Consider the following 57,238-nt stretch of genomic DNA (forward strand, 5'->3'; position numbering starts at 1 on the left):
ACATGTGGCGCGAGCTTCTCATACAGCGGGTAAAAATCAATATACGGATTGGCCGTGCCCCAACCGGAAGCGAATACAACCGTTACATCCCCTTGACCGCCGGTATATAAATGCATATTTTTCCCATCCACTTTGTACAGCTTGCCGCTAGGGGTATAAGTTTTCAAATCCTTCCGGACGCTCACCTGTTCATATATCGCGCCTGATCCCAGAAAAACAAGAATAGCCACGAACCCGATAACAAGCGTCTTCCATAATCTTTTACGCCATTTTTTCATCTCTCACACTCTCCTGGATGTCAATACATAGATTCCAATGGCTGATCGGGCGTCGTTATTGAGCGGCGGCAGCGTTTGCGACGGCTTCTCCCTGCCGCATAACCAGACCCTTCTCCCAGCGCACGGGAATCGATTTTCCTGCGAACAAGTCTTTGTTATCGGATACTTGATAATGCAAATGGGGCTCGCTGGAATTGCCGGAATTGCCGCATAGCCCGACCGGGTCCCCCTTGGCGACTGTGTCTCCGATTTTGACTTTGACGGAACCTTCCCGAAGATGCGCGAGAAAGCTGTATTCTCCATCGCCGTGATCGATAACGACCATATTGCCCGCAGGCCGATCGGCATTCATAGTACCGACCGGGACGTTATCCTTGATATCGTTCACGACGTCGACGACCGTTCCGTTCCGGGGCGCGAGAACCTCTTGTCCGAACGCATAATAGCTTTCATTTTTGGCGGCATCCCCCTTATAGGAATATCCGTCCTTGACCTGAATGATATCGTAGGCGTAGCGCTGGCTGGGATACGCGTAGTGATAATTCGAGAGAACGTCCCGGCCTCCCCAAAAAACGAACCATTCCCCTTTGAACGGAGCGCCGTATTCAAGCTTGGTCAATGTATCGTCCGTTGCCGGAAAACTTTCCAACGGCTTAAATTGAAGTCCCGTAATCACGTTCTCCGCGTCCATCGTTAAGATGACTCCTTTTTTGCCTTCCTGATCTGTCCACGTGAAATAATTCGTTCCGTTTAACCGTGCTTGCGAATGGGGCTTCCATACTTTTACGCCCTCGCTGACGCTGGTGACAACCTCCCGGAACTGGTCTTTAGCAATTTGCTTTTGAAACTCGGCGCTAGTTTGTTTGTAAATCGCATCGTATTGTCCGTCAAGCAAAGCCTGCCCGATTTGTTCCGCCTTAAATTTCATCGCATCTGGCTCCTTCGATTCGGATGCCGCTGCCGGTTCCGAAGTGGCTGCGGATTGTTTCCCGCTGCCGTTATTGCCGCTTCCACACCCTCCCAGCAGGATAGCGCAAGCTGTCAGAAGTACTAATGTTCTTTTCATTGTCTCCACTCCATTCTCTAATCGACCTGTCTCCATTATGAAAGGTCAGTCTTATTTCGTTGGAAACGGAATATTACGCCAATCTTAATTCGGATCAGCCATAATTAAGGTTCCGTTAAGTTTGCAACGGTTCCCCGTCAGCGGGAACATGTTAAAATAAGAGGAAACGCCGGGAGCAGAGGAGTGAAATGAACTTGAAAGATGCCGCCATCCTTCTCGTAGACGATGAACAAGCGTTACTCCAGTTATTGGAAACGGTACTTCGCAAAGAAGGGTTCCAGACGATAGATAAAGTAAAATCGGCGGAGGAGGCGCTGATCGCGTGCGAGCGGCGAGGCTATGACGTCATCGTCCTCGATGTAACGCTGCCGAGTATGAGCGGCATTGAGGCCTGCCCTTTCATCCGCAGATTAACGGACGCTCCTATTCTCTTCCTGAGCGCGAGGACGACGGATTTCGATAAGCTGACCGGGTTTGCGGTCGGAGGGGACGATTATGTCACCAAGCCGTTTAATCCGCTGGAAATCGTCGCCAGAATCAAGTCGCTGCTGCGCCGTTCCGGCAAAGCGATTCAGTCCTCAGCCGCTCCGGCTGGCAGAATGATCGATTTCGGCCGTTTTCAGGTCGATGAAGCCGCCGCGGAGCTGCGCGTGAACGGTACGCCGGTTCCCTGCCCTTCGCTTGTTTTTCAACTCCTGATGTTTTTATGCAAAAACCCCAATCGTGTTTTCACGAAAAGCGAGCTATACGAACGGGTGTGGGGCGGAAACAGCTTGAATGACGACAACACCATCATGGTTCATATTCACCGGATCCGCGAGCGAATAGAACCCGATCCCGCCCAGCCGGAGTACCTGGTGAATGTCAGGGGGCTTGGGTACAAGCTGGTGAAGAAGGAGCTTCCGCATGAACATTAAAAGCCGGCTTGCTCTCCGCCTGGTCGCCTGGCTGGCGGCCGTCGGGCTCATTTTGTTGGCGCTGGCCGGAGCCGCGCTTTATTGGATGCTGGACCAGTTGACGAAGATAGACGCGACGCGGCAATTCGAGAGCGCAGGCTTGTACCGGCTGATTACAACGATTCAATCCGAAGGGGACAAGCTGCGATTCGACCCGGAGCTTTTGGAGCAGGTTCGCGAAAGCGGAGGATGGCTCCAGCATCTCGATGAAAAGGGCAGAGTAACGGACGCTTTCTATACGCCGGACGATGTTCCGCTCTCCTACGGTCCGGGACAATTAACCGCTTATTGGCTTGGAAAGAGCCCTTTTCCCTATCAATTGTACTTGTGGATACAGGAAAAGGACGGTACCCTCCATACGCTGGTTTACGGCAAAGAAAAGCGGGACGACTACTTACTCCAACAATTGGTCGATCACGCTGTCATTAACGGCAAAGACATTCGTCTTCCGGACGAATTGCAGAGCAGCCTGAGTAGCAGTGCGGCCTGGCTGCAGCTGTTGGACGAGAACGGCGCAGAGATAGCGTCCTTTAACAAGCCCGCCCAAGCCGTAGCCGATTTCTCCGTTCAAGAATTGGCGCTGCGCTCCGTATACCCTGACCGTTACGGTACGAGCCTGAAGTCGCGATACATCAAGGAAACCGGACGGACCTGGGTGCTCAGCTCTCCGTTATCCGGCATGAAGCCCGGGGAGAAGCCGCTGTTCAATCCGGAGATTCGCGTGCTCGCTATCGGTATTGGAACGTTCCTGCTGGCGGCAATGCTCGTATTCTTGATCGTCGCCTATTTGTTCGGGCAGCGCTTCGGCTCTCCGATCATGCATGTGCTGAAATGGCTCGGATTTTTGGGAGAAGGCCGGTATGAGGAACCTGCCGATCCGGGCGGCGTTCCCCGCAGCCAGGACGGCCGCGGCAGACGAAAACGCAAGTTTCGCGTCTATCAGGACGTGATCGATTCGATGAATTCGTTATCGCAGACTTTGCACCGCAATGAGAGGCTGCGGGAAGAAACCGAACAAATGAGGGCCGATTGGATCGGGGGCGTTTCGCACGATTTGAAAACCCCTTTGTCCTCCATCAAAGGCTATGCGCATCTTTTGGAGAACGATACGTATGAGTGGACGCCGGAAGAGGTGCGCTCTTTTGCCAGAATCATTTTGGACAAATCTTCCTTTCTGGACGAGCTGGTCAATGATTTGACGCTGACGTACCGGCTGAGAAACGGACAAGGGGCTCCTTCCGACGAGCTTGTGGAAATTAACGAATATGCAGCCGAAGCGGTCGAGGAAGCGGCTAACCATCCGGTATACGCGAGAGGCAGCGTCCGTTTCATCCCTTCGGGCACTCCCTCCTATATTTTCGTATATAAGCCCTGGTTTCAACGTATCGTGGACAATTTGGTCGCCAACGCCCTGCTGCATAACGATGCAGGGACGATTTTAACGGTGTCCGTTCAAGCCGCAGAGCCATCCGGCATTATTTTATCCTTCGCGGACAACGGCAGGGGAATGAACGAAGAGACGGCAACCCGGCTGTTCGAGCGGTATTACCGGGGCACGGACACCGAAAGCAGAGCGGAGGGCTCCGGGCTTGGCATGGCCGTTACCAAGGCGTTGGCGGAAGCGCTTGGCGGGACGATCAAAGTCATAACCGCCGAGGGGCGGGGGACGACGATCCTGCTTCATTGGAAGCTCGAAGGATCGCAGACAAATCCGGCAGACAAGCATGCCGAAGTGTAGAATTGATTTTGAACAGGGTTATCATCTTGACAACAAGGCACGTTTAAAATATAGTAAACACATCGGAATTAACATTAACTGACTCGTCAGTTAAGTGAGAAGAGGTGGTTAGGATTGCAACCGTGCCGGATCAGGAAGATCGCCGTCAGCAGTTGATGGGGGCGGCGCTTGAGCTGTTTGCGAGAAAGGGGTACCACAATACGAAAATTTCGGATGTGGTTAAGTCTGCGGGCGTGTCCCAAGGAACGTTTTATTGGTATTTTCAGAGCAAGGAACAGCTTACGCTGGAATTAATCGATGGCGGCAAAGAGAAGCTGGCCAAAGTGATCGAACAAGGATACCGCAAGCACGCCGGGACAACGGAAGATATGGTGCGGTCGTCGGCGCGGCTGCTCACGGATTTGTTCGAATTCGCCCATGAGAACCGGTATTTGATGGCGCTGCTGCTGATCAAAGGCCAGGGCGCCGACCCGCCGGTCAGGGAAGCCGTATCGCAAACATGGATCGCCTTCGAAGAAGCCTTCAAGAGCAACGTCAAGCGCGCAATAGAGCTCAGCATGCTGCCGCAAAAGATCGATGTGCCCCTGCGGGTAAGCATTCTTGTCGGCCTCATTACAGGGGTGCTCACCAAATGGTTGTTCGGCCCGATGCACGACGTCGATTATGAATCGGCGTACAGCCCTGCGCAAATGGCGGAAGAAACGGCAAGGTTTGAGATTTTGGGATTGTTGGGATAATGAAACATATACGACTAGAGAACAATCGGGAGGAATGGAAGTCACTATGAAAATGAACAGATGGTTTAAATCGATATCGTTGTTAAGCGTAATTACGGTCGCACTCGCAGGATGCGGGACGAAACCGTCGCAGCCTGCGGCGCAAAGCCCAAGCGCCCAGCCAACCGCAGCGGCGGCCTCGTCGAACCTGCTCGAACAAATCAAAAAGTCGGGCAAAATCAAAGTGGGCTTAATGGGAACCTATGCCCCGTATAACTTTTTGAACGACAAGCATGAAGTGGACGGATTTGACGCCGATGTGGCGAAAGAAGTCGCCAAGCGTCTGGGTGTGCAGGTGGAATTCATCACCGGGGAATTTTCCGGATTGATCGAAGGTCTGCAAAAAGACAAGTACGACGCATTGGTCAGCCAGGTGACCATCACCGACGACCGCAAAAAAACGATGGATTTTTCCACGCCTTATATTAAAAATGCCGTCAATGTCATCGTCAAAAGCGACAACACGACGATCAAGTCGATCGACGATTTCAAAGGCAAAAAAGTCGGCGTAGGGCTCGGCACGAACGATGAGAAATATTTGCGCGACGTCGTGCTGCCGAAAGTCGGAACATTTGAAATCGCCACGTACAACGACGTTATCACATCCTTGACCGATTTGAATGTCGGCCGGATCGATGCGACGATCAACAACATATTCGCGATCAAGCCGCTGGTCGAGAAAAATCAATTCAAAATCAAAACCGTAGGCGATCCGATCAAAGAGGACTCCGCCGGCATCGCCATCCGCAAGAACAATCCGGAGCTGCTGGATGCGATCAATAAAGCGTTAAGCGACATGAAAGCCGACGGAACGTTTAAAACGATTTTCCAAAAATGGTTTGGGGTCGACCCTAACATTTAACGGGCACGACTGGAGAGGATGCATGGAATGGATCTTGTTATTCAAAATCTCCATTTTCTATTGACGGGTGCCTACTATACGCTTCTTATCACGCTTGTATCGATGTTTTTCGGCTTCATAATCGCTCTGATCGTAGCGATAGCGCGGTTAAAAGGAAATTGGCTCATTCGTAATGCGGCCAAAGTCTATGTCTCCATTATCCGCGGAACGCCGATCCTTGTTCAGATTTTTATCGTCTATTACGGATTGCCCGATTACGGAATCAATTTTGGGCCGCTCACTGCGGCCTATATTTCCTTAAGCATCAATATCGGCGCTTATTTGTCCGAAACGTTTCGCGGCGCGATTTTGTCCGTGAACAAAGGCCAGACGGAGGCGGCGCTGTCGCTCGGCTTGTCGCCGTGGCAGACGATGCTGAAAGTCGTGCTCCCGCAGGCGGCCAGAGTAGCTATTCCGCCCATGGGCAATACGTTTATCGGCATGCTGAAGGAAACTTCGCTCGTATCCATCGTGACGGTCACCGAGCTGCTCCGTTCGGCTCAACTGCTCATGGCCCAGTATTATATAGCGATGCCTTTTTATATTGCAATTGCCCTCATGTATTGGATCATGAGCATGGCTTTTTCCTATATTTTGAACCGCATTGAAACGAAATTATCCAAGGCTTATTAAGGGCGTGGGTTCGCATGATCGAGGTTAGCAAGCTTAGCAAAAGTTTTCAAGATTTAAAGGTGTTTCAGCATATCGATTTGCATATTCGTCAGCGGGAAATCGTGGTCGTCATCGGCCCGAGCGGTTCGGGCAAAAGCACGCTGCTGCGCTGCCTGAACGGGCTGGAGGAGCCTGATGAGGGAACGATCCGCATAGGCGGCATCAAGTGGGATGCGGCCATGGATGCCCCGGCGAAAAAGCAGGCGATCAAACAGATCCGTTCGTTAACCGGAATGGTTTTTCAATCCTTTAATTTATTTCCGCATATGACCGTTTTGGAAAATGTCACGATGGCTCCTATGCTTTTGAAAAAAATGCCCAAGGCGGAGGCTGTGCAGCTTGGCGAATCGCTGCTGGCCAAAGTCGGCCTGCTGGAAAAGAAGCACGAATATCCGTCCCGGCTTTCCGGAGGCCAGCAGCAGCGGGTGGCGATAGCCAGATCGCTCGCCATGGAGCCGCAGATCATGCTGTTTGACGAGCCGACATCCGCCCTGGACCCGGAATTGACGGGGGAGGTGCTCGCGGTGATCAAGCAGCTTGCCGCGGAAGGCAGGACGATGGTCGTCGTGACACATGAAATGAAGTTCGCCAGGGAAGCGGCCGACAGAGTTATTTTTATGAGCGAAGGGAAAATACAGGAGGAGGGCGTTCCCGAGCAGTTTTTTGCCGGGCCGCAGACCGAACGCGCGCGTAAATTTTTACGGCAGCTTGGCGAATAACACGCAGGAGGGTGAGACCGTGCTTTCCAGCAAAGCAGAACATTTGAGCCATATTGCCGCGAGATCGAGGCGGATTATGGAAAGGGACAACCTGGACGCGCTCGTGGCGTCCGGCTGTGAAAATTTTTACTACCTCTCCGGTCACCCGAGCACGTTCATGTATACGCTGCGCATGAGTGAAGTGGCGCTGGCCGTCATGTTTCGCGATCCGAACCGGAAGACGATCGTGATCATGAACGAGTTCGAAGCCGCCGGCGTTCCGGAGGATTTGCCAGGGTGCGAGATCAGAACGTATCCGACGTGGGTCGATGTCGACGATCCTTTGGGTCTGCGGGGAGGGAAATATCAAGGCAAAAGGCCGACCGCGCACCAGGTGCAGGAAATGTTCGGCCTGCTCGTGCAAGTGCTGGACGAGCATGGCGTCTCGCAAGGCCGGGTGGCCGTCGAGCTGGGCTCCATGCGGTATCCTGCGGCGGCGGCCCTGCTTGAGCTCGCGGGAAGCCGGGAGCTGGTCGAGGCAGCTCCCGTTTTTAGCGAGCTGCGCGCGATCAAGACGCCATGGGAGATCGAGCTGCTGCGCCGAAGCTGCGCCTATGCCGAAGCGGGCGTCTCCGAAGCCGTGCGGAGCATTCGGGCGGGGAGTTCCGCCGCCGACATTGCGCACGCTTTTCAGCAAGCGCTGCTGCGCAACCGAGAGGGATCGACGTCGCGATTCCATATGATTTCCGTCGGGGCGAACTTTGCCCCTGCGCATATTTTTGATACCCGTCCGGGCGAGCCCGGGGATTTGGTCAAATTTGACGTAGGCGTCGATGTGCTAGGATACGGGTCCGACATTGCCCGGACTTTCGTCATCGGGGCTCCTGCCGATACGGCGAAGCGGGCTTACGAGGCTTTGAGGATCGGGCACGACCGTCTCCTGGAGCTGATCGAACCGGGGAAAACGATGCAGTCCGTTTTTGACGAAGTCATGGGCCTGATTCGCCGTTCCGGTCTGGACAATTACAACCGAGGCCACCTTGGGCACAGCGCGGGTTTGAGCCTTGCGGCGGAAGAGCCTCCGTTCATCAGCCCAGCCGAGAGTACCGTTTTTCAGCCCGGCATGGTGATTTGTCTGGAGACCCCTTATTACGGTTACGGCGTAGGCTCGATTATGATTGAAGATATGGTGCTGGTAACGGAATCGGGCTGCGAACGGCTCAACAAGCTGTCGCGGGATTTGATTTCGCTTTAAGTTGGCAGTCGAGAGGGAGGCTTTTAGAAGCCTCTCTTTTTTTTGACATATAAGAATTTATAAGTTTTGGGGTGATCGGGGGGGACCCCTTATTTATTCGAGCCGTGCCGAGCGGCCGACCGTCGAAAAGCTGTTGTGGCCAGGACAACGCCGGCCATGCGAAAAAACCTGCAAAAGTGCATCCTTTTGCCCCAAAATATGCTTGCAGCGATAAATTCCTGCAAATCTGCAGTTTTTTTCGCTGAATTCGGGGCTCAGTTCTATTTGGAGCGGGAATTCCTGCACTATCGCAGGCTTTTCCTCCAAACGAGCCGCTTTTGCCGAAAAAGGCTGCACTTTTGCAGGCTTTGCGGGTTAGCGAGCCGCTTCACAAACGGCCGCCCCGGTTTCTGGGAGGTAAAAGAATAGTTACTCACCCGTCCCCACGCACACGCTACAGCACTTAGCCGTCCGTGTCGGCCGCCCCCCACGCAACTAAGCCGTCCACGTCGTGCCGCCCTGCGCTTGCGCTTAGCGCGTTATGCCGCCAGCTTAAATCCTTGTTCTGAAGAAAACCTCCGGTTCGACGGGGAGTTCATCCCTTTAACTCAATGAAAAGATGGAAGCCGGAGTCTATTCAGCTGCATGTACGGTCATGGGCGGCGGGGATCAGTAGTCGGAGAAAAGAACAATTTGAGCTAATGTGTATTAATTTTCATACAGAATTATCGATTTAACGAAAGAAGGATAATTCTGTGTGATTTTTCGAGTTGATCCTGCAGATCGTAGATGGCTAATGATGAATGAGCTGATCGACCCGTTTACGGGTGAATAGGTGAAAAAGGGCGTGTAAAATGGACGAAACCTTGATTGACGGCCAAGAACTGCCGCTTTGCGGCGGGATTCGTGTCGTCCTCTTCTTATTGCCGGGGATTCGATGTATAGTCTTAACGGGATTCTCGGGGGAATTCATGTCCAGACTACTCCCGATATGCATGCAGCCCGTCTCTCGTTGAAAAAGTATATGGTGGTTTGTAATCACGGTGGATTAATATTAGGTCTAGCCAGGGATCCCTAAGTTGAAGTTTGCCGCATGTTCTTTAAAGCATTTTCTTGCCGTAGCGGCAGGACTATGTTTCGTGTCTCAATTGGGTCTTGACTATTGCTTCCCAATACTATATCTTAATATTAAGATAATCAATTTAAAGATTTTTCGAATTTGTTCTACATACAGCATACTAGAAAATGGAGAGTGGACACAATGACCGATTTTATTTCTTTAGTCAAAGAGCGCAGATCCGCCAACAAGTTTATTCCCGATATCGAACTGCCGGACCATGAGCTGGAGGAAATTTTTAACCTTGTCAAATTCGCACCGTCGGCATTCAATTTGCAGCACGCCCACTATGTCGTCGTTAAGGACCCTGCTGTCAAAGATGAAGTGTACCATGCAGCGGCGCAGCAATACAAAGTAAAATCGGCATCGGCGGTTATCGCGGTGCTGGGCAATATGGATGCTTACAAGGATGTGGCGAAAATAAATGAAGGGTTTTTGCATCTGGGCGTTTTTAATAAGCAAGAATATGATATGACAGTCGAATCGGTGACCCGGTTTTATGAAGAGCGCGGCGACACATTCATGCGGGAAGAGGCCATTCGGAACGCAAGCTTGTCGGCCCAGTTATTTATGCTGGCTGCAAAAGAAAGAGGCTGGGATACTTGCCCGATGATCGGATTCGATCCCGAAGCTTTGCGGCAGGTGCTGCAAATTCCGGATCGGTATGCAATCGCTTTGCTGGTGACTATCGGGAAAGAGGACACTTCCAAAAGAAGGCCGCGCGGCTACCGCAAACCGACCGGCGAGTTCGTCAGCTACAACCGGTTTTAATGGGTTCAAAATGAAAAAAAGGAGCTGATTTCGATTGGCGAGTTCGAGCCCTCAAATTGCCCCGTTTCTCATGTTTGCCGGCAAGGCTAAGACAAATACGGCTTATCGTGGCAATTGAACCTTGCAAAAAACTAGTACAACGAGGCCGGGGACAGAAGCGAGCGCAATCCTCGGCCTTTCTTTTGCCGATGGGCGCTTTGCGACGGGCTGCCGAGCCCGCAAAACTACGAATGAGCGGACGAGTTTGTTTAAAAATTGGGGGAACTGATTGGATGAAGAGTAAGCTGCAAATATTTATCGCGTTATGGGGGGCCCTATCGTTATCGCTGCTGGTGCTGACCGCCTATTCGAAGGAAACGGTTCCGGCGGCGAAGCAGACGGTCGTCCTGAAAGTAAGCGATCCGGTTGCGACGGTCAATGGCAAACAGGTGGCTTTGCAGACGGCGCCGATCCTGCTGAATAATGTTACACTTGTACCTCTGCGCTTCATAAGCGAAACGTTTGGCGCAAATGTGAAGTGGGAGGAGAAGAAGCGCGGCATTACGATACAGGACAAGGAACAAACTATCGAGCTTGTGATCGATGACGCATGGTCGCAGGTGAACGGAACGCGCTCCAAATTGGAGCAGCCTGCCGTTATTGTCAACGAAACGGCGATGGTTCCTTTGCGATTCGTAGCCGAAAGCTTGCATCTGACCGTCAGTTACGACGAAACTGTTAAGCAGATTCAAGTAACTTCGAACGAGCGGAAAGCGGAAGCCGAACAGGCCGAAGCGCCTGCCAAGCAGCGTTTGGAGCATGTAACCGTAGATCATCTAACGGCTGGCCGGCGATATCCAAAATCTTTCGATAAGCTGAAATTAGCCCCTCTCTCGACCAAGAGCGTGGCGGCGGCCAAAAATAATCAGGTTTATATCCTTGAAAATGACACGGTTACAGGATCAGGACTCGTCATCAAGAAATACGATCCGAATGCTTCAGAGAAGCTTTCTCTGGTAACTACGATTAACGAGAAGTTCAACTTTGAGTATACCGTTAAAAATGACAAAATTCGGTTTATTTACTCGTCGTTCGTTCCCGAGAGATTGATTTACAATGACGCGACCGGCGCTTTGTACGTGCTCGGCGAGAGCACAACGGAGGACCCGCGTTTGCGAACGGTCGTGTATTCCATTTTGCCGGAAGTGAAAATGATTACATATCAGTTTGAAACGCCCGGCTTTTTCAACATCGAGGATAATTTTTTTGCTTCTCTTGACGAGCAAACGTATTATTACGGGGACCCGCACACGCGGTCGGTCTATTCGGCAAAAAAAGGCGAGAAGATGGCTCTGTTCGCCGATTCCGGCACCGAGGGCGTAACCCGAATGATCTCCACGGTAAAAGACGGCGTCACGTATGTGTTTGACAAAAACGGAAAAACGATATTCAAACTTACGGACAATGGGCTGAAAAAAGCAGCCGCAGTATCTGTCGACACGGATTCGATAACCAGGCTGTCAGCCTCCAATGGATACTTCTATGTCCTGGATAAAAACTCGCTCATTCATCGAATCGATCCGAATGGCGAAATATCCGTTTACGCCGATCTTCAAGGCGTTACACACAACAGGGGGATCTTCAATATCCCGGAGACGCAGATACAGCAGTCGGACCCGTTGACGTTGGACCGAAACCGTATATTGATGTCTGCGGACAGCAATGGCAATATTTTTCTTATCGACGATGACATTTTAAAACGCATCAACATTTATCCGTGAGAATGCCCCGCCACGGCACAATCGCTGCTTGGTGGTAAAACAAACCTCTAAACGCGGCCGCTCATCATTGAATGGCCTCGATAGAGGTTTTCTCATTGACATAAAACTTTACTTGAGTTAATTTATAAATATAAGTTCACAAATGGATGACAATAAGTACGCAGAGAAGGTGAAGGATATGAGAGCGGGAAACCGGCAATCGGTACGCCATAGCAAAAGCAAAATGCCGCTGAGGGAGATTAAAAAAGCCCGCGCGAAGCTGGCTGTTTTTCAGGCCAGTCTTGAATTGATCGGCGAAAATACGTTTCGCGCCGTGTACGTCGACGATATTTGCCGGCGGGCGGAAATATCGAAGGTGACGTTTTTTAAGTTTTTCCCGCAAAAAGAAGACGTACTCATTTATTTCATGCTCGTTTGGCTGACGCGGCGGCTTGTGGAGCTTCGGGAAGAGCAGAAGCGGGGGATGGCCGCGATCCGCCATATTTTCGGCAAGGTGGCCGAGGACGCGAAGAAACAGCCGGGGCTGATGCTCAGCCTGATCGGGTTTCTTGCGGAGCAGAAAATGCACCCTTGCATGCCCGATTTGAACGAAGCGGAATTGCATCTGCTGTTTCCCGGCAAGGAGGAGCTGGCCGCTTCCGTCGACCCGAATCTCGACAAACGCTTCCGGCAGTTTGTCGAGGAGGCCAAACAAGACGGCGGCATTGACGCTGAGCGGGATACCGAAAACTTGGTAGCGATGCTGGTCACGCTGTTTTACGGCGCTTATTTAACCGCTCATATGTTCAAAGCTTCGGATTACATGGCTTTTTACGACATGCATTTACAATTCATCGGAAAGTAGGGTGTTTTCTATGGCAAAAGTCGTTCCGGGCCGGTATACGGCCCAAATGGGGGATTCATTCGTCGTATTTATTATCGGAATGCGTGTCAACAAGCTCTGGGCCGTCCATAAATGGTGGCCTGTTATGAGCGCGATGCCCAAAATGCTGAAAGAATTGTACAGCCATCCCGAGCTCGGATTTTTGCACTCCGAATATTTGTTAAGCTGGCGCGGAGTGACGCTGATCCAGTACTGGAAGTCGTTCGATGATCTGGAGAAATACGCGCGCGGCGGCGTGCACTTGAAAGCGTGGCAGGCATTCAACCGGAGCGTTGGCACGGACGGGACGGTCGGCATTTTTCATGAGACGTATCTCATGAAGGAGGGGCAGTATGAATGCGTGTACGGCAATATGCCGCGCATGGGGCTCGGGGCTGCAGGCGAACATGTGCCGGCTACGGGAAAAAGGGAGACCGCCCGCAGAAGAACGGGCGGAACCAACGATCCCGCCGTACCGACTCCGCCGAATCCCGCGGTATAATCTGAAGCGAACTGCGGGACAATAGCAGCGAACAGCAAAACAACCGTTTCCGGAGGGTTCGGAAACGGTTGTCGTATGAATCAATATTAATTGGCGATAAATTCTTGAACCCATTCGTTGTTGTAAAAGGCTACGCCAATTTTCGTGTAGTTAGGGCTTAAGATGTTTTGGCGATGACCTTCGCTGTTCATCCAGGCAGTCATAACTTCTTGCGGAGTTTGCTGCCCCATGGCAATATTTTCGCCGGCATACGTGTACTGGATTCCGTATTTGGTCATCATATCGAACGGAGATCCGTAAGTTGGCGAAGTGTGATCGAAGTAATGGTTGTTGTACATGTCTTTCGCTTTATCAAGCGCCATAGCAGCCAAACTGGAGTCGCTTGTAAGCGGGCTCAAGCCTGCTTTGGCCCGTTCCTGATTGACCAGGGTGACGACTTGATCGGCATACGCGGAGCTCGAAGTGTCCGTAGTCGTGCCTGTTGTCGTTCCTGTATCAGTGCCTGTGGAAGGCTGTGTCGTTGTTCCCGTATCAGTGCCCGTAGAAGGTTGTGTCGTCGTACCTGTGCCACTGCCTGTGTCAGTACCCGTAGAAGGCGTATCCGTCGGAGTTGTGCCGGTGGAAGGCGTTCCGGTATTCGAGTCTGAGCCATGATGTCTTACGTGATGATGGTAAGAACCCGATGGCATATTGTAATTGCCGGGAGATTTAAACAGGCCGGCCCAGTTGCTCGGATCAAACAATTGCGGATATTGCTGAAGCAAGCTGTCCAGGGAAGTTCCTTGAGAATTTCCTTGCTGGAGTCCTTGCTGAAGTAATTGCTGAATGTTTTGCTGAAGCCCTTGCGGGAGCCCCTGCAGGTTGCCGATGACTTGGCCGTTCACAGTGTAAGTAGCTGCGGATGCCGCTCCGGAACTTACGATCATGCCTAATACCAGCGCACCTGTGATAGCTGTTTTCTTGAAACGCATTAAAACCATCCTCTCCTTTTTTGGCCTACGAGGTTAGCTGACGGATTCGGGTCAAAGAGAAATCACCCTGCCATTTTGCAATGGCTTCACCCCAAATAAAGAGGTTCCCCCGTGCATCTTTCGATGCTTTGGCCGTTTTGTTTGCTCAGCAAGAACAGCAGTTTCCCGCGTCCTTCTGTGGGTTTCATTCTAGCATAGAAAACTAGGGGGGATCACCCCTCAAATGTTTCCATTGATAGAAACAGGCAGCCGCAACAAAAAAAGCCCGGCCGTCAGGTTTCCCTGATCTGGCCGCGCTTGGCGTCGTTTCGGTTGGTATGTACGCTGTTCGCTTATCGGCGTCTTGCTGCCGCGAACCGGCTTTTTATCAATTCCAAAGCTTTCGTGCTTTCTTCCTTTTGCTCTCTTAGCAAATCTTGAAAGCTCTTGTTGGGAGAAACAAAAAGCAGCGCGTCTTTGGGCTGCTCGCCTACGGCTACCGACACTTTTCCGTTAATGGATACATATACAGTTGTCATGGCTGCATCCCTCCGATCATTTTCCGGGCAAATTCAAAAACCATAGGGTTCTGGTTCATTATAGCATATAATACGTCATCTCGAAAAGTGACAAACTTCCGCGCATCCCAACCGGAATCGGCCCGAAAGTGGCAGGTCATGACCCGGTCCTGGCATTTTACCGTTAAGTAGAGCGTTTGCTTGGCTTCATTGAAAAAAAGCTGCTCCGGATTGTCCCTTTTCGCCGTAATCGATACGTACGATTTTTCATTATTCAGCAGAAAAAAAGGTTCGCTAGTCGTATTCCCGACTTCCAGCAGCAAATTCATCCGCCCGTTGTCGCGCGTATATATCGTAACGGCCGAGCAATCATGAAAGGCGCCGATGTCCTCGGACATATAGTTTCCATAATGGCGCTTTACCATTCTGCCTTTGAGCTTGCTCATAAAATCGGCGAAAAAGAGCGCCATCCGATCTTTCGGTAAATGTTGAAAAAGCGGAATATTGCGCTCGATGAATTGAGCGAACTCTTCATGCAGTTGAATTTGTTTCGTATACGTTTCGAACGTAGCTTCAAGCGGAAGCAGCAGAACGCCTCTGCGCATCAGGTCGCTGAAATAGTCTTTCCAGTCGATAGAGACGCCCAGTGAGAGCTCTTCCGTATAAATCCCTTTTTTGACCAAATCATCGATGAAAAACCACACGTACGGATCGATGTGGGAAGGTACTTGAGTATGGCTTTTTAATGCGGCTGTAATGTCCGCGGCTTTAGGATAAGCCCCGGTTTCTTCGGCATGCCTGTTCGTAATTTCTTCGATAATGCCTTTCATAGTGCTGAAAAACAGGCGCTTGACGCCGGTTTCTACAAAGACAAGCACGGTCTTATTCAAACGGGTTGCCTGTATGTACTCCAGATGGGTAATCGTCCGGTCGTATTTGGGGTAGAACGTGCCCCCTTTATCTTTAATAAATAAAAGAAAAACTTCCGACTCTTCGACTTTTTTGAGGCATTTGCTAATAGGATCCTGATGCGAGTCCCACGGGCCAAAATTTCGTTCGTACATAAGAGGATCATGCCCGATTTCCGTCAATTGCTCGAAAACGGCGTTTCGAATCGGCCGCAATTCGTCTTGGCCTACGGAGCTAATGAATATTTTCGCTTTAGGCAAAACGTTCACCCCTTACCTTATCTGCAACTATTATACCTTATTTGATGCTTTTTTCGCATATTTTCATTGAGCAAGTGAAGAGAGGGATGGTAATATATTGAAAGAAGAACATTACGACAATAATCGACAAACAGAGAGAGGGATTGTACATGCAGCATGTTCATGGTACGTACGATACGGGACTGGTCATATTTTCATATATCGTAGCTGTCGTTGCGTCTTATACGGTTCTTGATTTAACCGCACGGATCAGCACTGCCGCAGGCGGAGCCCGTTGGCTGTGGCTCTCATTCGGCGCCATTGCCATGGGGATGGGTATATGGTCGATGCATTTTGTCGGAATGCTCGCCTTTTCGCTGCCTATACCGATCGGATACGATCTTATGCTCGTGCTGCTGTCCGTGCTCGCGGCTGTCAGCGCGTCTTTCGTCGCTCTGAACGTCGTAGGCCGCAATCAGCTGACATTGCGCCAATTGATCGGCGGCGGGCTGATGCTGGCCGTGGGCATTTCGGCGATGCATTACATCGGTATGGCCGCCATGCAGGTCGATATTTCGTACGACCCGTTCTATTTTGCGCTGTCCATCGTCATTGCGATCGTCGCGTCCATCGCGGCTTTATGGTTATCGTTTTATTTCCGTACGGGCAAAGAAAGCGGCGAAGTGTGGAAAAAGATCGGGAGCGGATTGATTATGGGCGCCGCGATCGTCGGTATGCATTATACGGGAATGATGGCCGCCCAATTTCATTTGGGGGGCAAAGCGGCGCTATCCTCAGGAATGGTGCTGGATCAAAAATGGTCGGCTTATTTCATAGCCGGAGGCACTTTGTTTACGCTCGCACTGTCCCTCTTGGGAATTTATATTTCCAAGCGCCTGTCTCATAAAGATTTGGAGATTGAGGAAAAAACAAACGAAATTTACATCATGAACCAGGAGCTCCGAAAGTTAAACGACCATTTGGAGGAATTGGTGAAGGAACGCACGGCACAGCTTGAGAAAGCCCACGACGAGGCGATCCAGGCGAATATGATCAAAAGCCAGTTTCTGGCCAATATGAGCCATGAACTGCGGACGCCGCTCAATGCTATCATCGGGTACAGCGAAATGCTGATGGAGGAAGCGGAAGAACTGGGCGAGCCGACTTTTGTGGACGATCTTGGCAAAATCGGCAAATCGGGCAGGCATCTGCTGGCGCTTATTAACGATATTTTGGATATTTCGAAAATCGAAGCCGGTAAAATGGAAATTTATTTGGAGCCGTGCCATTTGCCGGAACTGATTCAGGACGTGCTGACGACGGTAAAACCGATGATCGAAGGCAATGGGAACCGGCTGGAATCCAGCGAAATAGAAGGCGAAATCACGACCGATGTGACGAAGATGCGGCAAATATTGTTCAACCTGCTCAGCAATGCGAGCAAATTTACGAAAAACGGCACCATCGGTCTCGAGGTGTACCGCCAAGCGAAAAAGGGCGTCGAGGGCTTCTGCTTCCGGGTCAAGGATACGGGAATCGGCATGACGCCGGAACAAATCGAGAAACTGTTCCAGCCGTTTACGCAAGCCGACGCTTCAACTACGCGCAAGTACGGAGGCACCGGTCTCGGGCTGGCTATCAGCCAAAACTTCTGCAGCATTTTGGGCGGCGACATTTCGGTCGAAAGCGAACTGGGATCCGGCAGCACATTTACGTGCTGGCTTCCTGCCGTTCCTCCCGGGCGGGACAATAGCCAGGCTCTGTCCGCGGGCGATTCCGGCACAGCGGAGGATAACGGTCCGATGAGCGTTCTGGTGATCGACGACGAGCCTTTTAACCAACAATTGATACGGAAATATTTGGCCAAGGAAGGATGGGACTTGACGTTTGCCGAGAGCGGAGAGGAAGGGCTTTTGCTGACCAAAAAGCTTCGTCCCAAGGTAATCTGTCTGGACATTCTGATGCCGAGCATGGACGGGTGGAGCGTGCTGGCCGCGCTTAAGAACGATCCCGAGCTGCAGGATATTCCCGTTATTATATTATCGATGACGGACGACAGGCACCTGGGCTACGAGCTTGGCGCTTCCGAATTTCTGACGAAGCCGGTGCAGCGGGAACGGTTGATCGGCGTCATAGACAAGTACATCTCGAAACATAAGGAACACTCCGTTCTGGTGATCGAGGACGACGCGACCACAAGCGCCTTAATGGCCAAGCTGCTGCAAAAGGAAGGGTATGTGGTGACCCAGGCCGGCAACGGCAGATTCGCTTTGGAATTTATGGCAAGGAAAATACCTGAGCTGATTTTGCTGGATTTGATGATGCCGGAGATGGACGGCTTTCAGTTCGTTGAAGAGCTGCGCAAGCACGACGCTTGGAGCGCTATTCCGATTATCGTCATCACCGCGAAGTCGATCACGTCGGAAGACAGGATGAAATTGAACGGTTTCGTAAAAAGCGTTTATCAAAAAGGCTCGTTCGACCACAAATCGCTGCTGGCCGAAATCAGCCGGTTCGTAACATCGCCGTAGGGGCGCGCACAATCTGCCTGGTTCTGGTGGCGCGAAGAAAACCTGCAAAAGTACAGTTTTTGCTTGGATGATACGCTGCAAACGAAAAATTCCTGCAAATGTGCAGGCTTTTCGCCGCGAACATGGGCTCAGATACATTTTTATAGAAAATTCCTGCACAATCGCAGGCTTTTCGCCCAAATGAGGTACTTTCATGGAAAAAGCCTGCACTTTCGCAGGCTTTTTCCCTGCCAAGCCGCCCTGTCCCCACTTCAGCACCCCAACCCGTGCAATAGAGGCCGTAGGTTGTGAAAGAGCGGCCGTCTTTTCTTAGCCATTTGACAAAATAAACTGTAACTATTATTATGATAGTTAAATAGAATAATTATATAACTTCAGATGGGTGGTGCAGAAAGATGAACTTTGAAATCAGCGATTGGGTGCAAGGCAGAACGGATGCTGGGGAATTAGTCCACGGGTACATTGAATCGATTCATGAATTGTTGGGAATCGCCAGAGTGAATGTTCTTCAATCCGATAATGAGGAGATCATAGGTACGATTGCCTTGGTTTCAGTGAGCAAGTTGAAAAAATTAGCGATGATTTCCATGGAAGCCGATGAACAAATAAAAGCGTTGATCGATATTGCGCTGTCAACCCGCGATGAAGCGTGGTTCATGGAGCTTTCCGGCAAATTGAAATCCAAGCCGAACGGTGCAGGACAAGATAACGGAAGCCGGCCCGCCGCTTACTCATCTTTTGTTAACCGTTTGGGCCTGTCCGGGAAAAAATAAAAATGCTGATGAACATCTATACGTAAGGCTGCCGGGAAAGTTCCGGCAGCTTTTTTTGGCGTTTTGGCGTGCTGTATCGCTTCCCAGGCGTGGACAACGGAAACCGGGGGGGCGGGCGGACCGGCGCTAACCGACGCAGAGCGGCGCGCGAAAATGCGGCAGACAAACACGCGGGCTGTCAGGGACGCATACAGTGTTCCAAAAGGAGGGGAGCCGTATGCCATGGCTGCAAAAAGCTTTTTTCTTAATCGGCCGTCCGGTAGGCGTATCTTTGACGAATGGACAGGGTGTGTCAGGGGTAATGTGTACGATTCAGAACGGTGAAATTTATTTGCTTGAGTACTTGTACCATACGCAATTCGCGACCAAGCACTATCCTTTCGAGCAAATTCAGGACATCCACGCTTTTCCTCCTTGTTATCCGCCGCTTCAACATTACGCTCAACCGTTATACCAGTGAAACACCCGGAAATGCAGCGGAATGGTTACATGTATGCAGAGGCTATACGGCGAATGGCACCAGGACGGTCCGTTCAAAAGATAGCCGCTTTCGCATGCGCACGTTTTGTTGTATGATATTGATAATGATTATCACTAAAACTTTTCATTCGGCAAAGCAATTCAGGGAGGCATATGGAATGGGTCGATCCGACCGGGCGAGTACCTTTCTGCATGGGACGATGCTGGAAATCAAAGAGGCGGATGCGGTATCGGGCTTTGCGGCTGAGCGGTGTCTGGAGCGGCATACGGTTTCATCGCATACGCTGCTTTTTTTTGTCAAAATGAGAGGCACGATCCTCGTAAATGATATACCCGCCGGCATAACCGGCAAATCCGCCTGGCTGCTGCTTCCCGGCACGACCGTAGAAGCAAAAGGTTCATCGGGCAAAGATGCGAAAATGTACCGGATTGCGTTCGATTTATTCCGGGCGACGGAAAACACGGATCAAAGAAAAGTGTACGAGCGGGAAACAAGCTTTCCCGTGCAAGGAAGCGTGCGGAACGATTTGAACCGCATTCAGCGCCTTGTTTTGCAGCTTGCGGAAGAGCGCCCGGCTGCAGATGCCTATGCGCATGCGGATTCCGGCCACCGCTTCCGGCAGCAGCAGCGCATGTACGAATTGCTGGAAGTTTTGCTGCAGAGCGAGCCCGCCTCACCGCCGCCGACCAGCCCCGAGGAGCCGCTCCAACTGACGGTCCGCTACATGCAGGAGGCGTATCATACGGACATCAAGCTGGACAAGCTGGCAGAGCTCGCCGGTATGCATCCGTCGTATTATTCGCAGCTGTTCAAGCAAAAAATGAACAAAAGCCCGATTGAATTTTTGACCCGGCTGCGCATGAACAAAGCGAAGGAGCTGCTTCGCGTCTCCGACAAAAAAGTCCGCGAGGTCGCCGCACATGTCGGCTATCGCGACGAGTTTTATTTCAGCCGCCGGTTTAAAGAGAACTACGGCTACGCGCCTACGCAGTATTTGAAGCAAACGTGTCCGAATATCGTTTCGCTTTCGTTTCCGTATACGGACCATTTGTTCACCCTCGGGGTGGTGCCGTGTGCCGCGCAAATTCACCCGCTGCTGCCCCAGGCGATCAAGTCGCTGACGCTGCCGTTTCACGCTTACGAGACATGGGACATCGACAGGCAGGCTTTTTTCGACGTCAAGCCCGATCTCATTGTATGCAAAGACAATGTGCTGCAAAAAGCGAGGGACCATATCGGCGATATCGCCCCGATTATTTCGATTCCGTGGAAGCCCGGGGACATCTTCGACCATATGCTGGAGATCGCCCGGATTGTCGGGAAGGAGCAGGCGGCCAGGGATTGGATAAGCCTTTACGAGCAACGGGCGGAGCGGGCGCGGAAAAGGGTGAAAAGCGTTATTGGCAGCGCGACGGCAGCCATTTGGCGGATTGCGCCGGGCGAATTCAGGGTATACGCGGCACGCAATATCGGCCACGTTTTTTACCGCAGCCTGCAGCTGTCGCCTCCGGAGCGCGTCCGCACGTCAATTCACCGGTATCGTCCCGGTACCCAATTGACCTGGACGGCCGCCGCGATCGAGGAGCTCGGCGACTACGATTCGGACTACCTGTTCCTGGTCGTACAATCGGCGGACGAGGTGCGGCGCATCATGCATCAGATCGCTACGAACCCGATGTGGCTGCGGCATTCCGCGATTCGCGCGAACCGTTACTATTTTCTGGAGTGGGAAAAGTGGAAGGTCTATGCGCCGTATGCCATCGGGCGTCAATTGGAGGAAGCGGTATCGATGCTGGAAGGCTCGCGCAAGTCGTCGTACATCTAAAGAAATAACATGGAAACGAATCTTAAAATATGTCATGGACGCCGCGGAAAACGGATTTTATAATACACTTTATTGATAATGATTATCAATACTACTCGAGAAGGAATATGCAATGGAACAGAATCGACTGCAAGAGCAGTGGACATCTGCTGCTGCGGCGCGTACGAACGTCGTGCTTTTTGTGCTCATTTTCGTTTTGGCTATATTCGGATTGCTGCTGTCGATGTTTCTCGCGATCTCATATGGGGCGAAGGAGCTTACCATGAAAACGGTATGGACGGCGGTCGTGCACTATGATCCGTCTGTGACCGCGCATCAAATTATCCATGAACTGCGGCTTCCCCGCGTCATAGGCGCTGCCGTAGTAGGAGCGGGACTGGCCGTGGCCGGCGCGCTGATGCAGGGCGTTACGCGCAACCCGCTTGCCGATGCCGGCATCCTGGGCATTAATGCGGGCGCGATGCTGGTGGTGGCGGTCAGCTTCGCCGTTTTGCCGAATTTGCCGTACTCCGCTTTAATGGCGCTGTCTTTTGGCGGAGCCGTGCTCAGTACGGTCGTGATTTTTGCGCTTGCCTCGGCGGGGCCGGGCGGGCTGACGCCTTTGCGGCTCACCGTAGCCGGTGCCGTAGTCGCCGCGATGCTGCATTCGCTCAGCTCGGGAATCGCGATTTATTTTGATTTGAACCAGGATTTGGCTTTTTGGTATGCGGGCGGGGTGGCCGGGGTCAAATGGTCTCATCTCCAGCTCCTGGTGCCGGTTATCCTGCTGGCGATCCTTTGGGCAATGACGATGGGACGTGCCGTCTCGCTGATGGCGCTTGGGGATGAGGCGGCGGTAAATTTGGGCGTGCGAACGAAGCGGACACGCATGCTCGCGATGACCGCTGCGGTTATTTTGGCGGGCGTCTCCGTGTCGGCGGCCGGCTCCATCGGGTTTATCGGGCTTGTCATCCCGCATATTTCGCGAAAGCTTACCGGCGTGGACTACCGCTTCATCATTCCGCTGTCTGCGATTCTGGGCGCGGTGCTGCTCGTTCTGGCCGATCTGGGCGCCCGGACGGTCAACCCGCCGAAAGAGCTTGCCATCGGCGTGATGGTCGCGCTCGTCGGCGTTCCTTTCTTTTTGTATTTGGCGCGAAAAGAAAGGAGGAGCTTGTAGATGCAACTGCAAACTAAAAGCAGGGGAAAGAAAGCTTTTGCAGTGGGGATCGTCCTGGTCCTGATTTCGCTGGCAGTCATCCTTATAAGTCTGAATACCGGCACGATCCGGCTGTCTCCGCTGCATGTGGTGCAAACCTTTCTCGGCTATGGCAGCGAGGACGACAAGACCGTGCTGTTCGACTACCGCTTGCCGCGTATTGTCGTTGCCATGCTGGCGGGGATCGGCCTTGGAGTATCGGGAGCCATTTTGCAAGGGCTGTCGCGCAATGCGCTCGCCGATCCGGGCATTCTCGGGCTTCATGCAGGCGCGGCATTCGGCCTTATCATTTTTATGTCCTTCTTCCGTTCGATGCAGGGCCCGGTTTCGCTGCTCATTCCGCTGTTCACTTTCGCGGGCGGCGTGGCGGCGGCTTTCCTGATTGTGATTCTGGCTTACGACCGGCACAAAGGGGTGCAGCCGATTCAATTGCTGCTGATCGGAATTGCGGTTGCGGCGGGTTTTAGCGCAATCACGCTGTATTTATCGCTTCGCCTGGACGACAAAACGTATACGTTCGCCGCAAGATGGCTGGCCGGCAACATATGGGGAAGAGACTGGCTTCATGTGTATGCGCTGCTGCCCTGGATTGCGCTGTTGGCGCCTTACACGATGCTCCAGTCCAGAGCGCTGGACGCCTTTGCTTTCGGCGACCAGGTGGCGGCCGGCCTCGGAGCGCCGGTGCGCAGAAACCGGCTGCTTTTGCTGGGAGCAGCCGTCGCTTTATCGAGCGCCAGCGTATCGATGGCCGGCGGCGTCGGTTTCATCGGGCTGGCGGCGCCGCAGCTTGCGCGCCGGCTGGTCGGTCCGATGCACCGGCATCTGCTGCCGATATCCGGGCTCATCGGCCTTGTCATCCTGGTGATCGCGGATACGATCGGACGTTCGGTCTTCCAGCCGAACTCGATTCCGGCCGGGGTCATCGTAGCGGCCGTCGGAGCGCCTTATTTTCTGTATTTGCTAGTGAAAACCAAACATACATAACCAAGGGAGAAAACCATGAAAAAGACATCTTTACTCATCATGAGCATGATCGTAATACTAGTACTGGCCGCCTGCGGCAAGGCGGCGGCTCCGGCTGAGCCGAGCCCGGCCGCGGCCAATGCCGGGACAACGGCAGCGGCGTCGCCAACGCCCGCAGCCGCCAAAGAGCAGAGAATCGCTTCGCTGTCGATTCATCTGACGAACCACCTGCTCGCGCTCGGCATTACGCCTGTCGGCTCGGCCATCGGCGGCGACCTGAAAGACTTTTTGCCGCACGTCAAAGACCGCCTGCAAAACACGAAAAAGCTGGGCGTAGTTTCAGACCCGGATATGGAAGCTTTGCTTGCCTTAAAGCCTGACGTGATTTTCCTCGACAAGCAGTACGCCGGCAACGATCTTGCCAAATATGAGAAAATCGCTCCGGTTCAAGTGTTCGATCTGGACGAAGGGACATGGAGAGACACGCTGAAACAAGTCGGAAAGGCCGTGAACCGCGAAAAACAGGCAGAAGATTTTATCAAAGAATATGACACCGAAAAAGAGCGCGTTAAAGGGCTCATTGCAAACAAGATCGGCACCGGCAAAGTGATGGCGATCCGGGTTACGAGCAAAGAGCTCCGCGTCTTCGGCATGAAGCGTCCGATGGGCCCGATCCTGTTCGACGATTTGAAATTGCAGCCTGCCAAAGGCGTTGAGAAAATTAACAAAGCTTACGAGGTGATTTCCCAGGAGGTGCTGCCCGACTTTGACGCCGATGCGATTTTCGTCGTTGTCAACCGGGATGAGGAGGCTCAGAAGGTGTTCAAGCAGCTGCAGGGCAACCCGATCTGGCAAGGGCTCAAAGCCGTGAAGCAAAATCACGTTTACCCGATCGCCGACCAGCCGTGGCTGGACTATTCGTCGCTGGGCAGCAAGTTGTCGATGGATGAGGCGGAAAACATATTTTCCAAATAATCGCTGATTAAATGCTGAACATTTTGATTTTCTCTTTCAGGCCTTGAGCCTGCTCGCTGAGAACGTTCGCCGAAAAAGAAATTTCCTGCATGAATGCGGTTTGCTCCTGCGTGGCCGAGGCGGCTTGCATAGCCATATCCGTAATTTGTTTGGAAATGAAAGCTATCTCCTGGCCTCTCGATTCCGAGAGGCCAATTTTTTGCGCCTGCTCGCCTACCGTTCTCGCAATCATGTTTACGGCGTCCGCCGTCTGATGCACGGCGGCGCCGATATGCTCCATGGCCGCGCCGGCTTTTTGCCCTCTTCCGAGCTCTTCGTGAATGTGGCGCACCTGATCGGCTATTTTGTCCTCCATCGTATGCACTTGCGCCTGAATGTCCTTGACCAGCCTGTCGATGTTTTTGACGGCATGGGCGCTCTGTTCGGCCAGCTTTCTGATTTCCAGGGCTACGACCGAGAATCCGATGCCCTCGTCGCCGGCTCTGGCCGCTTCAATGCTGGCGTTTAAAGCGAGCAGGTGCGTCTGATCGGCGATTTCCCCGACCCATCCGGATACTTTGCCGATTTCGGCGGTATGCGCTTGCAGCTTGTTTGCCAGCGCTGTGGAGTCCTCGCTGATCGTGGAAAGATCCGATATCCCGGCCAACAGCGATTGAATGTCGCTGCCGCTTTCCCGGATGGTGACGACCATTTGCCGGGAAAGCTCGTGAACGTCCGCCGCCTTCCCGTTCATCTCCGCCGCGGCTTGCGCGGCCGACTCGATGGCGTTCAGGCACTCTAGAGACTGCTGCTCCTGCCTGTGGGTGCTGTTTGAAATGTCCTCGGTGCTCTGCGAAATTTGCTCGGCCTGCTTCGCCGCAGCCCCGATGGCGCTGTTTAACGAGGCGGAGCTTTGTTCGGCGACCGTAATGTGCTGGGAGATGTCGACGATCATGTCCCGAAGATGGCGGACCATTTTCTGAAAGGAAGCGGTCAGCATGCCGAGTTCATCATCCGATTTGTGATCGGGGATGCTGATGTCGAGGCGGCCCAAAGCCGCATCGTCGGCGAATTTGGCCAATCTCAGCAGTGGCCGGACGATCCAGCGCGCCATCAACCAGCCCAACAAACCGGTCCAGCACACGCCCAGGCTCAAAGTGCCTAAAGTGAACAGCCAGCCGGGAATGCCGCTCGCGGCCGCGTCTTTAATATAAAGAATGAAAAAAGCGCTAGTGCCGTAAGTGATGATGGAAACGGCTACAATTCCGATGACGATTTTTTGGATCAGGCCCAGACGCATACCGAAGCCCCTCTCGTTTTTGATAGTTTCAGTTTACCATGCTTCTTATTCGATAGAATCGTTTTTCAGCATGTTTTTGGCTAAATTTTCGGTCGCCAGATCCCGCGAATGATCTTCGTAATCTTCCAAAATGTCGATGATATATTCTTCGCCCGGTCTGTACGCTCTGAAAATCGCCTTTTCCTTGTTTTCCAAACGCACTTCGTGGCCGCAATCCTTTAGACATTGAGCAAAATCATGAAGGGTAGGCTGCTGGCCTTCTTCCAAAAATATGACGCCTCTCAGAAGCTTCACGCTGTCTTTGCGAATGACTTTAAAGTGAATGATATGTTCTTTTTTCACGGGTACGCACTCCCCTCATTGTTTCCTTCGCACTGCATATTTACATGGTAGCTGAAAATTGGCGGTGCAGGCTGTGATATTTGTTACTGCATCGGCCTTTATTGCGGCCGTTGGCATCTCCCGGCAGTTTCGTTACAATAGAGAAGATGCAAAGCCGGAAGGAGCCGAGTCCAAATGTCTGTCGATCGTCGCAACGGAATTTTCCCCTCGGTATGTTCGCTGGATTGTCCGGATCAGTGCGGACTGCTCGTTCATAAAGAGGACGGAAAAATTGTGAAAATAGAAGGGGACCCCGCGCACCCGGTCACGCAAGGCGCGATTTGCAACAAAGTCCGCCATATGGCGGAACGGTTATACGACCCCGAGCGGCTGCAATTTCCGCTAAAACGCGTCGGAAACAAAGGCGAGAACCGCTTTGAGCGGATCACTTGGGAGGAAGCTTTGGGCACGATCGCCGCCAACTGGAAACAGTTGATTGCCGAACATGGGGCGGAGGCGATTCTTCCTTACAGCTTTTACGGGAACATGGGCCGAATCGGCACGGAGGGCATGGATCGCCGTTTTTTCCATCGCCTGGGCGCGAGCCGGCTGCTGTATTCGATCTGCCAGGCCGCCGGAACGGAAGGTTACAATTATACGATGGGCGGGAGCTTCGGGATCGACCCCGAGGATACGGTTCATTCCAAGTTTATTGTGATGTGGGGCATCAATGCGGTCAGTACGAACATGCACCAGGTCGTGCTTGCGGAGAAGGCGCGTAAAAACGGCGCGAAAATCGTCGTGATCGATGTTCATAAAAATCAGACAGGCCGCTGGGCGGATTGGTTCATTCCGGTACTGCCGGGAACCGATGCGGCGCTTGCCCTGGGGCTGATGCATATTTTGTTCGACGAAGGTTTGACGGACGAAGCTTTCTTGAAAGAGTACACCGTAGGATACGAGGAACTGAGGAAGCATGTCCGGAAGTACGATCCTCTGACGGTGTCCGCCGTGACGGGTGTGCCGGTCGAAGATATATACCGGCTAGCCCGGATGTACGGCCAGTCCTCGCCGTCGTTCATTCGGATCGGCAACGGCCCGCAGCATCACGATAACGGCGGCATGTGCGTGCGCACGATTGCCTGCCTGCCCGCGCTTACAGGCCAGTGGCTCCACAAGGGCGGCGGCGCGATCAAGGGAAACGGCGGCTACCTGGAGCACAACACGGCTGCACTGCAGCGCCCGGATTTGCTGACCGTGAATACGCGGCGCATTAATATGAACTTGCTGGGGAGCGCGCTGCTTGAACTGGACCCTCCGGTCCGTTCGCTCTACGTGTACAATTCGAACCCGGCGCTCGTAGCTCCGCACGCCAATAAAGTCAGAGAAGGTCTCGCCCGGGAGGATTTGTTTACCGTCGTGCACGACTTGTTTCTGACAGAAACGGCGTTGTATGCGGATATCGTGCTGCCTGCTACGTCGTCTTTTGAAAATACCGATTTTTACCGGTCTTACTGGCATCATTACGTGCAAATTCAGCAGCCGGTTGCAGAACCTTACGCGGAAAGCAAATCCAATGCGGAAGTGTTCCGCTTGCTGGCGCGGGCGATGGGTTTTGAGGAGCAGGCGCTGCAGGATTCGGAGGAAGCGATGATCCGCCAGGCGCTGGATCACCCGGACAATCCGTATTTGGACGGGCTCACCTATGAGGCGCTGCTGGAAAAACAGTTTGTCAAAGCGGCGGTTCGGCCGCTCTTCCCGGGGCGGCTAAGTACCCCAAGCGGGAAAATCGAGCTTTATTCGCAGACGATGGAAAGCCGGGGCTATCCGCCGCTGCCTGTTTATACGCCGCTTCACGAAGACGAGAAGCTGCCGTTTTTGTTCGTTCCGGCGCCGAATCATAACTTTTTGAATTCGACCTTTTCCAATAATGCCAAGCATGTGCGCATGGAAAAAGCGCCAAAGCTGCATATGAATGCAGCGGATGCCGCAGCCCTTGGAGTGGCGACCGGCGACAAGGTGCGGGTCTGGAACGGGCGAGGGGAATGCGAACTGGTCGCCTCGGCCGGAGAGGACGTGCTCCCGGGAGTCGTCGTCAGTCAAGGCCTCTGGGCCGACTCACCGGAAGGCAAAGCGCCGGCGTTGGTCAATGCGCTGACGCCTGACCGTGTGGCCGATATGGGCGGAGGAGCGACCTTTTTCTCCGGGCGGGTACAGGTGGAAAAGAGCGCAGGGCGGTAAAAGCAGGAAGGCTGCCGCACAAGCAGCTTGTGAGATGCTTGTGGGGCTGGCGCCGCGTCCGGCAAAGCTGCAAACGCGCGGCGTTGCCCCGCCGACAGAATTCGCACCGCGCGCAGCTCCCAGCGCGTGGTATTTGCGCTGCATGGCGGTCGGTCCGACCACAGCAAATCTCAGGCTGTTGAGAAAAACGTACACGCCAGAGCCGGTTGCACAATCGCCTGGCTGCGCGAAGAAAGCCTGCATAAATCAGATTGTTGATAAAGTGGCGGCTTAGAGGAATCAGAGGGGAACAGCCGCTCTCTCCCACCCACGTCTCTCTTACACGGGTTACGGAGCTGAAGTAGGGGGCAAAGCGGTTTGGCCCGGGAGAAAACCTGCGAAAGTGCAGTTTTTTTCGCAAAAGTGGCTCGTTTTGGCGAAAAGCCTGCGATTGTGCAGGAATTTTCCGCGAAAATGAATCTGAGCCCATGTTCGCGGCGAAAAGCCTGCACATTTGCAGGAATTCGTCGTGACCAGCGTATCAACCGGGCAAAAACTGTACTTTTGCAGGTTTTCTTCGCGCAACCAGGCAGATTGTGGGCGATCGGTTCGGCTTGTGGGTTTCTGAGCAGCCTGCAAATCAGCAGTTTTTTCCGTTAGGAGTCTGTCGGGCGGAGTTGCTTTTGTGCATAAAGAAGGGGCTGTCCGTTGAGACAACCCCTTCTTTCATAAAAGCTTAAGCTTGTTTCGAAGTCCACATGGATTCGATTTCCTCCAGCGATTTTCCTTTCGTTTCAGGCACGGCGCGCCAGGTGAACAGGAATGTGAACAGCGACATTACGCCGAAAATCCAGAAGGTGATGGCAGGTCCGGCGGATTGAAGCATCGGCGGGAACGATTGGGAGACGATATAGTCCGCCGCCCACAGCGCCATGGATGCGATTGCCGTAGCTCTGCCGCGGATGCGGTTCGGGAAAATTTCTGACAAAATGACCCAGACGACCGGTCCGAGCGACACGGCGAAGGATGCCACGTAGATCAGGATGAAAATAAGCACGAGCGGCCCGCTTGTATAGCCGGTATGAAAAGCGATGCCGATAACGAGCAGGCACAGCGTCATCATTGCGGACCCGACGAGCAGCAGCGCTTTGCGTCCCACTCTATCGATCAGCCATAAAGACAAGATGGTGAACATAAAATTGATGAAGCCGATGAGAATCGTTTGCACCAGCGAAGCGCTTGTGCCCGCGCCCATTTGCTTGAAAATTTCCGGGGCGTAATACATGATCGCGTTGATGCCGGTCACCTGCTGCAGGATAGCCAGCACTACACCCGCAATGAGAGCCCAGCGCAGCCCGGGTTTAAACAGTTCTTTGATGGAGCCGTTGCTTTCCTCTTTGAACGATTCTTTAATGTCGAGCACTTCTTTGCGGGCAAGTTCCTCGCCATGAATTTTCAGCAGAATCGGCAGCGCCTCTGCGGGGCGTTTTTGCTTGATCAGCCATCTTGGGCTTTCAGGCACGAAAAACAGCAGCGCCATGAACAGCAGGCCGGGAATGACGCCGATGCCGAACATCAGGCGCCAGCCGGTGGAAATATTCCATGCCTCGTCCCCGGCGCCGGCAATGCTCAAATTGACAAAATATACGAGAAAAATGCCCGTAACCGTAGCAAACTGGTTGAACGCGACAAGTCTGCCGCGGTATTTGGCCGGCGCGATTTCGGCATTGTACAGCGGGCACAGGGTCGAGGTGATGCCGATGCCGACACCGCCGATGATCCGGGCTATAATGTATCCGGAAAAAGTAGCCGGAATCGCGGAGCCGAGCGAGCCGATAATAAACAAGAAGGCCGCGGCGATAAGCACTTTTTTGCGGCCGAACTTGTCGCTGAGCACGCCGGAACCGGCGGCGCCGACGATACAGCCGATGATCAGGCTGGATACGGCCCAGCCGACCTGCACTTCATTCAGGCCGAACCGCTCCTGCATAAATCCGATCGCGCCCGAGACAACGGCTGTATCGAAGCCAAACAGCAAACCGCCCAATGCGGCGATAATCGAAACGAGCGTTACAAACTTGATGCTGATTTTTTCATTTTCGTTTTCTATGCGAACAGCTGCTTCCATTTTGATCACTCCTCTCAGTATCTCCATACGGAAACGAGTTCATTATAGCATGCCGCAAAGTTCGCAAAAGGAGGGATCGTCTGCACTTATTTGTGGTCTTGCCGCATTTATTTTGCAATTGCCGGCGCATCGCCCCCTACGCGGCCGGACTAGCACATTCTTGCTGTCCGAACACAAAAAAGTCCACGTCCGTTCAAGACGTGAACATCGCCCGCTTGGGCTTATTTGGTCTGGCCGCGGTACTCGGTCGGGGTGACTCCCGTTACTTTTTTGAACACCCTGCTAAAATAATTCGGGTCTTTGTATCCGACCTCGAAGCATACTTCCTTAAGGCTGACCGAGCCGGCAGCGATCAGTTCCTTGGCCTTTTCGATCCGCAAGCCGGTTACAAAATCAATGAACGTTTCGCCGACTTGCTGCTTGAATACCTTACTGAAATAGTGGGGATTGAGGTGGACGAAATCGGCGACTTCCTCCAGCGATATGTCTTCGGTGTATTGGTCCCGAATATAGCTTTTCGCTTTGTCCAGCACCGACAAGGTTTGCTGCTCGCGCTCTTCCCGGATGCGCTCCAGCGCGGACAAGACGTAGGACTGCCTGGCGGGAGACGGCGATGACAGGGGTTCGCCTTTGGCGGAGGACGGCCCGTCCGAATGGCCTTCTTTCAGGTCATCGAAGCTGCATACCCGGCCGCCCTGGTCATAGCAAGTGGAAGCAAATACCGCTTCAAAATATGACTTGCGAAAACCTTCGGACCCGCTGCGCTCCGTCCCGATGCCGACCGAAACGGACAGCTCCAGCTGGCGTTCGGTCAAGGAGCATACCTTTTCGCCAAAGCTCAAAACTTCTGCTTTCCATAAGGAGGCGGATAATTCCGGCGGTTTTCTGAGGAAAACGGCCATGTGCAGATCGATCAGCGAACTGACGATGCATGAGCCGTGCGTTTTGGCAAAATTCCGGATGGTATCATACATCTTTTTCTTCGTGCGGGCATGCAGATGCTCCGGAAAAGCGATTACGATTGCACAGCCGTCGTCGATGGGGAATTCCAGCCACTCGGACAACTGCTCCACGCTCGCATCGAGCACCTGATCGACCATGAAAAGCATAGCCAGCTCGTTTTCGACCAAAGGCTGCAGCTGGGACACTTTGTCCCGCAGCTCCAATTCCTCTGCGCGCTTGCTTTTTTCCGTATCCAGCTCTTCGAGCAGCTGCTGCAGCGTTTTGACGACTTGCTCGCGGCTCGCCGGTTTGACGATGTACTGCTTGACTCCGAGCGACATCGCCTCCTGGGCATAAGCAAAATGGTCGTAAGCCGTCACCATCACGAATTTCGCATCCGGCAGCCGCCGCCGAATTTCCCGCAGAGCCGTAAGCCCCTGGATGCCGGGCATATTGACATCCATGAAAATAATGTGCGGACGGTGCTCATCCGCCTGCTCGATCGCCCGCCGTCCGTTCTCCGCATGAATCACCTGGAACGTATCCGGCATCATACGCTGGATGATCCATTCCAGCCCTTCGCGCTCCAGCGCCTCGTCATCCGCGATCAACATCCGGTACATGCGTCCTGTCACCTTCCTTTCGATACGGAATCCGGACGGATACCGTCGTTCCTTTTCCGGGCTCGCTTTGAATATGCACCCAGTCTCCGCTTCCGTAAAACAACTGCAGCCGCTTAAACACATTCCTGGTCCCGATGCCCGCGGAATCCTTAGTGCCGGCCCCGGCTTCAAGCTGCAGCATCGACCGGCGGGTTTCCTCGCTCATGCCGCTGCCGTTGTCCGCGACCTGAATCGCTACCGCATCGGCTTCGCCGCGAATGCTCAAGCGAATGACCGCGCCGCGCTCCATCTTTTCAATGCCGTGGACGAACGCATTTTCCACAAGAGGCTGGATCGTCAGCAAAGGGATCGGTTCGTTCAGCACGGCTTCATCGACCTCCGTTTCAAAGCGGACCCTGTCGCGAAACCGGGTTTGCTGAATCCGGATGTATTCCCGGACATGCGCCAGCTCGTCCCGCAAAGTCGCCGGCTCGTCCAGCTTGCGCAAATTGTACCGCAGCAGGTTGGACATGGATACGATCAGATCGCTGGTCTGCTCCGCTCCTTCGATGAGGGCAAGTTTGGAAATGCTGTTCAGCGTATTAAACAAAAAATGGGGATTGATCTGGCTCTGCAAGGCTTGCAGCTCCAATTCCTTCATAAGCCTGTCTTTTTCGAGGCTTTCCTTCTCTTTGGCTATCAGCTCCCGCAAATCGCCCATCATGTGCCGAAACGTATTGGATAATAAGCCGAGCTCGTCCCCGCCATGCAGCCCCGGATCCGTATGCAGGTCTCCCCGGGAGATGTGTCTGGCTGTTTGCACCAGGCGGTTGACCGGCCACGTTATGCTGCGGGATATCCATACCGCAAGGACGACGCTGAGCAGCGTGTTCACGACGAATACCGCCGCGCCCAGCCGGTACATTCGCTGCTGCGCGTCATGAATATCCTGATAGGCGGATTGGTACGAGCTCAGCTCCAAATCGACGAGATGCTGGCTTTCATCGCGGATAAAGCCGGTCGTCTTTTCCGCGTCCTCGTAATGGTTCAGCGCCTCGCGGGATTCGTGGGAATCGGCTTTGGACAGCGACGCCCCCGCCTGTTCCAAAAGGGTGCCGATCAGGTTGGCGTAGCCGGCCAATACGGACGGATTGACCGCGGCGTTTTCCTGACCGGCCAGTGCGGCACGCAGCGCAAGCAGCTCGCTTTGCATCGCGTTCAGCTCCGCATGGCTGTTTTCGTCAGGGCTCAGAAGGTAGTTGTAGAGCGTTTTCAGCATGTTTTCGGCTTTTTGGGAGGACTGTTTGTACAAGAGAAAGCGGTCCATTCTCGTATCGTAACTTTGCTGCACGGCTTTCCCGTTTTCGAACAAAAAGAAAGTGACTGAATTCGTCAGCAGCACCAGCAGAGGAATAAATAAAAGCAATTTGGTACGGATCGTCATGGCCCGTTTCCTCCGGTTTCGCCGGTTCCGCCGGCGGCTTCACTGCCGAGGCTGCTGCGGTCCAGCACGGTGGTTGAAGTGAACAGCTGCGGCTGCACCGCTTTGCCATGAAAAAAATCGTTCGCCAGCGAAACGGCCTGATAGCCGATTTCGTGTGGCTGCTGGACGATGGCGGTGGCGATCTGTCCCTGGCGGATGCCGTCCTTTGTCTCCTTCACATCGTCAAAGGCAAAAACAGCAAGGCTGCGCGGCTTCACCCGGCGCGCGGCTTCGGCGATTCCCGGCCCGTCCAGGGCGCTCAAGCCGACCATATAGCCGATTTCCGGGCGCTGCGTCAGAAGATCGGCCGCTTGTTCGGCCGCTTGGAGGCGGGAAATGTCGGACGAGCGGACTTCGGCTACGGCAAGTCCGGGATAACGCTTAATGACGGATCGAAATCCGTCCAACCGCAGGCGTTGATTATACGCCTGCTCATTGCCGATGATCACGCCGATGGTGCCCTGACCGCCCGCGGCTTGGGCGACAAGTTCGCCCATCCGCTCGCCGGCCGCGGAATTGTCGGTGCCTACGTAAGAGAGCCGCCGGCTGCCAGGCTCGTCCGTATCCACGGCGATGACCGCGATCCCCTGCGAAACGGCTTTATCGATCAGCCGGCGATACTGCGGATCGCCGATTCCTTGCGCCAGCACGGCATCGGCTTTGGCCGCGATCGCTTTTTCCAGCAGCCGGATTTGCTCTGCCGGATTGATGCGGTTCGGCCCGGTATATTCCAGCTCCAGTCCGAACTGCCCGGCAGCTTCTCGGGCCCCCTGCTCGATAGACCTCCAGTATGGATTGTCCATTTCCTGGGAAATTAGCACGACATGCCGAGCCGCTTGGCCGTTCGGCAGACCGGCTTCGGGCGGCTTGACCAAGGCCCGGATGCGGATCGTCGAGAGCAAAAATTGCAGCAGCAAGAAGGCGAACAGTGCAAATAGCAATAGTATGGCAATTTTCCATTTTTGATTCGACATGAAGTCACGGCCCCCGTCGGATAGACTCATACGTCATTATACAAAAAGCCGGAAAAGAAACCAAAGCGGCGTATGTGCAGGAACCACGGGAACGGGACAACCCGAAAAAGCGGGCAAAATGCCCGCCCGCTTTCAGTATGCCGGTTCCCGGCGCTAGCAGAAGCGAAATACTCCGCTAGATGTTGTATTCCAACCCGGTATACCCGATCGACCGAGCGAGCTTTTCGCTCCTGTCAACGCGAAGAAACCTGCAAATCAGACAGACTATCGAGAAACCCGCACACACGCTGGACAATAGCAAATCTGCCTGGAAATGTGGGGAAAAGCTGCAAATCAGACTCTCGAGAAACTCGCACACATGCCGGAAAAAAGCAAATCTACTTGGAAAACCGGAGAAAACCTGCAAAAGTACAGTTTTTTGCCATCGGCACGCTCGCAGCGAAACAATTCCTGCAAATGTGCAGGTTTTTTCGCGAATACCAGGGCGTAGGCCCATTTTGATTGAAAATTCCTGCACAATCGCAGGCTTTTCCTCCAAATGAACCTCATGCACAGAAAATTCCTGCACTTTTGCAGGTTTTCCCCTGCGGCTAAGCCATATTACGAACAGCTCCGTCGTCTTTGGCCATGGATGCTTAGCACAGTCGTAATTTTCGACTATGCCTGCATCAGGCAGAACGCCTGTCCCGCACCCATCTTTACTATGCTCTATTTATCGGTTGTCGACTTTTTCGGGATACAGGTCGTGGTTCATAAGCCGGTGTTCGGCCATCGCCTCGTATTTTGTGCCGGGTTTGCCGTAGTTGCAGTAAGGGTCGATGGAAATGCCCCCTCGGGGAGTGAATTTGCCCCAGACTTCAATGTACCAGGGGTCCATCAGGCCGATCAAATCGTTCATAATGATGTTCACGCAGTCTTCGTGAAAATCGCCGTGATTGCGGAAGCTGAACAAATACAGCTTGAGCGATTTGCTTTCCACCATTTTAATATGGGGAATATAGGAGATGTACAAAGTCGCAAAATCCGGCTGCCCGGTCATCGGGCATAAACTGGTGAATTCGGGGCAGTTGAATTTCACAAAATAGGCTCTGTCCGGATGCTTGTTGTCAAACGCTTCCAGAACGCCCGGATCGTAGTTGAAAACGTACTTGGTCCCTTGATTGCCAAGCAGTGTAATATCCTGCAATTCTTCGCTGCTTCTTCCTGCTGTCATAAGTGGTTTCCACCTTTTTCTTAGTTTTTTTATAGAGGGAGTTTGCGAACCTCTGCGAACTTTGGCCAAGCTCAAGCCGGCTACTTTCGAAATATACCATACACACCGGGGAAAAGCATCCTTGCTTTTAAATGGCTTCGCCGCGCCGCTTGAGCATTCTGTACAAAATGAAGCTCACTACCGCGCACGCAAGCGCGCATGCGGCGATAAATATATAGCCGGCTTGCAGACCTGCGACCAGTCCGGTCTCAGCATCGCCCGTGCCGGCAAAATAAGACTTGAACCCGTCGGTGATCGCGCCGACGAGGAAATTGCCGATCACGCTGGCGATGCCCATCATCGTTACCGTGAACGTGATCGCGGTCTCGCTGCCGCTGCGGTAACGCTTGGCGAGCATGGCCATCACCGTCGGATAGATGGGAGCGATCCCGGCGCCCGCCAGAGCGAACAAAAAAGCTCCCGGCGGTCCTGCAGCAATCGCTGCGAGCGAGCATAAGCCCGAGAAGGCGGAGAACAGGATGAGCGAGAAGACGAAGCCGATTTTGTCCGTAAGCGGTCCGAGGACCAGCCTTGCGAGCGTAAAGCACAGAAAAAAGACGGACAGCATGCCGGAAGCTTCGGCCATTTCCCAGTGGTAAGCTTTTTCCAAAAAGTTGACCAGCCAACTGCCGATAGACAGCTCCGATACGACGCCGAAGGAAAGAATAGCGACGATCAGCCAAGCTACGGGATCACGGACGTAGGCTTTCATCGAAATCTGTTCCGCCGCTTCGCCGCCGCCGTCTCCGGGAAACTTCGAGAGCACCGATGGAATCATCGGAAGCAGCGCGAGAGCGAGCATGATCATATACATGCCCCGCCATCCCAATTCGCCGCCCCCCAAATGGGCGCCCATCAATATGGAAGCCAGGATCGGCGCGGCAATGGAACTTAATCCGTAGAAGAAATGAGCGAGGTTCATCATCATGCCGGTGTTTTTGGTGAAAATTTTTGCCCCGAGAATAGCCAGCGCGATTTCCAGCATCCCGTTGCCGATGTACATGAAAAAGTAAGAGGAAGAGAACGACAAAAACTGCGGCGAAACCGCAATCAGGACTCCCGATATGACCATGGAGCCGAAAGAGATCAAGCATGTCAGTTTCAGCCCGATTTTACGGCTCAGAAAGCCGGTGAAGCTGCAGGCAAGCAGGTAGCCCAAGGAATTGAGCGAAAGCAGGGTGCCGATTTGTATTTCATTGAGCGCAAAGTCGCTCTGAATACGGGGGATGGCAGGTCCTTTAATATTTTCGGAAAAACCGAAAACGAGAAAGCCGACGAAAGTCACCAGCAGCAAATAATAATAGTTTTTGCGGGATGGCGCGGCTGCAAGCTTGTGCTCGATTTCCATAAAATGAAACCTCCAAAATGATATGTGTAAGATGCAACGGCCCTGACAGATTTCCTTTATTTTACCACATAAGCCGGAGTCGGTGCCTAACAACAATGTTATAGCCAATCTCTGGATATCCATTGTATACTTTTACATATCAAAGTCATGAGCGAGGGTGGAATGTACGAATATGGCGACAAAAGGAAACCCTTTGGATGAAGCGATGTTTGACATGTTCGCCTGCATGCCGATCGGCGTTATGTTCGTCGGACCCGACGGTCGATTCATGAGAGCCAACGCCGGTTTCTGCAAGTTCGTAGGTTATGCGGAAGAGGAACTGCTGCACCTGAATTTGTACGCGCTTACGCATCCGGAAGATGCCCCGTTGACCCAAGCGCAGTTTGCCTTCGGCACACACCCGCCGGAGCCGTTCAGCATGGAGCAGCGGTACTTCCACAAGCAAGGACATACCGTATGGGGACTCGTACAGGGAGACATGAAAAAAGAAAATTTGTACGGGCTCGAGGCTCCTTTTTACATCTGTTTTGTCCATGACATAACTATAATGAAGAACCAGCAGGAAGAACTGCTCGCGGTGCAAGAAAAATACGAATCGTTCATTAACCGCTCTTCCGATGCGATTTTGATTTATGATACGGAAGGACGCGTCCTTCAAGCGAACGACGGACGCGACATGACGATGCTCAAAAAGCTGTGGGAGCGGACCAAGCAGCAGGAGAAATCGTTCAAGCAGCTGGTGGAAAACTCGCCCGAGCCGTTCATGATCATAAAAGGCTATGAATGGGCGTACAGCAATCCTGCAGGACTGAGACTGTTCGGGGCGGATCGTCCCGAGCAAATTGTCGGCCGGCCTGTGCTGGAATATACCCATCCCGATTACCGGCAGCAGGTGCAGACCCGAATTCGCAGCGGGCTAAATGGGTTTACGAGCAGTTGGATGCCGCTGAAAGTCATCCGACTGGACGGACAAATCCTCGACGTCGAAGCGACGGGATTTCCCGCCAATGACGATGCCGAGCCGGCGATTCATGTGCTTCTTCGGGATGTGACCGAACGCCTGAAGACGGATGAGCTCATGCGGATATCCGATAAGTTGAACGCCGTAGGCCAACTAGCCGCCGGCATCGCCCATGAAATCCGCAACCCGCTGACAGCCATTAAAGGCTTCGTGCAGCTGGCGCAACAAAAATTTCCGGAAAACCTCGACTACTTTTCGATCATTCGCTCCGAGGTGGAACGAATTGAGCTTATAACCGGCGAGCTGCTTTTGCTGGCCAAGCCTGGCGTCAAAGCCGTGCAGGCCATCGATCTTTGTGAAATACTCAATAATGTAAGCGCACTCCTCGAAACGCAGGCGATCATGAGCGGTGTGCAAATTTTTAAGGAATACACCTTTGCCCCTCTTCCTGTCATGTGCGATGCGAACCAGTTGAAGCAGGTGTTCATTAACATTGTGAAAAATGCGATAGAAGCAATGCCAAAAGGCGGCGAAATCACCATTACCGCCGGGCTCGACCTTAACGTGATCACCGTTTCCATTGTCGACCAGGGGCCGGGCATTCCCCAAGAAAAGCTGAAAAACCTCGGCCAGCCGTTTTATACAACGAAACCCCAAGGCACAGGCCTCGGCTTGGTTGTAAGCTACAAAATCATCCAAAATCACGGAGGCTCCATCCAAGTAGAAAACGCCGCCGGCGGAGGGGCTGCCTTTACGATCAAGCTCCCTTGCGCAGTGGGCTTGTGACGCTTGTTTGAGCCGCTGCGGAGCGACGCAAAACTCCGCCCCAGCCGGCATCACGGCGTTCCCGCATACCAGCCAGTGACTTAGCTGCCTGCAAAAAAAGTAACATTCCAGCAGCGGCAAGTGGCTTGACCTCAAACGAAACAGTAGCTTACCAATCGAAAAGCCTGCAAAAATGCAGGCTTTTTTGATGGAGAAGGCCCATTTGGAGGAAAAGCCTGCGATTGTGCAGGAATTTTCGGTCAGGATGGGCTTGGGCCCCCAATTTCAGCGAAAAGCCTGCAGATTTGCAGGAATTTTTCGCGGCGAGCGTAAACAGGTGCAAAAAGATGTACTTTTGCAGGCTTTCTGCGGCATTCCGCGTTCTCGAGTCGCCCGACCGCCGTCATGCAGCGCAACACCACGCGCTGGGGGCTGCTTTTCGCGGCGAGCGTAAACAGGTGCAAAAAGATGTACTTTTGCAGGCTTTTCTGCGCATTCCGCGTTCTCAGGTCGAGCGATCGCCACCATGCAGCGCAACACCACGCGCTGGGGGCTACTTTTCGCGGCAAGCGTAAACAGGCGCAAAAAGATGTACTTTTGCAGGCTTTTCCGCGCATTCCGCGTTCTCCGGTCGCCCGACCGCTGTCATGCAGCGCAACACCACGCGCTGGGGAGCTGCACATCGGCGCGATTGCACTCCGCATTCCGCACTGCGTCGCCCCTCGGTCGCGCTTCTGCGCTTCGAACGGCGGAGCATCCTGCAAGCAATCGCCCTGTGTGTGTTGTCCAGCGGCTCCCCCTATTCGGATAAAATCAAAACCCCGAACCCTTCCAACCGGAACTCGCCGCTCAGGCGCTTGCCGGTAATCAGGTCGGTTTTTTCCTGTTTCAGCCGGATCGTGACGGCGTCTTCGCTGTAGTTCAGCAGGAAGGCGAAGCTGCCGGCCGCCCCGCGCCGGATTTGCAGTTCTACCTGCTCGGGCAGCTCCAGCCAATCCGCGGCGGGGGAGGCGATGCCGAGGAGCCGGATCATCCGGCCCGCTGCGTCCTCGTTGAAGACCGCGCCGTAATACCAAGCCTCGCCCTGGCCGAGCTTGTTTCGGGTAACGGCCGGCTTGCCGGCATAATAATCGGAGGCGTACACGGCTGCGATCTCTACGGCGCTATCCTCGTCCGCCTGCAAAACATCATTAAAAGCAGCCGCTTCCGTCAAGGCGGAAGGGTCGTCTGCCCAACGCATCGCTGTCGGCCGGCGCGTGCCTTTGATCATGGTAAACTCTTCGACCGTTATACCGCACAGTTCTGCGGCTGCGCCGGGAAAAGGACGCATATAGCATTGGCCGCGCTCGTCCTTATAGCCGGTTCTGCAGCCGAAGATCACTTTGCCGCCCTGAAGCACGTACGCTTTCAGCAAAGCGGCCGTTTCGTCGCGCATGATGGTCGGGTGCGGGTAAATGAGCGCCTCGTACCGCGTCAGCTCTTCCAAGGTCGTGCCGCTTCGCAAATACAGCACATCGCTGGGGATATGCCTGCGCTGGAGCGCTTTGAACCAGGCTTTATTGCTAAGCCAGGTAAAAGGGCCGTGCCACACATCGTACTCGCCGTCCCACTCGTTGTCATAGTCGCGGACGATCGCAACGCTTGCCACGTTGCGGGTTCCGACGATGCTTTGGCCGATGGCCGCAAGCTCGCTCCCGATCTGGCCGGCTTCCCGCACTCTGCGGTTCGGCCGGTTATGGTAATCATTGATGCCGTGCCAATAAATTTCATTGCCGAAGGTCGCGGTGCGCCAGCGGAAATAGAGCACCATATCGGCGCCATGGGCGATGGACTGGTACGTCCATAAGCGCATTTGTCCCGGTTTGGGGGAAGGCATATCCATCCGGTTGACCCAGCCCCCGGGCCCCGACTGCTGCTCCATCACGCAGAAATTCGGCGAAATGGAGCGGGTTGTGGACAGCGACAGGCTCCAGCTTCTGTCCAGCAGCGGGTTCGGGTCGTCCTGATCGCCGCGGATGGTCGAAAACTGAGGGTAAGAGTCATAGCTGAAAAAATCCAGCAGCTCGTCCGTCAGGCGATGATTGTCCAAATGCCCGAACAGCCCGTTGGTCGTAATCCAGTGATTCGGCGCCGCTGCGCGAATCATATCGGCCTGCACCTTGGCGAACGAGATCGTGTTGTCGGAAATGAATCTCTTCTCGTCGAGAGCCTGATGCGGGTTCGGCTGCCGGGGACTCGGCGTCGGCCTGGGCAAATGAACCTGCGACCAGTCCGAGTACGTCTGGTTCCAGAACACGGTTCCCCACGCTTCATTGAGCCGCTCCAGTGTCGTATATTTGACCTGCAGCCATTCGCGGAATGCAGTATGATCCGCCGGCGAATAAAACTCGCCGATCTCGCAGTTCAGCTCATTGTCGATCTGCCAGCCGACGACGGCCGGATGGCCGGCGTAATGCTCCGCCAGCTTCGCCGTAATCCGCGCGCACAGCTCGCGGTATTTCGGGCTGCTGTAATTGTAATGGCGCCGCATGCCGTGATGCAGGGTGACGCCTTCGTACGTAACGTTCAGCACTTCAGGATATTTATGCGTCAGCCAAGCCGGAGGCGTAGCCGTCGGCGTGCCCAAAATAACTTTAAGTCCGTGGCGGTGAGCCAGATCGAGTGTCCGGTCGAACAGCTCGAAGGAGAACCGTCCTTCCTCGGGTTCGAAGATCGACCAGGCGAATTCCGCCACCCGGATGATCGTGAAGCCCAGTTCGCGCATCCGGCGGTAATCGTCGTCCCACATCGATGCCGGCCAATGTTCGGGATAATAGCAGACGCCCAGTTCGAACTTTTCAAAAGCAGCAGCGCTTTTCATGTCCAACCTCCAAATATGAAAAATATGCTTTCATGTTCTTTCTATTTCATTGTAAAATCAAGAATATTGCCAGTATATAATAAAATCCTGCTTTTATAAGACGATGTTGCTCTCTTGCCCGCGAAAGGAGACGCCCATGAAACAGCAATATTATGTACCGCCTCCCGCGTACCCTCACTACGTTTGCTATCCGGACATGACAGGCCGGTATTACGATTTCCCGCAGCATATGGAGCGCAGGAGCGAAGGATCTCTGTCCAGCTACAATCTGCATTTGATTTTTGGCGGAAAAGGCTACGTTTTTCACGATGGCAAACGGATTCCTTTAAGCGCCGGGACGGGTTTTCTTTATCCTAGACGGGCCTTTCAGCAATACGGGACCGACGCGGCCGACCCTTGGGACATCAGATGGGTCCATTTTGACGTCGGGACGCCGCTGCCTTTGCTGCAGGAGGTGGATCAGTCGCGCGGCTGGTTTTTTTCGTTCGAGCCGAAAGTGCGGTTTGAGGATTTGTTCGAAGATATGTACGGCATGTGCGCCGCCTTCGAAACCCGGCACGAGCCGCATCTCTCGGCGCTGCTTTATGAAATTTTGGTCAAATTGCTGCAAAATTCCGCGCGGCTGGACGGGACGATTCCTTTGGAAAAGCGGCATTCGATCCGGGCTGTAGCGGATACGATCCACAGGCTTTGCGAGCAGCACTGGACTTTGGACACGATGGCCCGCCTGTCTGGATACAGCTCGTACCATTTTTTGCGTTTATTTCGCGCCGTAATGGGGAAGACGCCCAATCAATATTTGGCCGAATGCCGCATCGTCAGGGCGAAACTGCTCTTGGTTTCCACACGCCTTCCGATCTCCGAGGTTTCCGTGCAGGCGGGCTTTTCGCAAGCGAGCTATTTCATCAAAGTGTTCAGACAGCTCGAAGGCATGTCCCCCAAAGAATACCGGATGCTGTTCGGCTGACGCACCTGTCTTTGATAATTATGCCCAGGGACTACTGTCGGTTTCGGAAGTCCTTTGCTATAATTGTAGTAATTGTCTCGGAGAACGGGCAAAATTCGTAGCATAACAGTTTAATCGAGGTGGCTGATGAAAGCTTATTTGGAACTGCTTCAAGATATATTGGACACCGGGGTTCAAAAAGAGGACCGCACCGGTACCGGCACCATTTCGGTATTCGGCCGGCAATTGAGATTCGATTTGCAGCAAGGATTTCCGCTGCTGACAACGAAGAAATTGCACATCAGATCGATCGTTCACGAGCTGCTGTGGTTTTTGAGCGGAAGCACCAATATTCAATATTTGCATGACAACGGGGTTACGATCTGGGACGAATGGGCCGACGAGGAGGGGAACCTTGGGCGCGTGTACGGCGCGCAGTGGCGCACCTGGCTAGGTCCGGACGGACAAGCTGTCGATCAGATCGCGGGTGTGATCCGGCAAATCAGGAACAACCCGGATTCGCGACGCCACCTGGTCAGCGCCTGGAACCCGGCGGAAGTGGACGGCATGGCGCTGCCGCCCTGCCACTACGCATTTCAATTTTATGTAGCGAACGGCCGGTTGTCCTGCATGTTTCAGATGCGGTCGGTCGATACTTTTCTGGGGCTTCCGTTCAATATCGCGTCATACGCTCTTTTGACGCATATGGTCGCCCAGCAGTCCGGGTTGGAGGTCGGCGAGCTGATCTGGACCGGCGGCGACGTGCACATTTATTTGAACCATCTGGAGCAGGTCAAGCTGCAATTGACAAGGGAGCCGTACGGTCTTCCGACGCTGCAAATCAACCGCAAGCCGGATTCGATTTTCGACTACCGGTTTGAAGATTTCGAGATCGCCGGATATCAATCGCATCCCGGCATCAAAGCGCCGATTGCGGTCTAACGCCGCTGCTAATCAGGATTGGAGGGACTTGCTCTTGAGCATTTCATTTATTTTTGCGATGGACCGGAACCGGGCTATCGGCAGCAACAACAAGCTTCCGTGGCGTTTGCCGGCGGATTTGCAGTATTTTAAAAGAGTGACGATGGGGCATCCGGTTTTGATGGGCCGCAAGACGTACGATTCCATCGGCAAGCCGCTGCCCGGACGAAGAAACGTCATCCTGACGCAAAACAGCGATTTTCGCGCCGAAGGCTGCGAGATCGTACATTCGGCCGAGGAAGCCGTAAACGGGTTTGCCGAAGAAGAGCTGTTCGTGATCGGAGGAGCGGAAATATTCCGGCTGCTGCTTCCGCAGGCGGACCGCATGTACATCACCTTTATCGACCATGAGTTTGAAGCCGACGCCTATTTCAAAGAGTTCGATTTGTCGGAATGGGAGCTTGTTTCCTGCGAGCAAGGGGAGCAAAACGAAAAAAATCCATACGTGTACGAATTTCGCGTCTACGACAGAAAGAGGGAATAGTCTATGAAATACTTTGCCGCATTTTTGCCTATGAAAGACGAAGAGCTTAGCAAGCAGTATCGCCCCGATCATCTGGCTTATTTGGAAAAATGCCGGGGCGAAGGGAAAATTTTCGCCAACGGGCGCTTTGCCGACGGTACCGGAGGCCTTGTCATTTACAAGGCCGAGACGCTGGAAGAAGCCGCCGCTTTGGCGGGTGAAGACCCATTCGTCAAAACCGGCGCCAGAGAGTGCCGTCTTCACGAATGGGAAGTCGTCATTAGTTAAACAAACAAGCCCCGGCCGCTCTGCATATCAGAGCCGGTCAGGGCTTGTTTTTTCGTTAAGCGCGCTTTTTGAACAAGGAGACGATCAGTGACAAAGCGCCGAGCACAACAGCCGCGATGGATACATACAGCGCCGTATTCGAGGAGGAAGCGCCTCCGTCATGGGCCGCCTCTGCAGCAGCGGCCGTATGGCCGTGGCTGTCGGCCGCCGCTCCGGCCGGCTTGGGCTTCACTGTCGTCACGGAAGCGGGCTTATCGGATCCGTTTGCTCCGACCCATTCAACGACGCTGCCGTCCTGATACGTTTGGTAAGCTTTCCAAACGATCTGCGTAGCGGCATCCGCTACTTTTCCCTGCATGCTGAATTCGCCGAACTCGTTTTTCGCCAACCCTTCGCCGGTAGCGGTCCAGGTGACCCCTGTAATTTTGCCTGAATCATCCTTGGCGATATCGTATTTCCAGCCTGGCTTCGGCTCAAAGCGGGAGATGGCGACCGAATCTACCGCGAATTTGACTTCCACTTTTGTCGTCGCCACATCTTTCTCTACCGGCACCCGAACGGTAAACTTTTCGTACGAACCTTGCGTAGTCTCGCTAGGGAGCACTGTCACATGGGCGCTGGCGATTCCAGCGAAAAGCATCGAGCAAACGAGCAAAACAACTGCATGAACCATGATCTTTCTAAACACTATACGGGATCCCCTTTCGAATCAACTCTTTCACCATGATGTCCATCTTACGCGAATATCAAGCAAAACAGTATGACTCAACTGGGCTATTTTTGCAGCTAGTTTTGTCCTTTTCGTGTCAAGCCGAATTTGACGGCGAACGCCGTAAGCTGGACACGGTTTTCGAGCTGCAGCTTTTCCAAAATATTTTTCATATGGTTTTTGACCGTATGTTCGGATATGAGCAGCTTTTCGGCGATCTGCCGGTTGTTGTCCCCGGCCGCCACGTAGGCGGCAATCTCCTGCTCCCGGGAGGTCAGCATGCCGGGATGAGGACCGTCCGGCTGAGTTCCCGACGGGGCGCGGAAGCGGTGAAACAGCTTGTCCGCCATTTGCCGGGCGACATCGGAATTATCGTCAAGCAGCGCGTGCAAGTAGGTGAGCCATTCGTCAGGGTCCATGTTTTTCAGCAAATAGCCCTGCGCGCCGAACTGGAGCGCCGTGAACAGATCGGCAACGTCATCGGAGACGGTCAGCATGACGATGCGGATATGTCCGTACAGCTGCTTGATGCGCCGCGTCGCTTCCAGACCGTTGACCGGAGTCATGTGAATATCCATGAGCACGACATCCGGTTGAACTTCCCCGCACAGCGTGACGGCTTCCTCGCCGTTAGCCGCTTCGCCTACGATGAAGAACTCGGGTTCTCCTTCCAGCATGCTGCGGACGGCTTTCCGTGCGAGCGGATGGTCGTCTGCGATGAGGACGCGGTAAGCTTGCTTCGATATCACTGGCTTTTCCTCCTTTGTGCGACGGCGATAAGCTCCGTGCCCGGCCGGCCTTCGGCAGAGCGGATTTCGAACGCCGCGTTCAATTCGGCGGCCCGCTTGCGCATCAGCTCGATGCCGTATTTTTTGCCGGCCGGCTCTTGCTGCTGCAAACCGCATCCGTCGTCAACGATGTGCAGGCGCCATTCCGCCGGTGAAGCGGTCAGCGAGATGGCGGCTTCCGACGCTTTGGAATGCTTGCGTATGTTCGTAAACGCCTCCTGAATGATGCCGAAGAGCTGCACCTCTTCCCCGGAGCCGAAGCTTTGCTCGGCGATGGCGATATGCTCCTCCAGCCTGATGCCGGTGACGGCCTGCCAGTCCTGCAGCCATTTGCGGATGCGCACAATGAAGGCGGTACCTTCTTCGGGCGGAGTCCGCAGGTTGAAAATCGCCTGCCGCAGCGAATTATCGATCTCGGAGACGGCGGCTTTGGCGTCTTCCAGTTTGCCCTGCTTCAGCTTCACGTTCAGGAAAAAGAGCGTTTGCGCCAAATCGTCGTGCAGCTCGCGCGCCAGCCTTTCGCGTTCTTCATACACGGCTCTCCGGGCCTCCCCGGCGGCAAGCTTTTCGTTAATGCGCGTAATGCTCCGGAACATCCAGGAGGCAAAAAGGTAGGAGAGCAGCAGCGTAATGAGCGTAATCGCAAAATTGCCGGCTTCCATGGACAAATAGTTCAATAAAAATTCATGGCGGATATACTCAAAGCCGCCGATGATCAATACCGGCAGAAAAATCGTAAACAGCTTGAGAATATTTAGGGACATAGGGCCAACTCCTTATGGCTGACAAATATTTGGCATGAATTCTATTATAGCAGGAGAAATGTTGGTTTTCTTCACAAAATCCCGGAAACAAGCTTCTCATTCGCCTACTCTTGTGCTACATTATTAATGATTTGTAACACGATTGGAAAAGGATGGGGGAGCCGCGATGCCGAATGGCATATTTCAACAAAAAAGAAATTGGGCAGGGTACGCCGTCAGTGTTGTCCTGCTGCATATTATAGGATTGTTCGGGCTGTACAGCGTAGCCAAGGATCATCCTTCCTTTTGGGCGATCGGGCTGCTCGCTTACACGCTCGGCATGCGCCATGCTTTTGACGTCGACCATATTGCCGCTATCGATAACACCGTCCGCAAACTTCTCGAGCAAAAGAGCAATCCGCTGGGAGTCGGATTTTACTTCTCTCTCGGGCATTCCTCCGTCGTATTTTTGATGGCGATCGCGACTGCCTGGTCCGTTCAATGGGCGGCGCGCGAGCTGCCCTGGCTGCAGCGGGTCGGAGGCGTCATCGGGGCCTCGGTGTCCGGGGGCTTTTTGGTCATCATCGGTCTGCTGAATTTGATCATTCTGGTCAATTTGTTCCAGTTGTTCCGAAAATACCGCAAGGGCGAGCACAACGAGGACGAATTTGAAAAGCTGCTCGAATCGCGGGGACTCATCACCAGGCTGATCAAACCTTTCTTTTCCTTCATTAAAAGAAGCTGGCACGTTTACCCGCTGGGATTTCTCTTCGGGTTGGGTTTCGATACGGCCAGCGAAATTGCTCTGCTGGCGATTTCCGCGAGCGCGGCCAAAGAGGCGATGCCGTTCTTCGGCGTCATCTCGCTGCCGCTGCTCTTTGCGGCGGGGATGAGCCTTTTCGATACGGCGGACGGCATGTTCATGACCAAAGCGTACAGATGGGCTTTCACGACGCCGCTGCGCAAGCTGTATTACAACTTGACGGTCACGGCGGTAGCGGTTTTGGCCGCGCTGGTGATCGGGGCTGTCGAGCTGGGTCAGGTGCTGTCGGAGGAAGCGGGACTGGAGGGCGGCTTCTGGACATGGCTGCAGGAACTGGACTTCGGGATGCTCGGTTATATCCTCGTAGGCCTGTTCGTACTGGCTTGGGCGGTTTCCGTCACCATTTGGAAAGGACTGCGCATTGAGGAGCGCTGGGGCGCCAAGGTGTAATAAAAGTCGGCGGTATGCGGCGGAGCTGCAAAGCCCGCCGTTTTTTTGTGCCGGTGAACAATGGAATATGAATTTTTTATAAAGGAGATACAGAAAAAAGGATTTTGGCGAATTTCGTGGAATTTACAGATGGATTATTTCAGACACCACTCAAAAGAAAGTAGGACTTGTATGATTCAGTTTCAACGCATTTCCAAAGTGTATCCGAATGGGACCGTAGGTCTTAAGGATATCAATCTTACCATTCATCCCGGAGAATTCGTTGTCATTGTAGGTCTGTCGGGCGCCGGCAAGTCAACGCTGCTCCGATCCATTAATCGTTTGCACGAAATTACGGACGGACAAATTTTAATTGACGGCAAATCCATCACCAAAGCTTCCGGCGCGGAACTTCGCCGCATGCGCAGAGATATCGGGATGATTTTCCAAACCTTTAACCTGGTCAAACGGTCTTCGGTGCTGCGCAACGTATTGTCGGGCCGTGTGGGCTACCATTCCACGCTCCGCACCGTACTTGGCCTGTTTCCGAAAGAAGATATAGAGCTTGCGCTCAAAGCGTTGGAACGGGTAAATATCCGGGAAAAAGCTTACTCGCGTGCCGATGAATTGTCCGGCGGTCAGCAGCAGCGCGTTTCCATTGCCCGGGCGCTCGCCCAGGAAGCCAAAATCATTCTCGCGGACGAGCCTGTCGCATCGCTGGACCCGCTCACAACGAGACAGGTGATGGACGACCTGAAGCGGATTAATCAGGAGCTCGGCATTACGACCGTTGTCAACTTGCATTTTATCGATTTGGCCCGGGAGTACGCGACCCGGATTATTGGCCTCAGAGCGGGGCAGGTCGTGTTTGACGGCCCTGTAGCCGAGGCGACGGATGCCAAATTCTCCGAAATTTACGGGCGCCCGATCGATAAAGACGAGCTGTTGGGGGGGCAGGGAGGATGAGCACCGGAACTATCGCCAAACCTTCCCGCATGAAGCTCTATCTGACTTTGGTCATCATGGTCGGGCTGCTGATTGCCAGTGCATACGGAACCGACGCTACGCTGACCAAGCTGATCACAGGTACGCCGCAAATTACTTCATTTATTGGGGAAATGTTCCCGCCCGATTGGGCATTTTTTGCCGATATTTGGAAGCCGATGAGGGAAACGATCCAAATGTCCGTGCTCGGCACGCTGATCGGGGCATTGTTCGCTTTTCCGATGGCGCTGCTCGCCGCGCGCAACATAACCACGGTACCGTGGCTGTTTTACCCGGCCCGTCTCATTATGAATCTGATTCGTACGATTCCCGATTTGCTTTTCGCTTCGCTGTTTGCCGTTCTCGTCGGCTTCGGCCCTACGGCAGGTACGCTGGCGCTTATTTTTTTCACCTTCGGCATTTTGTCGAAGCTGGCGTATGAATCGACCGAGTCGATCGATCCGGGTCCGCTGGAGGCGATGACAGCCGTCGGCGCCAACAAGCTCAAGTTGATCCGCTTCGGTGTTCTCCCGCAGGTTGCGCCCACCTATTTGGCCCACCTGCTGTATACGTTTGAAGTCAGCATCCGGGCTTCAGCCATTCTCGGGCTGGTCGGAGCGGGCGGAATCGGTTTGCTGCTGAAAAACGTGCTCGATCTGTTCCGCTACGATCAAGCCTGCTCCATCGTCATTTATACGTTGATTATCGTCGTGCTGATCGACACCGTGAGCACGCGCATCCGCACTTACTTGCTGAAGGGCGGTAAAGGGCCGGTTTCGCCTTCCAGCTCACGTTGGAATACGGCGATAGGCTGGCTCGTTGTGTTCGGCCTGTTCATCTGGGCACTGACCGGTCTGGAGTTGACCGGATTCCAGCCGACAACGTGGACTTTGACGAAATCGATGCTGAGCGGCTTGTTTCATCCCGACTGGTCGTACGTTTATATCCCCGAGGGAGAAGACTTGATCCGCACCTTGCTTGAGACGCTGGCCATTTCGTATCTGGGCAACTTCGTGTCAGCCGTCGTATGTCTTCCATTCGCCTTCTGGGCGGCGTCGAACATGGTCAAAAACCGCTTTCTTTCAGGCAGCGGCAAGCTGTTCCTGAGCGTCGTCAGAACGATTCCGGAAGTTATCATGGCGCTGATCTTTATTAAAGCCGTGGGCCCGAACGCGTTCGCCGGGGTTATGGCGCTGGGGCTTCACTCGGTAGGGATGCTCGGTAAGCTGTATGCCGAGGGCATCGAGAACATGGACATGGGCCCTGTGGAAGCGATGACGGCCGCAGGAGCGAACCGCTGGCAGACGATGGCGTTCGCCGTCATCCCGCAGGTCATACCCGAGTTCATCTCATACTCGCTGTACCGGTTCGAAATCAACGTCAGATCCGCGACGCTGCTCGGTATTATCGGTGCAGGGGGGATCGGTACGCCGCTCATCTTTGCGATCAATGCCCGCGGCTGGCCGCGCGTAGGTATCATTTTGATCGGGATTGTCGTCACCGTCTCGATTATCGATTATATATCCGGAGCGCTGCGCAAACGAATTGTGTGACCCGCCCCGAACGTTATGAAAAAGACGCCTCCAACACCACTTGCGAGTGGAATGGGGCGTCTTTTTTTGCAGAAACATTTATGTTTGCTGTTTGGCTTGGCAGTTGCGGCACATTCCCTGAAAATCAAGCCGGTGATCCAGCACCTTGAAGCGGAACTCCTGCGCCAGCCGCTCTTCAAGCGGCAGCAGCCAGTCGTCTTTAATTTCCTCGACGCTGCCGCATTTGACGCAAATCAAATGATGGTGATGGTGGGCCTGGCTTTCATTGCGCAGGTCAAAGCGGGCTACGCCGTCGCCGAAATTGATTTTTTCCACAATGTGTAGCTCGCTGAGCAGCTCCAGCGTCCGGTAAACGGTGGCGAGCCCGATTTCGGGAAATTTGCTCTTCACCAAAATATAGACGTCCTCCGCGCTCAAATGGTCGTCTTCGTTTTCGAGCAGCACCTGAACAGTCGCTTCGCGCTGAGGCGTCAATTTGAAGCCTTTGACGGTCAGCAGTTTTTTAATTTTATCAATCGCTGCGTTCATGGTTTGTTGTTCCATAAGGTTGGTTCCTTTCAGCTACTGAAAAGGATTTACTTTATAATAATTCTAAAACTATTATAAAGTTAAATAAGAAATGCTGTCAAAGCATTTTACTGCCAGCCTATCCTTATTCTACTTGATAAAAGGGATTTGCGCGAACATGGATTAAAAATTTTCCCGGAATCCGTAACGAATACCGTCATGAACTTGTCATATATTAGTAGAGAGGTGAAAAGTTGATGTTCGAATGGCTCATAATAGGTAAAGAAGAGGTCAAAATTACGTGCGGGAATAACACCCTCGTAGGCACTATCTCGAATTATTACAAAGCCTTCCAACTCATCAAAATCGACAATGTGCTAATTCCCGTCGAATGTATTCGGGAAATCGAGGTGCTGGATACGTCCGGTCCCGTTACGAATACGGCGGCAAGCCGCAGAAATACGCCAATCGATTTCTTCACCAAGAAGCTGGCACGGACTTAAGAAGCAGCAAAATGCCTCCACCAGACCTTTAGGTCCGGTAGGAGGCATTTTTGCTTGAGCTGCGAATTCGGCTTATTTCAAGCCCATTTCTTTGTTAACATCGCGAACGATGTTGAATTTGGCATCGTCGGAAGCTACGTAGCCTTTGTGAGAGTATACGTCAAAAATAACTTTTTGGCCTTCAGGGTCGTTGCCGATCGCGATGAACGCGTCCTGAATTTTCTTTTTCCATGCTGCATCCATATCCGTACGAACGGCGATAGTGTCATTCGGGATTTTGTCGGAGTAGCCAAGCACGCGGGTTTGTTTGAAAATGTCCGGATAATCTTTAGTCATGTTGGCGCGGATATCCTGGAATACGCCTACAGCGTCAACTTGACCGTTGAGCAGAGCGATAACCGCTTTGTCGTGTCCTTGGAACTGAACGCCGGTTACGTCTTTCACAGGATCTACGCCGGCTTTTTTCAACATATAGCCAGGATAGATGTAGCCTGCTGCGGAAGTAACGCCCTGCCAGCCCATTTTTTTGCCTTTCAAATCTTTCACTTCTTTGATCGGGGAATCCGCTTTTACAACGATCATAGCTTTGTAAAAATCTACGAGATCTTTCGTAGGCTGGCCTGTAGCATCGTCAACGCCAAGGCGGGTTGCTTGCGCAAGCAGGTCGGCCGCTTTGCGGGTGTCATGAGCAACGACGTAGTTGGACGGAGGAAGGAATCCGACATCTACTTGCTTGGAAGCCATTGCTTCGATAACCGTGTTATAATCTGTGGATACGGAAACTTTTACAGGGATGCCGAGTTTATCTCCGAGCAATTTTTCAAGTGGTCTTGCTTTTGCCTCAAGCGTTTCGGCGTTTTGGGACGGCACGAATTGCACTCTCAGCTCTTTAGGTACGAATCCTGCTGCTGCAGCTGCCGGCGAGGAAGAGGCTGCCGGTGAGGTTGATGCGGCAGTTGTGTTCTCTTTTTGTCCGCAACCTGCGATAGCCGCTGCCATTACCAGGGATAAACTAATTGCAGAAAACTTTTTTAACATTTGTTGACCTCCGATTAATTAATTTACAACTACTCTTGTAGTACTATAACATTAACACATCTGATATGGAAGATAGTGTGAAGTATTTGTTAAAGTGACAAAATTTCTGTAAAGGCACACAAAAACTAGAGATGCAGGAGTGGAAAAATGGAGAAGTTTGCTGACCGCAGGAGCTGTACGATTACGATTTTGGAGACTAGCGATTTGCATGGAAGTCTGCTGCCGATTCATTATGCCAATAATGGGCCCAACGAAGTAGGATTGGCGAAAATTGCGAGCTTGATTGCGGCCGAGCGCGGCAAAGAACAGCATGTGATCGTCATTGACAACGGCGATTTGATCCAAGGCACGCCGCTTGCCTATCATCATGCAAGGCTGGACAATACGCCGGTCAATCCGATGGTTCTCGGTCTGAACTATTTGAAGTATGATGCCGCCGTTCCGGGGAATCACGAATTTAACTACGGGCTTGACGTGCTGGACAAAGCGGTGAAGGAATCGGAATTCCCCTGGCTTTGCGCGACGATCGCCGATGAGGCGACAGGGCGGCCTTATTTTGGACAACCTTATATTGTCAAAGAAACACCGGAGGGTGTCCGCGTCGGAATTGTCGGATTAACGACACCGTATATCCCGAACTGGGAAAATCCCGACCATATTCGCGGTCTGGTGTTCGAAGATGCCGTCGCCAGCGCGGCCAAATGGGTAAAAACGCTTAGGGAAGAAGAGCGTGCCGATGTCGTCGTCGCTGCGTATCACGGCGGTTTCGAGCGCGATCTTGCGACCGGAGAGCCTACGGAGCCTCTGACGGGAGAAAATCAGGGATACCGGCTTTGTACGGAGGTCGAAGGCATCGACGTGCTTCTGACGGGGCACCAGCACCGCAGCCTTGCCGCAGTCGAGGTGGGCGGAGTCGTCATCGTTCAGCCCGGAAGTCTCGGCGCCGCGCTCGGCAAAGTGGAGCTGAAGCTGGAACAAAACGATAGCGGCACATGGAGCATTTTGTCCAAAAAGTCGGAATTGCTGTCCGTGCAAGGCGTCGACGCAGATGCGGGCGTTGTCGGATTGGCGGGCGAGTACGAGGCGAAGACGCAGAAATGGCTGGATCAGCCGATCGGCAAGCTGAAGGGCGATATGCTGGTCAAAGATCCGATGCAAATCAGGCTCCGGGACAGCGCGCTGATCGAATTCATCAACCGCGTGCAAATGGAGCTGTCAGGAGCGAAAATTTCCAATACGGCATTGTTTGACAATAGTTCGCCGGGGTTCCCTTCGGATATAACGATGAGAGATATCGTGTCGAACTATATTTATCCGAATACGCTGAAGGTCATTCGCATATCCGGTCAAGACATCAAGGATGCGCTTGAACAATCCGCGGAATACTTCGAGCTCGCGCCGGACGGCCGGATCGGGATAAGCGCCAAATTCAGCGAGCCGAAGCCGCAGCATTACAACTATGACATGTGGGAAGGAATCGAGTACAAACTGAATATTTCCCGCCCGCCCGGCCAAAGAGTCGTCAAGCTTGACTATGAGGGCCGTCCGCTTGATATGGAGGCATCCTATAATGTAGTGATGAACAATTACCGGGCCGGCGGCGGGGGAAACTATGCGATGTTCCAAAATAAACCCGTTGTGAAAGATATACCGACAGACGTTGCCGAACTGCTGGCTATTTATATTATGGAAAAAGGAACGATAGAGGCCTCATTAAATCATAACTGGGAAGTCGTTACCGAATAATTTACTTCTCTCGGACATATTCTCTGTCGCCGGTTCGCGGGTTGTAATAAACCCGGTAAGTAAAGCCGTCCTTCGGATCGATAAAAACTTCAGCCGTCCATACGAAACCGTTGGACGGCTGAGAATCGTCCGCGTTCGTCCTGCTTTTATAACGTTTGTCGTAGTAAGCCCAGCCCAGAAGGAAAAGAACGATAAATCCGATCAGCCAGATTCCGTAAAAGAATATGACGGGATACATCCCATTCATAACCTGCGCGTCCGGACCGCAGTGCCGTAAGCGACGATTTCGCTCATGTTCTGGCCGATGTCACCGCTGTCGAAACGCATCATCACGATCGCGTCCGCGCCCATCGCGGCGGCATTTTTCACCATGCGATCCATGGCTTGGCGCCGTCCGTCCTCAACCATCTGGGTGTACTGCGTCACTTCGCCGCCGACCAGCCCCTTGAGCGAAGCGAGGATGTCGCCGCCGATCCCTCTCGCCCGAACGACGACGCCGAACGTGCTTCCGAGCACCTCGGTAATTTCATGACCTGCAATGTTTTCTGTTGTAGCTACAATCATGCTTATCATCTCCTTGAGTGAAATATAGCTTGCTCTATCATTTTGTTGCGATATTATTAGCTTAGTACGTATTTTAACCGATGGGGGTTCCAAAATGAAAACAGTGGATTTATGGCCTGGCGTATCTTTTGAAGCCAGCGGAGAAATCAATGACGGGTGTCCGAGCTTGTCGCTCTACCCGGTCTCAGGGGAAGGCGCAAGCCCTGCAGTTATCGTCTGTCCCGGGGGCGGATACCGCAACCGCGCGTCCCACGAAGGCGAGCCGATCGCACAGTGGTTGAACGGACTCGGGATTTCCGCATTTGTGCTGAATTACCGGGTCGCTCCCAATTACCATCCCGTGCCTATGCAGGAAGTGCTGCGGGCTATTCGCACAGTCCGGCATTATGCCGCCGAGTGGGGAATCGATCCCGGGCACGTCGGTATTTTGGGCTTTTCCGCAGGAGGCCACCTGGCGTCTACGGCAGGAACGCATTACGACTTGGGCGATGCGCAGTCGGCCGATCCGATCGAAAGGCAGAGCAGCCGTCCCGATCTCATGGTACTGTGCTATCCGGTTATTACTTTTGGCGAATACACGCATCAAGGGTCGAAAACAAGCCTTCTGGGCGAGTCTCCCGATGAAGCGCTTGTCGAGCTGATGTCCAACGAACGGCAAATTACCGAAGATACGCCACCGACCTTTTTGTGGCATACCGCCGATGATGCGGCCGTAGCCGTCGAGAACAGCATGCTGTTTGCCGCAGGTCTCAGCCGCAACAAAGTGCCTTTCGAGCTGCACGTGTTTGAAAGCGGTTCGCACGGGCTCGGTCTGGCGCAATCGCACCCCGAAGCCAAAGCCTGGCCGGAGCTTTGCGGCACGTGGCTGAAGAAGCAGGGCTTTTAACGCCGGGCGGGCCAGCCGCGGAGCGATAACAGTGACCGTATGTGCATTACGGTCGCTCAGACTGTTGAAAAGCTCGCACGCGCCAGGGGGCAGCACACCTATTTGACAGCGCGGGGAAAAACTGCAAAAGTGCAGCTTTTGCTCGACGGATACACTGTCCGCGAAATATTCCTGCAAATGTGCAGGCTTTTCACCGCGAACACGGGCTCAGGTTCATTTTCATCAAAAATTCCTGCACAATCGCAGGCTTTTCGCCAAAATGAACCATTTTTGCGGAAAAAACCTGCACTTTTGCAGGTTTTACGGGCTGCCCCCAGGTCCTCTTCGGCGGACCTAATTCTCACCACTCTGAGTGACCATCGGGTCACTGTTTATTATGACCCATGGGACGCGTATAAAAACAGCGCGTCCCAATTACGCATGATTCGGATTCTCGCCAAGCTCGACCTTCGTCCCCCTGGCTAACTAACTCCCACCATCCCGACTAACTCCCACCACCCTCTGGCGATTTTGCAGATACTGCAGAACGGCGCCCACCGAGAAGCACAGATCCACCGAGTCCCCCGCCACACGTACTAACTTCCACCACCCTCTGGCGATTTTGAAGATACGACAGAACGGCGTCCGCCGAGAAACAGCGTGCCCTCCTCCCCGAGCCCTCCAATAAAGATTCGTTATAATGATTCTTTCGCTTGAGGAAAGTTTTGGTTTGTGAGTTAATGGAAGAGTAGCCGGCCGGCTGATTCCTCAGGAAAGGAGTGATCAAAGTGATTACAACAGCAGAGGTGGTCTCTGCGTAAGCAGAGGCAATCATTCACGGAGGCCGAAAGGCCTCCGCTATAATAAAGATTCGATCGCAAGTAGACAGAGTGAAGCTTTTAACATATAATAAAAATGTTACATTTTACTAATTCCAAGGTGAAAGGAGTGCAGTATACACATGAATACAGCAAACACAATGGTAGCAATGATGAATGCAGCGGCAGCCGCAGAGGTGCTCGTCTCTTAAACTGAATATCATTCGTGGAATAACCATTCACCTGATTATTGTATAATTGAATATACAAACAACAGGCACGATACGTTATCGTGTTTTTTTAATTCCTTTTTACAGAATGATAGGAGGTGCAGGGGCGATGAAAACTACCGCGGCAAATAAGGCGAATTCTTTTAAGATCGACATATTTGAGGAGGTTTTCATCAATGAGTTACAAGAACGGCAAGGACGTTCTTCCCCCTAGCCTATTAAAACAATTACAGGAGTACATCCAAGGTGAGATCATATACATTCCCAAAAAGGAGCAGAAACGCGCCGGATGGGGTGAAAATAACGGAACCCGGATTATTATCGAACGAAGAAACCGCGAGATTTTCCGGATGTACCAGAACGGATCGACAGTCATGGAGCTGATCAAAGTTTTCCATCTTTCGGAAGACAGCATCCGCAAAATTATTGTCAAAACCCGTGAATTAACTACAAATCAAGCGTAAAACAGCGACTAATGAGTTGCTGTTTTTT

The 57,238-nt window shown here is 53.2% G+C and carries 52 protein-coding genes, 3 pseudogenes and 2 riboswitches; of the genes and pseudogenes, 34 read left to right on the top strand and 21 right to left on the bottom strand.

What is annotated here, in order from left to right:
* Both AC3G2T_RS30255 and AC3G2T_RS30260 read right to left on the bottom strand, forming a co-directional pair.
* Positions 1–278, bottom strand: a pseudogene (locus AC3G2T_RS30255) (alpha/beta hydrolase); the annotation flags it as partial.
* Positions 279–333: 55 nt separating this feature from the next.
* Positions 334–1,344: a M23 family metallopeptidase gene (locus AC3G2T_RS30260; RefSeq protein ID WP_488437850.1), complete on the bottom strand. Its 1,011-nt coding sequence runs from the start codon at positions 1,342–1,344 to the stop codon at positions 334–336.
* Between the two features lie 194 nt (positions 1,345–1,538).
* Here AC3G2T_RS30260 and AC3G2T_RS30265 point away from each other — a divergent pair, with 194 nt between their 5' ends.
* The 12 genes and pseudogenes from AC3G2T_RS30265 to AC3G2T_RS30320 all read left to right on the top strand — a co-directional run bounded on the left by AC3G2T_RS30265 (position 1,539) and on the right by AC3G2T_RS30320 (position 13,331).
* Positions 1,539–2,261: a response regulator transcription factor gene (locus AC3G2T_RS30265; RefSeq protein WP_488437897.1), complete on the top strand. Its 723-nt coding sequence runs from the start codon at positions 1,539–1,541 to the stop codon at positions 2,259–2,261.
* Positions 2,251–4,038, top strand: a complete 1,788-nt coding sequence (locus AC3G2T_RS30270) for a sensor histidine kinase (RefSeq protein WP_488437851.1) — start codon at positions 2,251–2,253, stop codon at positions 4,036–4,038. The genes AC3G2T_RS30265 and AC3G2T_RS30270 overlap by 11 nt, the downstream gene beginning before the upstream one ends.
* Before the next feature lie 155 nt (positions 4,039–4,193).
* Entirely contained in the window at positions 4,194–4,775 is a 582-nt protein-coding gene (locus AC3G2T_RS30275) for a TetR/AcrR family transcriptional regulator (RefSeq protein ID WP_474685183.1), read from the top strand.
* A gap of 46 nt (positions 4,776–4,821) precedes the next feature.
* Positions 4,822–5,676 (top strand): transporter substrate-binding domain-containing protein, encoded by an 855-nt coding sequence (locus AC3G2T_RS30280; RefSeq protein ID WP_474685172.1) that lies wholly within the window; start codon positions 4,822–4,824, stop codon positions 5,674–5,676.
* Positions 5,677–5,703: 27 nt separating this feature from the next.
* A complete protein-coding gene (locus tag AC3G2T_RS30285) occupies positions 5,704–6,348 on the top strand; it encodes an amino acid ABC transporter permease (RefSeq protein WP_474685171.1) in 645 nt (214 codons plus the stop codon).
* 14 nt (positions 6,349–6,362) lie between these two features.
* Positions 6,363–7,106, top strand: a complete 744-nt coding sequence (locus tag AC3G2T_RS30290) for an amino acid ABC transporter ATP-binding protein (protein WP_474685170.1) — start codon at positions 6,363–6,365, stop codon at positions 7,104–7,106.
* 19 nt (positions 7,107–7,125) lie between these two features.
* Positions 7,126–8,340 (top strand): M24 family metallopeptidase, encoded by a 1,215-nt coding sequence (locus AC3G2T_RS30295; RefSeq protein WP_474685169.1) that lies wholly within the window; start codon positions 7,126–7,128, stop codon positions 8,338–8,340.
* 830 nt (positions 8,341–9,170) lie between these two features.
* A pseudogene (locus AC3G2T_RS30300) lies at positions 9,171–9,397 on the top strand (MBL fold metallo-hydrolase); the annotation flags it as partial.
* A gap of 183 nt (positions 9,398–9,580) precedes the next feature.
* Positions 9,581–10,207: a nitroreductase family protein gene (locus AC3G2T_RS30305; protein WP_474685168.1), complete on the top strand. Its 627-nt coding sequence runs from the start codon at positions 9,581–9,583 to the stop codon at positions 10,205–10,207.
* 272 nt (positions 10,208–10,479) lie between these two features.
* On the top strand, positions 10,480–11,967 hold the full coding sequence (locus AC3G2T_RS30310) for a copper amine oxidase N-terminal domain-containing protein (RefSeq protein ID WP_474685167.1): 1,488 nt from the start codon (positions 10,480–10,482) through the stop codon (positions 11,965–11,967).
* Between the two features lie 178 nt (positions 11,968–12,145).
* Positions 12,146–12,811: a TetR/AcrR family transcriptional regulator gene (locus AC3G2T_RS30315; RefSeq protein ID WP_474685166.1), complete on the top strand. Its 666-nt coding sequence runs from the start codon at positions 12,146–12,148 to the stop codon at positions 12,809–12,811.
* A gap of 10 nt (positions 12,812–12,821) precedes the next feature.
* Positions 12,822–13,331 (top strand): DUF4188 domain-containing protein, encoded by a 510-nt coding sequence (locus AC3G2T_RS30320; RefSeq protein ID WP_474685165.1) that lies wholly within the window; start codon positions 12,822–12,824, stop codon positions 13,329–13,331.
* 86 nt (positions 13,332–13,417) lie between these two features.
* Here AC3G2T_RS30320 and AC3G2T_RS30325 read toward each other — a convergent pair whose 3' ends face one another.
* From AC3G2T_RS30325 to AC3G2T_RS30335, 3 genes are all read right to left on the bottom strand, one after another.
* On the bottom strand, positions 13,418–14,302 hold the full coding sequence (locus tag AC3G2T_RS30325) for a CAP domain-containing protein (RefSeq protein ID WP_488437852.1): 885 nt from the start codon (positions 14,300–14,302) through the stop codon (positions 13,418–13,420).
* A 7-nt stretch (positions 14,303–14,309) separates the two neighbouring features.
* Positions 14,310–14,446, bottom strand: a riboswitch (cyclic di-AMP (ydaO/yuaA leader).
* A 188-nt stretch (positions 14,447–14,634) separates the two neighbouring features.
* On the bottom strand, positions 14,635–14,820 hold the full coding sequence (locus AC3G2T_RS30330) for a hypothetical protein (RefSeq protein WP_474685163.1): 186 nt from the start codon (positions 14,818–14,820) through the stop codon (positions 14,635–14,637).
* Positions 14,817–15,968, bottom strand: a complete 1,152-nt coding sequence (locus AC3G2T_RS30335) for a DUF4062 domain-containing protein (RefSeq protein ID WP_488437853.1) — start codon at positions 15,966–15,968, stop codon at positions 14,817–14,819. The genes AC3G2T_RS30330 and AC3G2T_RS30335 overlap by 4 nt, the downstream gene beginning before the upstream one ends.
* Before the next feature lie 149 nt (positions 15,969–16,117).
* Between AC3G2T_RS30335 and AC3G2T_RS30340 the strand changes: the two genes are divergently transcribed.
* The 7 genes from AC3G2T_RS30340 to AC3G2T_RS30370 all read left to right on the top strand — a co-directional run bounded on the left by AC3G2T_RS30340 (position 16,118) and on the right by AC3G2T_RS30370 (position 24,693).
* Complete coding sequence (locus AC3G2T_RS30340; RefSeq protein WP_474685161.1) at positions 16,118–18,478, top strand: MHYT domain-containing protein; 2,361 nt, start codon at positions 16,118–16,120, stop codon at positions 18,476–18,478.
* Positions 18,479–18,873: 395 nt separating this feature from the next.
* Positions 18,874–19,251, top strand: coding sequence for an IDEAL domain-containing protein (locus AC3G2T_RS30345; protein WP_474685160.1), 378 nt, complete (start codon positions 18,874–18,876; stop codon positions 19,249–19,251).
* 217 nt (positions 19,252–19,468) lie between these two features.
* A complete protein-coding gene (locus AC3G2T_RS30350) occupies positions 19,469–19,711 on the top strand; it encodes a hypothetical protein (protein WP_474685159.1) in 243 nt (80 codons plus the stop codon).
* Positions 19,712–19,889: 178 nt separating this feature from the next.
* Positions 19,890–21,557 (top strand): AraC family transcriptional regulator, encoded by a 1,668-nt coding sequence (locus AC3G2T_RS30355; RefSeq protein ID WP_488437854.1) that lies wholly within the window; start codon positions 19,890–19,892, stop codon positions 21,555–21,557.
* Positions 21,558–21,669: 112 nt separating this feature from the next.
* The gene (locus tag AC3G2T_RS30360) at positions 21,670–22,716 is read left to right on the top strand and encodes a FecCD family ABC transporter permease (protein ID WP_488437855.1); all 1,047 of its coding nucleotides are present in this window, start codon (positions 21,670–21,672) and stop codon (positions 22,714–22,716) included.
* On the top strand, positions 22,717–23,739 hold the full coding sequence (locus AC3G2T_RS30365; protein ID WP_474685157.1) for a FecCD family ABC transporter permease: 1,023 nt from the start codon (positions 22,717–22,719) through the stop codon (positions 23,737–23,739).
* A 15-nt stretch (positions 23,740–23,754) separates the two neighbouring features.
* Entirely contained in the window at positions 23,755–24,693 is a 939-nt protein-coding gene (locus AC3G2T_RS30370; RefSeq protein WP_474685156.1) for an ABC transporter substrate-binding protein, read from the top strand.
* Between the two features lie 7 nt (positions 24,694–24,700).
* Here the strand turns inward: AC3G2T_RS30370 and AC3G2T_RS30375 are convergent, their stop codons facing one another.
* Together AC3G2T_RS30375 and AC3G2T_RS30380 are read right to left on the bottom strand one after the other, a co-directional pair.
* Complete coding sequence (locus AC3G2T_RS30375) at positions 24,701–25,972, bottom strand: methyl-accepting chemotaxis protein (protein ID WP_474685155.1); 1,272 nt, start codon at positions 25,970–25,972, stop codon at positions 24,701–24,703.
* A 45-nt stretch (positions 25,973–26,017) separates the two neighbouring features.
* Positions 26,018–26,314, bottom strand: coding sequence for a hypothetical protein (locus AC3G2T_RS30380; protein WP_474685154.1), 297 nt, complete (start codon positions 26,312–26,314; stop codon positions 26,018–26,020).
* A gap of 174 nt (positions 26,315–26,488) precedes the next feature.
* On the opposite strand from AC3G2T_RS30380, the gene AC3G2T_RS30385 reads away from it, so the two are divergent.
* Together AC3G2T_RS30385 and AC3G2T_RS30390 are read left to right on the top strand one after the other, a co-directional pair.
* Complete coding sequence (locus AC3G2T_RS30385; RefSeq protein WP_488437856.1) at positions 26,489–28,534, top strand: molybdopterin oxidoreductase family protein; 2,046 nt, start codon at positions 26,489–26,491, stop codon at positions 28,532–28,534.
* Between the two features lie 357 nt (positions 28,535–28,891).
* On the top strand, positions 28,892–29,173 hold the full coding sequence (locus AC3G2T_RS30390) for a hypothetical protein (RefSeq protein WP_488437857.1): 282 nt from the start codon (positions 28,892–28,894) through the stop codon (positions 29,171–29,173).
* 76 nt (positions 29,174–29,249) lie between these two features.
* Here the strand turns inward: AC3G2T_RS30390 and AC3G2T_RS30395 are convergent, their stop codons facing one another.
* The 6 genes from AC3G2T_RS30395 to AC3G2T_RS30420 form a co-directional block, all read right to left on the bottom strand.
* Entirely contained in the window at positions 29,250–30,641 is a 1,392-nt protein-coding gene (locus AC3G2T_RS30395; RefSeq protein WP_474685152.1) for a sugar porter family MFS transporter, read from the bottom strand.
* A gap of 221 nt (positions 30,642–30,862) precedes the next feature.
* Complete coding sequence (locus tag AC3G2T_RS30400) at positions 30,863–32,206, bottom strand: AraC family transcriptional regulator (RefSeq protein WP_488437858.1); 1,344 nt, start codon at positions 32,204–32,206, stop codon at positions 30,863–30,865.
* A complete protein-coding gene (locus tag AC3G2T_RS30405; protein ID WP_488437859.1) occupies positions 32,181–33,629 on the bottom strand; it encodes a sensor histidine kinase in 1,449 nt (482 codons plus the stop codon). The genes AC3G2T_RS30400 and AC3G2T_RS30405 overlap by 26 nt, the downstream gene beginning before the upstream one ends.
* The gene (locus AC3G2T_RS30410; protein WP_488437860.1) at positions 33,626–34,642 is read right to left on the bottom strand and encodes a substrate-binding domain-containing protein; all 1,017 of its coding nucleotides are present in this window, start codon (positions 34,640–34,642) and stop codon (positions 33,626–33,628) included. The genes AC3G2T_RS30405 and AC3G2T_RS30410 overlap by 4 nt, the downstream gene beginning before the upstream one ends.
* A 712-nt stretch (positions 34,643–35,354) precedes the next feature.
* Entirely contained in the window at positions 35,355–35,855 is a 501-nt protein-coding gene (gene queF / locus AC3G2T_RS30415; protein ID WP_488437861.1) for a preQ(1) synthase, read from the bottom strand.
* A gap of 14 nt (positions 35,856–35,869) precedes the next feature.
* Positions 35,870–35,914, bottom strand: a riboswitch (PreQ1 riboswitch).
* 68 nt (positions 35,915–35,982) lie between these two features.
* Positions 35,983–37,242 (bottom strand): MFS transporter, encoded by a 1,260-nt coding sequence (locus tag AC3G2T_RS30420; RefSeq protein ID WP_488437862.1) that lies wholly within the window; start codon positions 37,240–37,242, stop codon positions 35,983–35,985.
* A 172-nt stretch (positions 37,243–37,414) separates the two neighbouring features.
* Between AC3G2T_RS30420 and AC3G2T_RS30425 the strand changes: the two genes are divergently transcribed.
* A complete protein-coding gene (locus AC3G2T_RS30425; protein ID WP_488437863.1) occupies positions 37,415–38,989 on the top strand; it encodes a PAS domain S-box protein in 1,575 nt (524 codons plus the stop codon).
* Between the two features lie 778 nt (positions 38,990–39,767).
* Here the strand turns inward: AC3G2T_RS30425 and AC3G2T_RS30430 are convergent.
* Complete coding sequence (locus tag AC3G2T_RS30430; protein WP_488437864.1) at positions 39,768–41,828, bottom strand: beta-galactosidase; 2,061 nt, start codon at positions 41,826–41,828, stop codon at positions 39,768–39,770.
* Between the two features lie 136 nt (positions 41,829–41,964).
* On the opposite strand from AC3G2T_RS30430, the gene AC3G2T_RS30435 reads away from it, so the two are divergent.
* The 4 genes from AC3G2T_RS30435 to AC3G2T_RS30450 all read left to right on the top strand — a co-directional run bounded on the left by AC3G2T_RS30435 (position 41,965) and on the right by AC3G2T_RS30450 (position 44,506).
* On the top strand, positions 41,965–42,795 hold the full coding sequence (locus AC3G2T_RS30435) for a helix-turn-helix transcriptional regulator (protein ID WP_488437865.1): 831 nt from the start codon (positions 41,965–41,967) through the stop codon (positions 42,793–42,795).
* 126 nt (positions 42,796–42,921) lie between these two features.
* Entirely contained in the window at positions 42,922–43,716 is a 795-nt protein-coding gene (locus tag AC3G2T_RS30440) for a thymidylate synthase (protein ID WP_488437866.1), read from the top strand.
* Positions 43,717–43,750: 34 nt separating this feature from the next.
* Complete coding sequence (locus tag AC3G2T_RS30445) at positions 43,751–44,239, top strand: dihydrofolate reductase (protein WP_488437867.1); 489 nt, start codon at positions 43,751–43,753, stop codon at positions 44,237–44,239.
* A gap of 3 nt (positions 44,240–44,242) precedes the next feature.
* Complete coding sequence (locus tag AC3G2T_RS30450) at positions 44,243–44,506, top strand: YciI family protein (protein WP_474685140.1); 264 nt, start codon at positions 44,243–44,245, stop codon at positions 44,504–44,506.
* Between the two features lie 55 nt (positions 44,507–44,561).
* Here the strand turns inward: AC3G2T_RS30450 and AC3G2T_RS30455 are convergent, their stop codons facing one another.
* The 3 genes from AC3G2T_RS30455 to AC3G2T_RS30465 all read right to left on the bottom strand — a co-directional run bounded on the left by AC3G2T_RS30455 (position 44,562) and on the right by AC3G2T_RS30465 (position 46,767).
* Positions 44,562–45,179, bottom strand: a complete 618-nt coding sequence (locus tag AC3G2T_RS30455) for a YcnI family copper-binding membrane protein (RefSeq protein WP_474685181.1) — start codon at positions 45,177–45,179, stop codon at positions 44,562–44,564.
* 113 nt (positions 45,180–45,292) lie between these two features.
* Positions 45,293–45,961, bottom strand: coding sequence for a response regulator (locus tag AC3G2T_RS30460; protein ID WP_474685180.1), 669 nt, complete (start codon positions 45,959–45,961; stop codon positions 45,293–45,295).
* Positions 45,961–46,767, bottom strand: a complete 807-nt coding sequence (locus AC3G2T_RS30465; protein WP_474685139.1) for a sensor histidine kinase — start codon at positions 46,765–46,767, stop codon at positions 45,961–45,963. Before AC3G2T_RS30465 ends, AC3G2T_RS30460 begins: the two co-directional genes overlap by 1 nt.
* 166 nt (positions 46,768–46,933) lie before the next feature.
* Here AC3G2T_RS30465 and AC3G2T_RS30470 point away from each other — a divergent pair, with 166 nt between their 5' ends.
* From AC3G2T_RS30470 to phnE (AC3G2T_RS30485), 4 genes and pseudogenes are all read left to right on the top strand, one after another.
* Entirely contained in the window at positions 46,934–47,959 is a 1,026-nt protein-coding gene (locus AC3G2T_RS30470; RefSeq protein ID WP_474685138.1) for a HoxN/HupN/NixA family nickel/cobalt transporter, read from the top strand.
* Between the two features lie 171 nt (positions 47,960–48,130).
* Positions 48,131–48,904, top strand: coding sequence for a phosphonate ABC transporter ATP-binding protein (phnC, locus tag AC3G2T_RS30475; protein ID WP_474685137.1), 774 nt, complete (start codon positions 48,131–48,133; stop codon positions 48,902–48,904).
* A gap of 29 nt (positions 48,905–48,933) precedes the next feature.
* Positions 48,934–49,662 (top strand): annotated as a pseudogene (phnE, locus tag AC3G2T_RS30480) (phosphonate ABC transporter, permease protein PhnE); the annotation flags it as partial.
* A 66-nt stretch (positions 49,663–49,728) separates the two neighbouring features.
* Positions 49,729–50,475: a phosphonate ABC transporter, permease protein PhnE gene (gene phnE, locus AC3G2T_RS30485; protein WP_488437898.1), complete on the top strand. Its 747-nt coding sequence runs from the start codon at positions 49,729–49,731 to the stop codon at positions 50,473–50,475.
* Between the two features lie 78 nt (positions 50,476–50,553).
* Here phnE (AC3G2T_RS30485) and fur read toward each other — a convergent pair whose 3' ends face one another.
* Positions 50,554–51,003, bottom strand: coding sequence for a ferric iron uptake transcriptional regulator (fur, locus tag AC3G2T_RS30490; protein WP_474685179.1), 450 nt, complete (start codon positions 51,001–51,003; stop codon positions 50,554–50,556).
* Between the two features lie 236 nt (positions 51,004–51,239).
* Between fur and AC3G2T_RS30495 the strand changes: the two genes are divergently transcribed.
* Positions 51,240–51,485, top strand: a complete 246-nt coding sequence (locus AC3G2T_RS30495; protein ID WP_474685135.1) for a hypothetical protein — start codon at positions 51,240–51,242, stop codon at positions 51,483–51,485.
* 72 nt (positions 51,486–51,557) lie between these two features.
* Here AC3G2T_RS30495 and AC3G2T_RS30500 read toward each other — a convergent pair whose 3' ends face one another.
* Positions 51,558–52,523, bottom strand: a complete 966-nt coding sequence (locus AC3G2T_RS30500) for a phosphate/phosphite/phosphonate ABC transporter substrate-binding protein (protein ID WP_474685134.1) — start codon at positions 52,521–52,523, stop codon at positions 51,558–51,560.
* Between the two features lie 147 nt (positions 52,524–52,670).
* Here AC3G2T_RS30500 and AC3G2T_RS30505 point away from each other — a divergent pair, with 147 nt between their 5' ends.
* Positions 52,671–54,269, top strand: coding sequence for a bifunctional metallophosphatase/5'-nucleotidase (locus AC3G2T_RS30505; RefSeq protein WP_488437868.1), 1,599 nt, complete (start codon positions 52,671–52,673; stop codon positions 54,267–54,269).
* Position 54,270: 1 nt separating this feature from the next.
* On the opposite strand, the gene AC3G2T_RS30510 is transcribed toward AC3G2T_RS30505, so the two are convergent.
* Both AC3G2T_RS30510 and AC3G2T_RS30515 read right to left on the bottom strand, forming a co-directional pair.
* Complete coding sequence (locus AC3G2T_RS30510; protein WP_474685132.1) at positions 54,271–54,516, bottom strand: HD family phosphohydrolase; 246 nt, start codon at positions 54,514–54,516, stop codon at positions 54,271–54,273.
* Positions 54,513–54,833: a YbjQ family protein gene (locus AC3G2T_RS30515; protein ID WP_474685131.1), complete on the bottom strand. Its 321-nt coding sequence runs from the start codon at positions 54,831–54,833 to the stop codon at positions 54,513–54,515. Before AC3G2T_RS30515 ends, AC3G2T_RS30510 begins: the two co-directional genes overlap by 4 nt.
* 94 nt (positions 54,834–54,927) lie before the next feature.
* Here AC3G2T_RS30515 and AC3G2T_RS30520 point away from each other — a divergent pair, with 94 nt between their 5' ends.
* The gene (locus tag AC3G2T_RS30520; protein WP_488437869.1) at positions 54,928–55,719 is read left to right on the top strand and encodes an alpha/beta hydrolase; all 792 of its coding nucleotides are present in this window, start codon (positions 54,928–54,930) and stop codon (positions 55,717–55,719) included.
* A 1,203-nt stretch (positions 55,720–56,922) separates the two neighbouring features.
* Positions 56,923–57,210, top strand: a complete 288-nt coding sequence (locus AC3G2T_RS30525; RefSeq protein WP_474685129.1) for a CD3324 family protein — start codon at positions 56,923–56,925, stop codon at positions 57,208–57,210.
* Positions 57,211–57,238 lie beyond the last annotated feature (28 nt).

The organism is Paenibacillus sp. sgz302191, assembly GCF_057749925.1.

Bases quoted from the DNA above. Each gene is read 5' to 3' on its own strand.
- AC3G2T_RS30370 (WP_474685156.1), top strand. From the start codon at position 23,755: ATGAAAAAGACATCTTTACTCATCATGAGCATGATCGTAATACTAGTA.
- AC3G2T_RS30510 (WP_474685132.1), bottom strand. From the start codon at position 54,516: ATGAATGGGATGTATCCCGTCATATTCTTTTACGGAATCTGGCTGATC.
- AC3G2T_RS30305 (WP_474685168.1), top strand. From the start codon at position 9,581: ATGACCGATTTTATTTCTTTAGTCAAAGAGCGCAGATCCGCCAACAAG.
- AC3G2T_RS30330 (WP_474685163.1), bottom strand. From the start codon at position 14,820: ATGACAACTGTATATGTATCCATTAACGGAAAAGTGTCGGTAGCCGTA.
- AC3G2T_RS30350 (WP_474685159.1), top strand. From the start codon at position 19,469: ATGCCATGGCTGCAAAAAGCTTTTTTCTTAATCGGCCGTCCGGTAGGC.
- AC3G2T_RS30440 (WP_488437866.1), top strand. From the start codon at position 42,922: ATGAAAGCTTATTTGGAACTGCTTCAAGATATATTGGACACCGGGGTT.
- AC3G2T_RS30420 (WP_488437862.1), bottom strand. From the start codon at position 37,242: ATGGAAATCGAGCACAAGCTTGCAGCCGCGCCATCCCGCAAAAACTAT.
- AC3G2T_RS30310 (WP_474685167.1), top strand. From the start codon at position 10,480: ATGAAGAGTAAGCTGCAAATATTTATCGCGTTATGGGGGGCCCTATCG.
- AC3G2T_RS30500 (WP_474685134.1), bottom strand. From the start codon at position 52,523: ATGTTAAAAAAGTTTTCTGCAATTAGTTTATCCCTGGTAATGGCAGCG.
- AC3G2T_RS30360 (WP_488437855.1), top strand. From the start codon at position 21,670: ATGGAACAGAATCGACTGCAAGAGCAGTGGACATCTGCTGCTGCGGCG.
- AC3G2T_RS30345 (WP_474685160.1), top strand. From the start codon at position 18,874: ATGAACTTTGAAATCAGCGATTGGGTGCAAGGCAGAACGGATGCTGGG.
- AC3G2T_RS30430 (WP_488437864.1), bottom strand. From the start codon at position 41,828: ATGAAAAGCGCTGCTGCTTTTGAAAAGTTCGAACTGGGCGTCTGCTAT.
- AC3G2T_RS30290 (WP_474685170.1), top strand. From the start codon at position 6,363: ATGATCGAGGTTAGCAAGCTTAGCAAAAGTTTTCAAGATTTAAAGGTG.
- AC3G2T_RS30410 (WP_488437860.1), bottom strand. From the start codon at position 34,642: ATGTCGAATCAAAAATGGAAAATTGCCATACTATTGCTATTTGCACTG.
- AC3G2T_RS30455 (WP_474685181.1), bottom strand. From the start codon at position 45,179: ATGGTTCATGCAGTTGTTTTGCTCGTTTGCTCGATGCTTTTCGCTGGA.
- AC3G2T_RS30525 (WP_474685129.1), top strand. From the start codon at position 56,923: ATGAGTTACAAGAACGGCAAGGACGTTCTTCCCCCTAGCCTATTAAAA.
- AC3G2T_RS30285 (WP_474685171.1), top strand. From the start codon at position 5,704: ATGGATCTTGTTATTCAAAATCTCCATTTTCTATTGACGGGTGCCTAC.
- AC3G2T_RS30425 (WP_488437863.1), top strand. From the start codon at position 37,415: ATGGCGACAAAAGGAAACCCTTTGGATGAAGCGATGTTTGACATGTTC.
- AC3G2T_RS30320 (WP_474685165.1), top strand. From the start codon at position 12,822: ATGGCAAAAGTCGTTCCGGGCCGGTATACGGCCCAAATGGGGGATTCA.
- AC3G2T_RS30280 (WP_474685172.1), top strand. From the start codon at position 4,822: ATGAAAATGAACAGATGGTTTAAATCGATATCGTTGTTAAGCGTAATT.
- AC3G2T_RS30385 (WP_488437856.1), top strand. From the start codon at position 26,489: ATGTCTGTCGATCGTCGCAACGGAATTTTCCCCTCGGTATGTTCGCTG.
- AC3G2T_RS30315 (WP_474685166.1), top strand. From the start codon at position 12,146: ATGAGAGCGGGAAACCGGCAATCGGTACGCCATAGCAAAAGCAAAATG.
- AC3G2T_RS30470 (WP_474685138.1), top strand. From the start codon at position 46,934: ATGCCGAATGGCATATTTCAACAAAAAAGAAATTGGGCAGGGTACGCC.
- AC3G2T_RS30375 (WP_474685155.1), bottom strand. From the start codon at position 25,972: ATGCGTCTGGGCCTGATCCAAAAAATCGTCATCGGAATTGTAGCCGTT.
- AC3G2T_RS30520 (WP_488437869.1), top strand. From the start codon at position 54,928: ATGAAAACAGTGGATTTATGGCCTGGCGTATCTTTTGAAGCCAGCGGA.
- AC3G2T_RS30365 (WP_474685157.1), top strand. From the start codon at position 22,717: ATGCAACTGCAAACTAAAAGCAGGGGAAAGAAAGCTTTTGCAGTGGGG.
- AC3G2T_RS30495 (WP_474685135.1), top strand. From the start codon at position 51,240: ATGTTCGAATGGCTCATAATAGGTAAAGAAGAGGTCAAAATTACGTGC.
- AC3G2T_RS30505 (WP_488437868.1), top strand. From the start codon at position 52,671: ATGGAGAAGTTTGCTGACCGCAGGAGCTGTACGATTACGATTTTGGAG.
- queF (WP_488437861.1), bottom strand. From the start codon at position 35,855: ATGACAGCAGGAAGAAGCAGCGAAGAATTGCAGGATATTACACTGCTT.
- AC3G2T_RS30515 (WP_474685131.1), bottom strand. From the start codon at position 54,833: ATGATTGTAGCTACAACAGAAAACATTGCAGGTCATGAAATTACCGAG.
- AC3G2T_RS30340 (WP_474685161.1), top strand. From the start codon at position 16,118: ATGCAGCATGTTCATGGTACGTACGATACGGGACTGGTCATATTTTCA.
- AC3G2T_RS30270 (WP_488437851.1), top strand. From the start codon at position 2,251: ATGAACATTAAAAGCCGGCTTGCTCTCCGCCTGGTCGCCTGGCTGGCG.
- AC3G2T_RS30325 (WP_488437852.1), bottom strand. From the start codon at position 14,302: ATGCGTTTCAAGAAAACAGCTATCACAGGTGCGCTGGTATTAGGCATG.
- AC3G2T_RS30465 (WP_474685139.1), bottom strand. From the start codon at position 46,767: ATGTCCCTAAATATTCTCAAGCTGTTTACGATTTTTCTGCCGGTATTG.
- AC3G2T_RS30405 (WP_488437859.1), bottom strand. From the start codon at position 33,629: ATGACGATCCGTACCAAATTGCTTTTATTTATTCCTCTGCTGGTGCTG.
- AC3G2T_RS30260 (WP_488437850.1), bottom strand. From the start codon at position 1,344: ATGAAAAGAACATTAGTACTTCTGACAGCTTGCGCTATCCTGCTGGGA.
- fur (WP_474685179.1), bottom strand. From the start codon at position 51,003: ATGAACGCAGCGATTGATAAAATTAAAAAACTGCTGACCGTCAAAGGC.
- AC3G2T_RS30395 (WP_474685152.1), bottom strand. From the start codon at position 30,641: ATGGAAGCAGCTGTTCGCATAGAAAACGAAAATGAAAAAATCAGCATC.
- phnC (WP_474685137.1), top strand. From the start codon at position 48,131: ATGATTCAGTTTCAACGCATTTCCAAAGTGTATCCGAATGGGACCGTA.
- AC3G2T_RS30450 (WP_474685140.1), top strand. From the start codon at position 44,243: ATGAAATACTTTGCCGCATTTTTGCCTATGAAAGACGAAGAGCTTAGC.
- AC3G2T_RS30435 (WP_488437865.1), top strand. From the start codon at position 41,965: ATGAAACAGCAATATTATGTACCGCCTCCCGCGTACCCTCACTACGTT.
- AC3G2T_RS30355 (WP_488437854.1), top strand. From the start codon at position 19,890: ATGGGTCGATCCGACCGGGCGAGTACCTTTCTGCATGGGACGATGCTG.
- AC3G2T_RS30275 (WP_474685183.1), top strand. From the start codon at position 4,194: ATGGGGGCGGCGCTTGAGCTGTTTGCGAGAAAGGGGTACCACAATACG.
- AC3G2T_RS30400 (WP_488437858.1), bottom strand. From the start codon at position 32,206: ATGTACCGGATGTTGATCGCGGATGACGAGGCGCTGGAGCGCGAAGGG.